Source organism: Paraburkholderia phymatum, from assembly GCF_038900715.1.
Lineage (GTDB): Bacteria > Pseudomonadota > Gammaproteobacteria > Burkholderiales > Burkholderiaceae > Paraburkholderia > Paraburkholderia phymatum_A.
The window spans coordinates 401964-459634 of the sequence record NZ_JAYMRZ010000004.1; the positions used below are offsets into that span (position 1 = coordinate 401964).

A 57671-nucleotide genomic window follows, 5' to 3' on the forward strand; every position below is an offset into this window, starting at 1 on the left:
GCTGGTACAGGCATGGTGGAAGCCGGTGGTCTGTTTGACGAATGTGAGCGTGCAGCCCTCGCATGGGCCGAGTCGGTCACTTGTGTCGCGCGCAGCCTGGCGTGCCGGATGAGAACTACGAAGCAGCGATTGCAGTGTTGGATGAGCGGGAACTCGTGGCTTTCAACGGCCGATTGTGCCCGAAGGAAAAACATAGAAAGCCAGGAGAACGCGCGTGCTGACGATTTGAGGGCGAACGTTCTCTCGTGCTGCGCCGAGGTGAACGTCGCATTCAACCGCATAGATATCGACATCCAGTTCAAACGAAAACCGAAACGTTATCAACTCTCGACGGCGATTGTCTAAAATGCACTACTCGCAACTATTCGAAACACCGCGGCTAACGCTGTCACTGTAATGAATGGATTTAGCTGTCACGAACAACTTCGGGCACGCGCAAGCCATGGTTCGTCGCACACCGCTGAGGTCGCGCTCAGCGCGTTGCGAGTGGGCGGCGCCCGGTGGCCCCGCGTGACGTATCAGCGCAGGCGAAGGACATCTTGATCACAACTTGGGCCATCTCACATGATCCCAATACGGGAGGTACCCTTACGGGCTGGACAGCCCGCTACGAGGAAAGGCAGCATCAGGCGTTCGAGGGCGTCGTGTCGAAACCGTGCTGGTAAATCATGTTTCTTGTTTCCTGAGTCCAATCCATGCTTCGAGAATTGATCGTCGAGTACGGTTTGCCGCTGGTTTTTCTTAACGTACTGCTCGAGTCCCTTGGTTTCCCGGTTCCGGCGATGCCAACACTTGTTCTCACCGGGGCAATCGCCGCGTCGGTGGGCGCCCACAGCAGCGTTTGGATGATGAGAATGCCTCTGCTCAATGTGGTTCTCGTTGCAACGACATCAGCCTTGTTCGGTGATGCGCTATGGTTCTGGCTCGGACGGCGTTACGGGCGCCGCGTCCTCGGATTACTGTGCAGCATATCGATCTCACGGGACACATGTGTGAGCCGGAGCGGAGAGCTGTTCGGAAGGTTCGGCATTCGTTTCCTGGCCGTATCCAAATTCATTGCCGGCCTATCGACCCTCGCAATACCTGTCGCCGGCGCAACGGGCGTTCCTCTCGTCAGTTTCCTCTTCTATGACGCCATTGGGGCAGCGCTATGGGCGACCGTCGGGGTAGCTCTCGGCGTGTTGTTTGCGGATGCAGTGGACACGATTCTCAACGTCTTCGACTGGTTCGGCGTGGGGGCAGTGATCATCGCGGCAATTTTTCTGGTTATTTACGTTGGTGTCCGATGGCGACACCGGGTGGCTTTACTGCATCGTTTGCGCATGCCTCGGGTCGACGCCTCGCAGCTAGATGCGTTGCTCTCGGAAAATCCACCACCTTGCGTCATCGACGTACGACAAAGATCGCGGCGACAGAGCGATCCTGTCCGGATTCCGGGGGCGATCGTGTTCGATCACGCTGCATCGGTAGCACAGTTTGACAGACTGGATCGGAACAGAAAATTCATTATTTACTGTGACTGTCCGAACGAAGTGAGCGCGGCGTTAGTGGCAGAACAGATGAAGACAGAGGGTTACGCGGACGTGTTTCCACTCGCTGGTGGGCTCGATGCGTGGCGGGCAGCTGGCTTCGCCCTCGAGCCGCTGCTTCTTGACGCAGCGACGCGAGAAGCTGCGACCAAGATCCATCAAACATCTGTGCGCTAAGACGGCGACGATGCCGAAAGACGCCAGATGCCAATGGTTCCAATCGACTGGCGTGTTGAGATTACTGGCCAACATGATGGTTCACAGCTGGCTAACAAGCGTCGCGATGATGATAGAGCAAAGGAATAACGACAGTGCTCGCCTCGCGGACATGATTCGTGGTTTCTGAATGCAAGGCGGTAGATACTGTATTCCGGTCGTCATCGGCCGAACCAGGTTTTGTCGCTTCACGATCCAGTAGAGAGCAACCACAGCTATGTGAACCGTGACTAACAACATCAGCAGAGTGAAAAGTATTCCGTGCGCAGAGACCAGCATATCGACGGTATTAGCGGAAAAGATGCCGAAGAGCAGGCCTACTCGGACGACGTCGTTATTCACAAACAGGCCCGTCAATACCTGCATCGACAGTGCGAAGATAAGTGCAACCACCATCCACCCGCCGAGGGGGGTGTGTCCAATGTGCATCGCCGCGGGTTGTGAAAAGAAGCCACGGGCGTAGGCGAGGGCAATCGAGGGGCGTACCAGGAACCCTCGGAAGCGCGCTGTGTCGCTACCCCAAAAGCCCCAAAGAATGCGGAAGATCAGCAAAGTCAGGATGAGTTTTCCCACGCGAACGTGCCACGTCATCCAGTTGTACTGGGATGTTACGTATGCCGTGGTGATGAGGCCGACAATTGACCAGTGAAAGATTCTCACTGGCCAATCCCACACACGCACAGGATCTCGCGCGGTCGGCGCGGAAAGTAACTTCGATGCTTTTTTCACGAAAAGCTCTCTTTAGGCAGTGCGATGGCGTGAATTGATGCTGAGAGTGTACGTCACGGTGTCGCTGCTATTAAGACGACGATGCGGTTATTTTGTATCGCGGTTCTATACCTGAGTATTTCCCACACGTTATGTTCAGACTTATTTTGACTCGGCGAGCTACATGCCGTAGTGATATATCTGAATTAGACGGACACTCTTGTCGGTCCAAATAGAATCCATATCGACCAAGTTCTGGCATGTCGGAAGTCGACTATGCAGCGCATATACAGACGGATGCGCAAACGATACCAAGCGAACGTTGTTCGATAGCTTCTCGATCGCTAATATGGGCTTCAAGGGCGATCAGGTGGTGGCCGTCCATCGGTTGCATATTGCAACAGCACATGGACAGGCATGAGGAGAATGGTCAGGCTCGCGTTTCCCAATGTCCCGGACAAGCTTTAATCGTCATGGGGAACGTTAATCGATTCTGAGGTCGATCGACGAAGAAGGTGTCATATGACTCTGGAAGCTAGCGAAGACATTATTGATCGAGCGTTGCTGTGCCTGTTGGCTCCGCAACCAGCCCCGATATCTGAAGTGACGTTTGTTAAAAAGAAGAAATTCCGCAGAACAAAAAAGATGCTCTGTCAACAGGCAGATGAAAATCTCAAGAAAGAACTGTCATCCGCCAAGGTTTCAATCATCGAGCGACTGTCGTCGGTCACGCTTAGTGTCTGCTGGAGCGACGCCACCTCGGGGTATTTTGGCGAACAGGTGTGGAGGATGGGGTTCGCACGCGTCCAATCGTTCTGCGCGCTGAGCGGTATGCCGATCAGAATCGGAGATTCCGTATTCCGACCGCGGGTATGCGAGACGCGCGCACCGGCAAACAGTCATCGGATGATCCTTGCCTCGTCCGTTCGTATGTCGCTTCCACGACCATGATCGGCGGGGACGTTTACATCGAAGTTATCACGCGTCTTCCATGGCTGCCCGCCGGGGAATTGCACGTGCAGTGGCGCAGATAGTCGCGCTTCTCCGTCGCTACATCAGTCACTAACGGACCCCGGAGCGTTTTTGGGCCATAGAACCCCGGAGCAAGCATGTCTGCCACTCGTCTGAGAAATATAGACAAACGTCTTGAATACGTAACCGATCGAGTTAAGTCTGTCCAAGAAGAGGAGACGGGATTTATCCCCAAACCGTCGCCCATAATACTAAAGGCGGCACGGCGCGTGCTCCCGTTCTCTGTTGCAACATGGTCGATAGTCGAACTGCCAATTGAGATGATCCTGGCGCAATCGCCGACGGAGCGTCTCGGTTCGGTAGCCGGGTGTCTGATCTGGGTCGCGTTCGCCTTCGGGGCCATGTACAAGAAGCGGTTTGCGAGCGCCGTATTTCTATTTCTCTGTGCGGTCAGTTCGATCGTTGTAGCACAGGCTTTGCCGATCGTATATGAATCGTCCGCCGTCGTGTTCAGTGTATCAGTGGTGGATCTTGTCCTGAAGGTATCGACACTCCTTGCGTCGCTGATTCTCAGGCTCATGGCACCGTATCCTCGCTGACATGAGGATGCTATGGACACTCGGCGTTGTCGCAGTAACCTGCGGCTGACTCTTGCACGGCGGCCTTTGTTGGTTGCGAACGTTGGGCTCAGTTGCTTGCTTGTTCGATCGGGTAGGCCTAGCATCCTTTTTGTTCGTCATACAGCAGCTTTGCTACACGCTTCCCCTTCCGAACCCGCTCGCGTCGACGCCTTCGCGTTTCGCAAGTCCTTTCCCATCAGGTTGAACCAGGAAAATGCGACCGAAGCTATTGCGCGGGCGTGGCGCACAAAAAGAGCCCGCCTGAAGACGGGCCAGAGCCTTTCTAGAGCGACGACAGGGGTGTCGTCAAGCTGAGCCTAACATTCCGTTACGCGATATCACGATAGTTTGTTACGCAGTAACGGTGACTGGCGCTCGTTACTTCTGTTGGCCCCGTGTTGGAATCAGATAAACGCCCCGTCTGCGAATCTACGTGCCTAAAGGATCTGTGTCACTAGATGGTTTCCGCGCTCGGACATTCTATGGCATGAGCACTTGCTCTTCGTAATGCTCATGCAATATGCGGCGGTATATAGGCCCGATACTCATGAGACGTTGTGACGTAGTGCACATGGCCATACTATGAATCGCGGGTGTGACCATGCGGTCCTGTTCTACGTTAGCCCGCGAACAGATCGCGAAGGACGGTGCCAACGAACACATTGTCCCGGCCACTCCCGATGCGCGTCCGAGGACGGGACCCTGAGTAGCCAATGTCGCCGAATAAGCCAACGAGGAGGTTGAAATGCAGTCGAATCGCCGTGAGTTCATCGTGGGAAGCGTTGTGGGGCTGGTATCGGCCGCATTCCTGCCGCACGTCGCCTATGCCGCGGAAGAACTATCCGAGACGGATCCGAGCGCAGTCGCTCTTGGCTACCGAGCGGATGCGACCAAGGTGGACAAGGTCAAGTTTCCGAAATACGCGACCGGCCAGGTGTGCGCGAACTGCCAGTTTTACCAAGGCAGTGCATCTACAAGAACCGCTGCCTGCCCGCTGTTCAACGGCAAGACGGTCGAAGGGGCCGGTTGGTGTAATGGGTACGTGAAAAAGGCGTAATGACGCTGGCGGGCGTGGCACGCGGAGATGCTACTACTTGCGCAGATAGTCGCTTGATGGCGTTATTTCCGGCTCGCACGCGCTCGAGATACCGCCTGCGTGAAGAACCCATCTCCGCTACACGACATTCATTATGGTGAACGGGCTACATGGCATATTCCTCGGATCGAGGTCGAAAATGAACGTGACATCTGGTGTTCCGCATCGCTCGCCATTGCGCAATAAGAAGGTGGAAATGGCACCCTCTTCACGCGTTAGAGTCTGGCAACGGAGAGTCCCTCTCCAGACTTTACTTTTTGATGTGCTGTTCGAGGTGGCCTTGATCTGCGGGGCAGGGTTTGCGCTGACTAAGTATCGCGCACATATGAACTATTACGACCAGCTAGTGCTGGTATGTGCGATTCCCGCGCTCACCACGCTGGGATGGCGCTGGAAGCCAGCGCGCGTGTTAATGGTGGGTATTGCCGCACTATCATTGTTTGCGATTCACCAGTATAGCGATGATCTCACTCGCGCTGATCATGAGTTTTTTCTGAAGTACTTTCTCTCAAGCCAATCTGCGATCCTGTGGATGAGTGCGCTGTTTGTACTTGCGACGCTGTTTTACTGGATCGGCATGCTATCCCGCTCAACATCGGGCGGGGCTATCGCGTCGAAGCTGACGTGGAGTGCGGTGTTGATGGGTTTCGTCGGGATGATGGTGCGGTGGTACGAGTCCTATCTGATCGGACCGGACATTGGCCATATCCCTATTTCGAATCTATACGAGGTTTTCGTACTGTTCAATCTCATCACTGCGCTCTTCTACCTTTATTATGAGAGACACTACGGCACACACGCACTTGGTGCTTTTGTGTTGCTCATCATTAGCGCCGCAGTCAGTTTTATGATGTGGTATTCGATATCGCGCGACGCGCAGCAAATTCAGCCTCTTGTTCCTGCGCTTCAGAGTTGGTGGATGAAAATTCATGTCCCGGCGAATTTCATCGGGTATGGCAGCTTCGCTCTGTCCGCGATGGTTGGGGTCGCCTACGTGATGAAGGACAAGGGCATCCTGGATGACCGGCTTCCTGCGCTCGAAGTACTCGACGATGTGATGTACAAGTCAATTTCCGTGGGTTTCGCATTCTTTACCATCGCGACGATTCTCGGTGCGCTATGGGCAGCGGAAGCGTGGGGCGGATACTGGAGCTGGGATCCCAAGGAGACCTGGGCCCTGATAGTATGGCTGAACTACGCCGCATGGTTGCACATGCGCTTGATTAAGGGGCTTCGTGGAAGAGCGGCAGCATGGTGGGCGCTGACCGGGCTGGTAGTAACGACATTTGCCTTCATCGGCGTCAACATGTTTCTTTCAGGACTGCATAGCTACGGGAAACTCTAAGGTTCGACGAGGAACTCAGTAACGATGTGCGGTGTCTGCGCAGTCGACGACTGCACGGAACCGCACGCCCGCGTCATCGCCTTCTACTGCAGCATGATCCGCAACGGGCTCCAGCCCGAGTAGGCAAGCACGGACCTCGTCATGCGTGCTTGCGCACCAGCCCTTACAATCGTTTTCCGTGCGTCGGCGATCTCGATGAAACGTGTTCAAACCAGACCTGTAGCTGCTAAAGAAAGCGCACCCGCCTGAAAGACATAGAAGGGCTTGGATTAAAGCAATGAGCCTGTATTGAATGTGGCGCGTAGCATCATCATTGCGACATCAATGCGACATTGAACATTCTCGCAACGGGACTTCGCCGTCTTGCAGAAGGACGGCAATCGAAATACAGACAGCCGCTCGAAGGAAAGTGCTGCCTGGTGGACGTCGAACCGATCGGGATCGGTTCAGCCTACACGTCGCCTATCTGTGTGGTGAAGTACGCTTCACGACTCGGTTTGGGTGCGCGTGCCGGTGCGACCGGCGCCCCGTCGTGGGCAGAGCTTGACGTAACGTCTGCGGCGCATCCGCACGCCTATCGGCGTTCCGATGTGAGGCGGTCATCAGGAGTTCGCGCTATCTGGAGGTAAAAGCGGAGACTCGGATACGACTGCTTGGCACGACGTTCATGCGGCGTACGGAGGCGTGATGCGCGGCGCTGCTTTGTAACCGGTGCGATCCACTGTTCCGGTGCGCGTAGGGCACCTTTTGTGGCTGCCCTCGCGCCTCACTCCGCAGCAGGGGCGGCCGTTTGTTTTCCGAAGAAGATCTACGAGAGCAGATTTGCACATTCTTAACGTAAAGTTTGGCGCGAGCCCACGCTTTCCCGGTCGTTGACGCAAATGTGCAATTTCATCGCATACCTCTTTTCACACGTAGCAATGTAAAAGCAACGGGCGTCATCTATGGCACACCTGTCTTTTGCAGTTCTGAACTGGCCATCTTCCAGTCAAACATAAGTAGGCACTGTGTCCATCGAGTGTGAAGTCGGTCTCTGCAGGTAGATCGAGCTACGCAAGACTATAGCGCGTAGATAATGCCCACAAACATCGATCCGAACAGGACCCACTTAACTGCATAGTAGGTGGGCCGATGCCAAGCCTTGATTCGCTTTCCCGTTAGACGGATGGCGTAGATGTACTTGAAAGCCCGGTTCAGAAAACCAGTACGGTCGCCGGTTTCATTGGGCGAAGCGGCGGCGCGGAGCACGACGTTCGCGAAACTTCGGTTCAACGCTGCGGCCCAGCGATAACACATCGGGCGTTCGACATCGCAGAAGAGGACGATGCGCGAAACTTCGGTTTCGTTTTTGGCGTAGTGGATATAGGTTTCGTCGAACATGACCTCTTCTCCGTCGCGCCAGTAATATTGGTCTCCATCAACCTCAATGTAGCAAGCAGGATTGGACGCGGTGACGAGCCCGAGATGATAACGAACAGAGCCGGCGTAAGGGTCGCGATGCCGAACGAGGCTCGCGCCGGGCGGTAGCTGCGCAAACATTGCCGCTCTAACGGTCGGAATTTCCTGGAGCAAGCGTGTGGTTATCGGACAAAGTGCCTGGGCGGAGGGATGAGGATCGTCATACCACTTCAGATAAAATCGCCGCCAACCAGTCTTGAAGAACGAATTAAATCCGATATCGTTGTGGCTTTCTGCGGCCGCGATTTTCTGTGCGGCATCGACCGCCAAGGCCTCATCCCGGATGGTCTGCCAGTTCGCTTTGAGAGACGCGAGTTCGGGAAAGCCCGATGTGTCAATGTAGGCACCACGCTTCAGCGTGGAGAATAAGTAGAAGACGGCGTTAAGCGGCGCTAGAAACGTTGAATGGTCGGACAACTGACGCCAGAACGGGAAGCGTACTTTGCCACGCATGGCAATATAGGAAGCGCTCGCGATAAACCAGAACAGAAACAGCACGCGCATCCTTACACTCCTATACGGTTCGGAAAGTTCATTAGATTGGGAGGCAAGTCTTCCGGGAATGCATAGCATGAGCTACCACGCTCGAATTTTGCCTTAATGGAATGACAGTTTGTGTGCGTCTATAGACGTCGTTACCACGTAACACAAGAGCAAGGCGACAATCGCGTGGCAGGCGACTTGGCAATGCTATCTGCCGATGCGTCGCGCCTACGCGTCACGAACGGCCATCGCGCATTAATCATCTGGCCGCGAATTTATCGCATCCGATTCAGGAATACTGTGCGATGTTCATCCACCGAAATTAAATGTTCAAAGCATCATATTTTCAACAAGAACGAAGTATCGCGACGGCATACGTTCGTATATGTATCCTTCATACTCTCATTGAAAGAAGATGTGATCGTCCCAGCAAGCGGGGAAAATCGGAATATTGTTAAGTCCGCATTCGGAGATGAAGACGAAATGAAGAAGCTGTACTCAGAAAACCAATCATCGAGTATGTGAAAGAGGTCGAGGCCGGCATGTCAGTCAAGGGTTTTCGCAGCATGCGTGACTTTCGCGTCGCCTCGTACTATGCATGCCGGGTAAAGGAGATCGGAGACGCATTCGATCGTGCGGGGAAACAGATCATAATCACGCTCCTAGCCTGAGACGCGTGGAAAGGGCGTCGACGGACCGCGAAAGAGAAAATGGCCGAATGCGGGCCATCTAAATTCTATAGGTGTAAATCACGATGCCTGGATTTTTGATGCCTGCTTTCCTTTCGGCCCCATTCTCACCTCGAACGAGACTTTTTGATTTTCACGAAGGGACTTGAATCCGGTAGATTGAATCTCAGAAAAATGAGCGAAAAGGTCTTCACTGCCGTCATCGGGCTTGATGAAACCGAAGCCCTTTGTGTCATTGAACCACTTCACAGTACCTGTAGCCATTTGCTCGTCCTTTGAATTCGGCGTTACCAACAAAATGCTTCTAATATGAGGATGCACGACCGATGTCTGGACCGCGACCAACACATGATCGAAGGCCCTCGATGACTGACAGTTGCCAGAGAAAATTCCGTCCTTGCCCTATATGCATCGATGACCGTGGCGATTTTATTGGCCGTCAGACGAATACTCAACGAACTTCAAGTATCCGTATATAGACTCGCGTATGGCGTCTCCATCATCCGGGCATCGAACCAGGTCATAAACTAAAAAAAGGACGACTAGGCGAATCGGGACGCAAGGATGAGTTCATTCGATTTCCGACCCTGTGATTTGTTGTCGAACCTACGACGTCGAACCGCGACTCTCCGTCAAAAATTCTGGGTATCGAATGTATATACCAATGGAACCTTGAACAGTGTTCTGAGGTTTCGTTTAATCAGAAGTTAGTAGATTGAGCCTACTGGGAGCCGGTCGGCGTGCAGTCTCAGTGATCATTCATCAACGCAATGTCCGGTACCAGATAACCTGTATCGACCGGATTGCGTCGAGTGTCATCCTCACCTGGGATATCATCGGTCGCATCACCGGGCTCCCTATTTGAAGGTCGCAAACAATAGGAGGTCTTCACCAATGTCAATCTCCGGCTGGTTTATCCTCGCGCTGGCTCTTTCGATGTCCAACCTTCCATTCAGCACAGAAAAGGTCTTTGGCGTTATCTCCCTTAGGCGCGGCAAGAGATTCCGGGTATACATGTTGGAATTTGCATTGACGTATCTGATTCTGGCCGTTACGGCTTATGCGCTAGAGGCACGGGAGGGTATGGTGTTCGTCCAAGGTTGGCAATTCTACGTAATTACTGTAGCGCTGCTGGCGGTGTTCTCATTTCCAGGATTTGTATTCCGGTTTTTGCTCCGACACACATAGCTTTTCCCCCATGGGATGACGGAATGCACATCACGAGGACGGTCTGGCGCATAACAGGATGTCGATGGAGACACCGAATACTTGAGCGGTGTCTCCATCTCCCATGTCCTATGTTCCAGCCGGACGTGTTGCCCGGCTGCGCGGGCGCGGTTAGGGTGTTTGAAAATTCTCGGTGTTCAATATCGCGCTTACCGCGTCGCGCGTACGCACGAACTCGCTCTCGAAATCAAGCGTACGACGCGCGGTGGACATCGCCATCAGGATGTCCGTGCCACCATTCTCTGAACTCTTGAGCCAAAACCAGAGGCGGCGCTCGCGGACATAGAACATCGAGAAAACGCCGATCACGAGCAAAAGGCTGCCGATATAGACGAGCGTTTTACCCGGTGCGCGCGTCAACTGGAACGCCGACGCCTGCACCTGCGTGAAGGAATCGAGCTGAAGAAAGATCGGCGCGCCATAGTAGAAGCAGTCCGACAACGCATCAATTGAAGACCGGACAAACGACATATGTGACGGGTCCTGCTTCACCTCGGGTTCGCCATTTTCAATTCGCGAAAGTTGCCAGAGATCCCACATCACGCCATTGAGCGTGCGCAGAAACTGCGTGGCCGTTTCTTCCTGTTGCCCTTTGGGCTCTGACCGGTCAAGCAAATCGGCGATTGCCTGGAAGCCGCCCGCTGATGACACGGCGAGCGTGGGCGCCTTGCCTCCCTTAACACCGGCGAAATGATCCAGCAGTCGAGACACGTCCGTCTCAGCACGATTCTGAGTATCGGCCTCAGCATTCGAATACGAGCGCCGTACAAATCGAGCGACCGCCCGGCGACGCATGTCGGGACTTTCTAAGGCGGCTCGCAGGTTCATCCAGTCTCGCACTGAATTATGTTCGTCAGCGGGAATCCGAAGAAAACGGAATGGGTCGTTGAGGCTTAACCTCACGCCGGACAGAAACATACGCTGTCCCGAGATATCGACGGGAAGCATAAAAGTTTGATACTCGTGCGCCTGACCGTTAACGTCGCGCACCTTATATTGCATCGAGGGTCCGAGATTTCGCAGATGCGTAGGTTGATTGCTTTTCGCGCCCGAGCCGAGTCGCGCATCGATCTTATCAACCAGCGTATGTTCTTTTGGAGCCCGTCGCGCGCTATGGGAGTCGTCAGCATTGCTCGTATCTTCGACATTGATCGAACGAAAATCGGTGAATTCGACCGTCACTCCCTTTTCCTCTGCTGTCCGAAGACCAATATGCGTCATACCTCCGATCACACCCTTGAGCGGCTCTGTGGCTGCCGTCCTGCCTGCCATGGGCCACACTGTCATCGCAACCTTCGAACCGCCATCCTGGAAGCTCGACTGATAAATTGAAATTCCGTCGTAGGTGAACGGCTTGTTCACCTGAACGCGTGCCTGAACGTGCCTGCCCGTCTTACGATCCGTCACGACGATGTCACTTGCGAACAGCTTGGGCATACCCGTTGAATAGTAATCGACCACGAATCTGTTTAATTTTATTGAAAACGGCAAATCCTGGATCAGTGAACCGTCCCGCCGACTAAGTATCGCCGAGCTAGTTTGGTGCCCTTCGGATACGAGAGCGAACGCTCGGAACGCTGGGTTAGACGGCGATAGTCGATGGTCCGGTGAGATTGCGTCGATGTCAGTGTCTAGCTCGGTCGCCGTCTTGCCGAAGATCCACGTTTGTAATTGGATGGGAAGATTGCTGTCCAGAAGACCGCCTACACAGATCACCACAATCGCCACGTGTGCCGAAATGTAGCCCAATTTTGTAAGAGCACCTCGTTTGCCTGCGATGAGGATCTCTCCTGTACCGGTTTCACGGCTGACTAACCTATAGCCTAACTGGCGCCCGAGACGCATCAGAAGCTCTGCTGGATTGGCGCAACCTGTGGTGGTCGCATGGAACTCACACTTATGGCGGAATGCGCGAAGGCTCCGTTCGCGTACGCGATCTTTCCAGCTCCGCGCGTCCATGATCATGTTCGGAGCGTTATGAATGACGCAGAGTGAGACCGAGATCACGAGGAAGATCAAGATCAACATGAACCACCACGCCCCGTACACGTCGTACAGACCGAGGCCGCGGAAGACGTCAGCCCAGAATGGACCGAACTGGTTCACGTAGTTGGAGTATGGATCCTCTTGCGTGACGACAGTACCAATGACACTTGCAATCGCCAGTATCACGAGCGAAGCAATGGCAAAACGCATCGACCTGAGGAGGTCGACGACGCGCTTGAGTTCGTTTGCATTTGCACGAACTCCAAAGCAGATGCGGCCTTCGGCCGTCCGACGCTCGCTCAAGGGCACTCCTGATGTTTGGGGTTATGCGGGGGTGTGGAGGATTAGTATCCTCGTCATGTCGACCGGTCCTGGTCCTTCGCGCGGATAAAACCTATCGGGAATTCTGATTTCTACACCAGTTTATGGTGAGAACAAAGAGTAACGGACTATACGTGCGTATATGTTCGGTTGCGGCGCTTGTTATCAACATTCTGCGACCTTAAGTGCATGATTCATATACCCGTGGATCGTTGATTGATCGAGATCGAGAGTATTTAATGCGGTAGCCGACACAGGCTACGTACCGGGGCATCGCAGAGCGCGCTAGATCCCGGCTATCTCGTTCATGTATAGGAGAATCCAGATGTTGAAGAGACTCTCGGTCATTGGTGCCGTAGTGATTGCATGCACATCGTTGTTTAGCACCGGTGTTTGGGCTGACTCCGATGGTCAAGATCTTCCCACAGTAAAACGACAGCTTCCGCAATACACCGAAGATGGACAGCTATTACTTCCGAAGAACTTTCATCAATGGATCTACGTCGGCAGTCCGTTGACACCTAACGCTCTTAACGGCGGAAAGGCGAACTTTCCTGAGTATCATAACGTGTACATCGAACCGGGTTCGTACGCAATATACAAAAAGACCGGTGAATTTCCTGAAGGCACCATCTTCGTCAAGGAACTGCAGCTGACCGAGCCACAACAGTTCCCTGATGGATCAAGGAACGAGCCTTCGGGTCGTGGCTTTTTTCCTGGGAAGTTCAACGGCGCCGATGTCACCGTGAAGGATTCAAAGCGCTTCGCGGCAACGGACGGCTGGGGGTACTTCAATTTCAATCACTTTGAGCCCAAGGCAAAGATGGCAAAGGTTAAGGCGAAAGAGGAGTGTGCGTACTGCCATATCGCAAGTGCGAAGAAGGACGACGTGTGGACGCAGTTCTACCGCTTGCTCGACGATAATGGACACCTGAACCCCAATTACAAGCCGTAATCTCGGTAGGGTTGTGCGCCCGGTTATAGCTGCTGGTGGGCCCTACGGGGCATGTGATGGACCCCGTCGGCCAACCAGCGTTTTGCCGCACGTATGCTTCGACTCAATGCGAGATGTGCGTTGCTGTTTTTCGGCGGATGCAATGTCTGGTCCCGCAGATATCGACTCGCGTGTGGTAGCGGAATCCGCGCGAGAGAAATTGAGGCAGGAAATTCCCGCTCACGCCGTAGTAGTCAACATCGAGCCGCACACGCAAACTCAGAGTGAGGGAGTGCAAGTGTCGACGCGCGCTGCACATATTTCGCGCACCCAATACAGAGAGGGGCACCGTCGATTAGCTGGACGTGATTGACGGCGATCGAGCCGACGACATACTCCAGAAACGCGCTGTAGACATCCGAAAAACCACCTTATCGAGGGGATACCCGGGTATAGCACGCGTATACCAATCCCAAATTGACGCGGACTATTAGCGTGCGTCAAATTAGACGCAATAGTTTGCTGCACGTTTTTCACGAACCTGTCCTGAATTACGAACGGTGATACAAGTGAACGCTACCGAAGACGAGCAACAGGCTCTTGAACGCATCGTTCTGAACGGGCCGAAGGGAGCGATCGTTTTAGCAGGTGCCGCGACAGGCATCGTGGTCCTCATATGGATCGTGTTTTACGTACTCGTTTTCCTCCCGCGTGGCGTTATCCAATGAGCGACAATTTTCGGAAAGAATCGACGGTTGATTTGATCCATAGGATCGAACGCAACTGGGCGATCCTGATGTCGGCGATCATGCTCGTCCTCGTACTGACGGTCGTCTTCACAGGGTTGCATTGGGCAATGATGCCGCCATCAAGAGTAGAAACGATACGCATCGCATCCCTGCAAACAAATAGTGAGTTCGTCGAAAGTAATCTGGGGAGCGCGGGATCGACCGACGGGTCCGTTACTGTACGAATACTCGCACAACAGTATTCATTTACGCCTCAATGTATCCTGCTTCCTGCAAACACGCCTATTACTTTCAGAGCGACCAGTGCAGATGCGATTCACGGTATGTTGGTGACGGGGACTAACATCAACTCAATGGTCGAACCGGGCTACATATCCACGTTCAAAACCGTTTTTCCACGGCCGACCGAACATCTGATGCCCTGTCATGAATACTGCGGAACGGGCCATCAGGCAATGTGGGCGCACGTCAAAATCATAGATCGTGCGGCGTTCTTTGAAATGCTCAAGCGCAAGGGCGTGAACGGGAGGCTTGACTGTGTTAATTAACAAGCGGCTTGTGCTGTTGCATTTCTGGCTGGCGTTCGCGAGTTTCGCCGTTGCTCTGGTGTTAGGGGCCTGGCAGATGTACGTCAGAAGTCCACTACATCCGTGGATCAGAGATCCTGAAATCTATTACCGATCCGTCTCCGCACACGGTTCAATCATGGCGTATGTATTCCCGACGCTGGTCGCGATGGCCTTAGGATACGCAGTCATCGAGCTTTCGCTCAAGCGTGAGATTGTTGGGGTGAAGTGGGCCTGGGCCGGATTTGCCTCCGTTGCGTTGGGCTTTGTGCTGGCTGTTGTGGCGATAGCGAGGGGTACTGCGTCGGTGCTCTATACGTTTTATCCGCCGATGATTGGTAGCTCGATCTACTACATGGGCGTGGTCCTGATCGTCGTCGGGTCATGGGTATGGGTGGCCCTGATGGGTGTGAACCTCGCAGTATGGAAGCGCAAAAACCCGGGTGTTCCCGTTCCGCTCCCTATGTTCGCTTGCGTCGCGAGTGCGTATCTTTGGGGGTGGACGGCGGTCGGGGCAGCCATTGAAATCAGCTTTCAGATCCTACCTGTCGCGTTAGGATTGAAACACAATATCGACGCTGGTCTCGCGCGTGTTTTCTATTCATGGACACTTCACGCCATTGTGTACTTTTGGCTAATGCCAGCCTACATTGCGTATTACACGATCGTTCCGCGCGCGATCGGCGGGAGGCTTTATAGCGATTTGATGGCGCGCTTATCCTTCGTGATGTTTCTCGTGGTGTCGATGCCGATCGGTATACACCACCTGTTCGCCGATCCCCAAGTGGGTTCGGGCTTCAAATTTATGCATTCGGTTTTCACGGCTTTGGTTGCAATTCCCACGTTGCTGACGGTATTCACAATCTGCGCGTCGGTGGAAATCGCCGGAAGATTACGCGGCGGGAAGGGCGTCATCGGTTGGTTGAAGGCTCTTCCGTGGGACAACCCCATGATGCTTGCAATCACATTCTCGTTTGTGATGCTGGGTTTTGGCGGGGCAGGCGGACTCATCAACATGAGTTATCAGCTGGATTCGACCATACACAACACTCAATGGGTGACGGGGCATTTTCACCTCATCTTCGCTGGCGCTGTGGTGATCATGTACTTCGTAATCGCATATGACCTGTGGCCGCAAATCACCGGCCGCGCGATTACGGATATAAAGCTGATCCGCATCCAGCTATGGCTCTGGTTCATCGGTATCATGGTATTGACGATTCCATGGCATTTTGTAGGTATATTGGGGATGCCGAGAAGGATGGCGTACTTCGATTACTCGAACAGCGAGATCTCATCGCAGGCGCTGCCTGTGATCATGTCGGTCGTTGGCGGGTTCGTCTGTCTGATAGCAGGCGTTATTTTTATATTCATTCTCGCCCGCGCACACCGCTCAGCTGACAGCTTCGTTGAGGACTACAGCTTTAGTATCCCGATCCATTGGACCGAGAACGTTCCATCTGCGTTGAACGGTTTTCAGTTGTGGCTCGCCCTGATGATTGGTCTGACATTGTTCAACTATGGATATCCGATTGCCTCGCTGATCGCCCGTCCCGACACGACTGTCCCCGGAATCCCGATTGGTCAGGAGCATTGACATGGACGGGAAACCAGTTTTTTCCATGACGAACCGATGGCTGGTCGCCAGCGTGTTTGGAACCCTTGCCATCGCCGTCATCTCGGCGGCGACGGGATTTGTTCTCCTGCCCATGGCGCAGAGCGACCCGCAATTTCAAGGCATATGGAACGCGATCTGTAGTGCGGCCGGAGTATCCCGGCACTGGGCACAGAACGAATCAATCGTCTTTCCTGCAGTCGATCCGGTCAGCGCAGTCGCTATCACGCCGCGGACGCTCGCTAAAAACAACCCAGACGCAGTGCAACGTGGCGGGATTCTCGCGACCCGATGCGCCGGCTGCCACAATGCCTCTCAAGTCATTGCGCCACTTCTGGCCGGGCAAGACGCTGCCTTTGTGTACAAGCAACTCTCTGACTTCCAAAGCGGCGCGCGCACCAATGTAATAATGACCTCGATGGTCAAAGGATTAACCGATAGGGATATGCGTGACCTTGCACAGTACTTCGCGTCATCAGGACAATTGATCAGCGGCGACGCGAAAGGCATTGGAAGCGAGCCGCCCATCGTTGCTCATGGAAACCCCACAAAGAACGTCGTGTCGTGTGCTGTGTGTCATGGGGGTGTCGATCACAAGGCCGGGGCACCATTTCTGCAGGGTCTTTCCGCATCCTATCTGAGCGCTCAACTGAGTGCCTTTGCCGCAGGTCAACGACATAATGATGCCGGCGAGCAGATGAGAAACATCGCGCGGAACCTCACAAAAGCAGAGATAAACGATGCCGCGTCATACTACGCGCGCCTCAAAGATTCGGCTACAGATGGAACACGGAACTGACACCGTCGGCATCTTGCCGACATCGCCGGAATGAGTCGCTCCGCCTTCGCCGCGCAATTCATGAAAGCATTCGGCCAGTCGCCAATGGCCATGCTGAAGGTCGTGCGCTTGAAGAAAGCTACGGAATTGCTTGCTACGACCAGCTTTCCAGCGGCCGAAGTGGCGAAATGGTCGGCTTTTCGAGTCGAAGCAACTTCTCACTGGCATTTAAGTCACTGCACGGCTTGGACCCTGGTGCGTTCCGAAGCCGCCTTACCTCTGTCCACGAGCAGCCAAACCGGAGGCTCGGTATTATCCGGACACAGCGAGGGCTAGCCTCGCTCGGTCTCGGCGGTCGACGCAATGGAAAGCCGGGCTGATACGGGGTCTGCGTGGGTAAGGCCGCCTCGCGAATGCGATGTTCCAGAGTGAGGTGTGAATCATCGCTCATTACAAGGAAGACGAGGGAAGCTTCACGGTCTCGTCGTCCGTAGAGCTGGCCAGACGGCGCAGAACATCCCCTCGCGGTCGCACATCATACGACGATGGCAAGCCTACATTCTGCATCAGCAGGTGAAACGATTTGTCCGCAGCTTCGCGCTTATGGACGCCGCGACAGACATCCCGTCTGATCGATTTCGACTTGCTGATGACGTGTCGGATCACCCGAGCGCTCTTCGGACTTCAGGCTCCCGACTCGGTGATCGCACTGTAGACCAGTGTTCGCAACTGACGACGCACCGGGTGCGCGGACGACGGTAGCAGTTGGGTAAGGAAAAGCACGATCAGGTCCTCGTGCGGGTCGACCCAAAAGAAAGTACTGGCCGCACCTCCCCAAAAGAAATCGCCCGCGCTACCTGGAACCAGCGTATTCGCAGGCGTCATGGTGGTGGCAAACCCAAGGCCAAAGCCGACGCCTTCGTAAGCGGCCTCGCTGAACAGCGAGCGCGACAGACGTGGAAGGTCGAGACCACCCGGCAGATGGTTGACGGTCATCAGAGCCAGCGTCTTCGGCCCGAGCAGTCGCACGCCGTCCAGTTCGCCGCCACGGAGTAGCATCTGTGCGAACCGCATGTAGTCGGTGGCGGTCGATACAAGGCCGCCGCCGCCGGAGACGAAGGAGGGCGGCTTGAGGTACGGACTCGTACGCGGATCGTCCTGCAGCGTCGGCGCTTTCGCTGATACAACCTTTGAGCCGAGCGCGCCGATCGCGTAGCAGGCGCAGAACCGGGAGATTTTCGCCTCAGGCACGTAAAAGGCTGTGTCGACCATGCCCAAGGGATCGAAGATCCGTTCTTTCAGAAAAACCTCGAACGGCGTTCCGCTAACCTTACCGACGATATAGCCGAGCACGTCCGTCGAAACCGAATAATTCCATGCTTCGCCTGGCGAAAATTCAAGCGGCAACGTAGCCAGTTTCTCGATCATCTCGTCTAGCGTGCCCGCGTTCGCGAGCTCTCCCACCTTCAGCCTTCGATAGGCTGCGTCGACGTTAGTGTTTTGCTGAAAGCCGTAGGTCAACCCTGAGGTATGGCGCAGCAGATCGACCACGAGCATCGGGCGCAGCGGCGGTCGCGTCTGGAAGCTCTCCATAAACCCACCCGTGTAAACGCCGAGCTTTTCCCATGCCGGAATGTACTTGCTGACTGGATCATCCAGCGCAATCTTGCATTCCTCGACGAGCATCATGACCGCCACGGAAGTGATGGGCTTGGTCATCGAGTAGATACGGAAGATCGCATCTTCAGCTAGCGGCACCTTGCGCTCGCGGTCGGCAAGGCCAAGTATCGAATTCAGTGCGAGTTCGCCACGTCGCCAAACCTGAGTAACGGTGCCTGCCAGCTTGCCAGTGGCGATGTAGTTCGCGTCGATAAAACGTTCTATCCGCTCCAACCGTTCACGCGACATCCCCTGCTTTTCGTGGCGTCCTAAACCCGTGCTTTCTCCTTTGCTGAGCGTGGCAGCTACCCGGAACCCATTTGGCGTGAGTCCGGCCCGCAATTTGGATCATTCGGTGATTCTCGCCAAAAGTGAAGCTGATCTCAATCGTTCGGTGAAACAAGGGCGACGGGCAACTGTGCGCCTACACCGGTGCTTGGTGCATGAATAGCAACGCATGGGCCCGCTTTGCAGCGGGGATCGGCTTTGCGGTGAGGATCGTCGACCGGAAAGAACCGATGTCGTTGAATTGAACGTCTGGGATGACAAAGCTCCCCGCAAGCATGTCGGCGAGATACACGTGTACTTTAGCGGAAGAAAGGTCGCTTGGAGGCCGAGAATGGTCGATGAATTTCGAAGAATATGAATGCGACGGGCAGCACGCGTACGCGGATGTCGCCAACCGTGGCGGCTATCCTTACGGCCGCGATTAACGCCGAGCGGATCTTGCGGAGCATGCCTGTTTGGGCGCGAATCATGGCCTGGTGAGTTTTCCAAAACTTGGCTCTATGCGATATGCCATCGAATTCATAGTATGGGTGCCAGTGGCATTCCGCCGCTGGTACTTGGGAGCCTATGATGCCGATTCTTACCACCGACATGCGCGACGTCATCCAGCGCGCGATCCTTTCGTTCGTCGCGACAGTCAACGAGGATGGATCGCCGAACCTTTCGCCGAAGGCGTCGCTTGTCGCGCGCGACGACGCGCTGTTTTTTGCGGATATCGCCTCGCCTCAGACCATCAGGAATCTCCGACGCAATCCCGCAATTTCGATCAACGTCGTCGATGTCTTCGCACGACGTGGCTACCGCTTCAACGGGACGGCACGCGTCCTGCCTGATGGCGATCCTGATCGAACAGCCGTCGCCGAGTGGGTGTGGCAGACGAACGGTCAAGACTATCCGGTAAATCATGTCGTCCGTATCGACGTGCGTGATGCGCTGCCGTTACTTTCACCTGCCTATCGGTTCGGAGATGCGCCTTCGGAAGACGCGCTGCGCGAAACGTACATGGCGAAATACGGTGTCCAGCAACAGATGCAGGACACTCGCGGGCGCTGAGTGTACGTGCCACATGCGATTTCCGCCCGCTGATGCGGACACGGTCCGCAAATGACGCGAGTGGTGTCGCCGCGACGCGCACCGGCGGCGCCCCGCGATGTGCCGTGAACGAGCGGCGGGATTCGGTGTCGCGCGCGCGTCGCTTTCGGGCGGTTCACATGTCCGGACGATGGCATCGCGAACCAGCTCGAAATAGATGCTGTAGAAGTTGGTAGGCCCACATCGTTGGTATGTGTCAGCGATGCGAAGGTATATCGTGAATTCGGAAGTCGCACACTAAGATTACTTGAACAACGTAAAGGTGGTCACGATCTGTAATGCGGAACCGGTTGATCACGCCTGCGACACGAGTTCTATTCGCCTTGTGAGTAATCTGAAAGGAAATTGTTTGATATGCGGGTCATAGGCGGCGGAGGTCGACGCTTTGGGCTTTTCCGAAAATTCTAGTTCAGTCGTTCAAAAATGACTCCAAGGATACGTGTGTACCCACCTCTGCGTATCAGATGAACGGACTGCTATCCTTGGTTCATTTCGATCGAATCGAGCACGATGAAGGCGACATCCAATCCTGCTGGGCCTTCGCCGCCTGAGCCGCTCATTCAACGGATTTGGTTGCGCGTGTCGCACTGGCTCAATACATTAACCGCGCTCATCATGATGTGTTCCGGATGGCGCATTTACGATCGTCCCCGGTATTCGACGGCATTGTAATTCCACCGTTGATCTCGCTCGGCGGAGCGTTGTAGTCGCATTTTGCAAGGGTAAAGAGGAAGAGGAGAGCGACATGAAAGAGTCCCCCCAGATCGGCGACAGGATCACCGACAAATCAGCACCGCCCGATGAGCGCACTGTCCGCGGCTGGATCGGACCCGAGGCGTTCGAGCATTGGGCCGAGCTGCAGAGCTGGATCGAAGCATCCTACCCCGGTGTTTTCGCGCCGGATTGGCTCTATGGTGGCAAGAATCGCGGTTGGTCACTGCGCTACAAGAAGACGAGGGCGTTCTGCACCTTGCTGCCGGCATACAGGCTGTTTTCGGTTCTGGTGGTCTTGGGGCATGCAGAGCGAGAGAAGTTTGAGGAGCGGCGTTATTTCTGGAGCCCGCAATTGGTCAAGCTCTACGATGAAGCCCGACAGTACCCTGACGGGAAATGGTTGACTGTTGCGATCTCATCCGCAGATGATCGGCGTGAGGTGATGGAGCTTGTGAGTATGAAGCGCCCTCCGCTATCACGCGATTGAATGTCGCGGAAGTCCTCCAACCGGCGACACACTTCTCGGGCTCGATCGCACGGACGTTACGTGGCTACTTCTACGCTAGGCGCTATCCCGGGAAGACATGGGCGAGCGAGGTGGGGGCGACGATGCAACTGGATTTTGGGCCGAACCTGTCGACGAAGCACACCCGCAAGCAGTAATTTCCGGATGAGATGAGCCGCGTTGTGCCTTGGTCAAGGCTTATAGCACCGATCGAGCCGTACTACCCAAAGGACAAGACCGGAAGGCCGCCATTTCCAGCCGACAATGCTGCACGTCCGCTTCCTTCAGCAATGATTCGGGCTGTCAGACCCAGCGATGGAAGAACCGTTGCATGACGTGCCCGTCTTTCGCGAGTTTGCCGGGCTGGATTCATTATTCAGGCATGACGCGACTGCCGGATGAAAGCGATCCTGCGGTTGACCGGTTGTCGCCACGCAGACGGGTGAAGCAGGCGGCATGCGGGTGACCGTTGAGTCTTCGTGCCGCCGCTTCGTGGTTCTCATTCATCCAAGGCGTCGCGCTCGAGTCGCCCGCGAAGCCTAAAATATTCAGGCATCCGGTCGACCCTCTATTAGTCTAGACGCGAACCCCTAGCATGCCCGCCACGATGATTACAGTCCAAACCGAGCAAGCGGCGATCAGGGACCAGCAAATTCGGTTTGCTCTTTGGATACTTACGCCGTGAGCCAGCATAACGGTCCGCAGACCGCAAGCGATATGCGAAAGAACAAGCAATACACCGAGTGAATAGTGAGGGATCAGGCGCTCGGACCAGGCGTCGCGTATCAGCCCTGTCGGTTGATACGTTGCCCACGCGTAGTCGGTATCCGTTCCGAAGTAACGCGCGAGAATGAATACCGAATTAATATGCGAGGCAATGAAAATGACAAGATACGCGCCGGACGCCGTCTGGAGCGCTCCGAGAAAGTCCTGCTTGAGGCTGAGCTTCGGCGTCAACAGTACCAGACCACTGACGATTTGAAAGAAAAACAGTCCGATCAAAACAGGTTCAAGCCATCCCGCCCGATAGACACGGCGCAGTACGAGCATGACTGCCTTATGCACGTCGGTGCCGAAGATTCCCACTGCGTGATTACCCAGATGTGGAAACAGGTACACTGCAATGATGGCAACTGATGCCACACCGTGAAGCACGCGCACCCGACCTGTGTTCACATGTAGCCGCGAGAGAGCGGCATCGCTTCGGTCAGTGGAAAGCGCCAACAGGCTTCCGACAATCACGGCGCCCCACAACCCGAGCCATACCTTCCCATCTGCCCCGTTTATTTTCATCAGGTAAAGCAGAACCCCCACGATGACGTACAGTGGCGGTGAGGCAAATGTAAAGTGCGCAAGACGCCGCAAAATGACGGCTTGCCCGCCGCTTGCGTCGAGTCGGGCGAGGGACAACAGGCTGACAAACGCGCTCGCCGGCACCGCGTATACCAATGCAATAGCGAACAACGCGCCGGCAGCGCTGTGGTTACTGGTCGCCTCGTAGAATTTCGTGAGGTACCACGGATAGCCCAGCGCGAGCACGGTCGGTGCAAAGTGCCAATAAAGCGAGGAGGTCCGATCAGCTCGAGCAATCGTAGAGTTCATAGTGATGGTTCCAAATGTTTCAATTGCGTGCAGGCGCGGAGAGATGTCGTGTAGACGACGCCCGTAACGAGTCTAAGATTTTGCGGCTTGGAACGTGGGCCGAAATTGCCGGCATGAATTGGGCCATAAAGATCCATTCGTCTGGGAAAACGAATGTCCCAAGGAAAGGCGAGATTCAAGGAGGGAGACCGCGTGGACGACCTTTTGATCAAGCTGGACGGAGTGGGTCCGATCCAGCAGCAAGTGTACGAAGGCATCTACTCCGCGTTGGCAGACGGTCGACTGGAGCCAGGGCAACGCTTGCCGGCGTCGCGAACATGGGCGCTCCAACTCGGGGTGTCTCGAAACACGATAAGAGAGGCGACCGCCGCGTTGATAGCGGAGGGCTGGATCGAGACTCGTGTCGGCTCCGGCTTATACGTGCGCGCCACTCCTCCACAGAGCAATGTTCTTGCTACAAGCTCCGAGCCCCGACTACGGCTAGCCGAGTGGTCAGAGCGTCTTCCTGTCACGACATTTGTGCTGCACGACAAGGACGTGGATGTAGATTTTCGTCCCGGCAAAGTTTCCGACGAAGCCGAACAGGTATTTCGGCGCAGGCGCTTAGCCCGATGGCCCGCCGATATGGAGCCGGGGCACCTTTCTGAATATGGCCCGCCAGAGGGAGATGTCAGGCTGCGCGATCGGATTGCCACCTACTTGCGTCAATCGCGATCGGTTCGTTGTACTGGGGCGAATGTCGTTATTACCACCGGCACTCATCAGTCACTTGATCTTCTGTCGAGACTATTGCTGGGTCCGGGCACCTCGTTCGCCGTGGAGGATCCGGGCTTTCCCATCGTGACTCAGATTGCGCGGCTATCCGGCTCCGAACCGTTTCGACTTCAAGTCGACGAACAAGGAGTCAAGGTCGAGGAAATTCCAGAGGGAATCGCTGGACTGTACTGCACGCCGAATCACCAGTTTCCGTTGGGGGTTACGCTCTCGCCGGCGCGACGGAAAGCGCTGCTTGCACGCGCGGCGAAAGATGATTTCGTTATCCTCGAAGACGACTACGACTGCGAGTTTTACTACGGAAAAATGCCATCCCCATGCCTGCAGTCGGCCGATAGGGAACAACGTGTGATTTATCTCGGTTCCCTGTCAAAGACCCTGGCACCGGCTTTCCGGCTTGGGTTCATTGTCGCGCCTCCCTGGCTGCTCGACAGCCTTAGAAGGGCAAAATGGATAGTAGACAGGCAAACGTCCATGCATGTCCAGAATACCTTGTTGCAGTTCATGATAAGCGGCGATTTCGCTTCCCACCTGAACGGCATGCGTTCGGAATACAAGCAACGACGCGCGACTCTGCTTGAAGCAATCCGCGATCGTCTCTCGACATGGCTGACTCCCTTGGAGTCGACGTGCGGCCTGCACATTTCCACGCGCGTGAACGCCGGCTACGACATTGACGCGCTGTGTCGTATAGCGGACGAGGAAGGTGTCGGTATATATAGGGGCGATATATTTTCCAGCGCGGGACAAGCGTCCGATGTACTGGTTTTCGGCTTTGGCGGGACACCAGTACAACAAATCACGAAGGGTATCAGTCTGCTCGCCTCGGGTTGGCAAAGCGAAACCCAATCTCTTGCCCGCACATCCAGCAAATGAACAACTTGATGCGGCTCCCCTTCGAGAGTATTACCGACCATGCGCTGTGCGAGAAATAGCCGGATTCCGCTCTCAGATCAGCGTGGTGCCCACCAACGAAAAGCTCGCCACCGTAGTACGCTCCTCCACCTTTAGGAAACAAGGTGGCTCCGAGCCCGATTTGCACGCAGTGCCCCGCAAAACAATATTTCATGTGAGGGCGCGAATCATGTTCCAGCGGCACGGATGACCACTCTTATCTCGCGATCCGCTCCGCGACTTTGCGAATGAACGGAGCCGCTGTCACGACAACCGGAAGCATGGTCAGCCACGAAACGCTCCATGACGTTAGCCAATGCGGGACGAACATGCCACCTTTGACAAACGGAATGCTTGCGATAGCGGCGGCAATTGCACTAGTCAGTCCCGCTTGAAGAACGCCAAAGACGAAGTGACTATGACGAGACGAGATCTTCAGCATACGGATCACCCTTCGTTTATGTTCGACGCCGTGTGTTTTCACGTCGTCGTATTGAGAGTCTTCACTGTAGGCCAATCTGATGCATTTGATCAGGTCTTGCCGACTCAATAACATGCTCGTCCGTATCATCGCGAGGACGGCTCCGCCAGCATGGTACATAAAAAAATTCCAATTCTTGGTCCTTTCTTGTGATCCTGTACGGATCAACAATACAGGTTCCGCATGGAGAAACGACTCATGAATAGTGGGAGCTAGCGGGATTGATGTGTGGTTACTGGCGTGTGCGTGGTATCGCCATGGAACGCATTTGGCCTGGCGCGGTGCGTCAAAAAGGCCGGATTGCGCCCGCAACCGACGGGGCGCGCCCAACGTCCTGAACAAGATCTACCTGAATGCCGCACACGACCTTACACCGCACGAACGACGTTCTCGATCAGCGCCTTTCCGTGCTGAGCGCCGGGCCACGACGCGACGCGCTGATGCGCGGTCTGCGTGGCATCGAAAAGGAAAGCCTGCGCGTGACGCGCGACGGCCGCCTCGCTCTTTCGGCCCATCCGACCGCACTCGGCTCGGCGCTGACGCATCCGTCGCTGACGACCGACTATTCTGAAGCACTACTCGAAATCATCACAGCCACCGAGCCCGACGTGGCCGCGACGCTTGAACGCCTCGACGAACTGCATCGCTACGTGTACGCGGCACTCGATCGCCAGCGGGAAATTCTATGGAACCAGTCGATGCCCGGTCTGCTGCCCGACACCGATGACGGCATTCCGATCGCGCACTATGGCACGTCGAGCGTCGGGCGCCGCAAGTACGTGTACCGCGTCGGTCTCGGGTTGCGCTACGGGCGCACGATGCAGTGCATCGCAGGCATCCACTACAACTATTCGCTTGACGAAGAAGTGTGGCGCGTACTGCACGCGGACCAGCAGTCGACTGCGACGCAGACCGATTACCAGTCCGACCGCTACCTCGCGCTGATCCGTAACTTCTGCCGAACGAGCTGGCTCCTGATGTACCTGTTCGGCGCGTCGCCGGCGCTCGACGCGCGCTTTCTGCGCAGCCGCTCGCACAAGCTCGAATCGTTCGACACCGACACGCTGTATCTACCGTACGCGACGAGCCTAAGGATGAGCGACCTCGGCTATTCGAACATGACTGGCGAGGCCGCGCTGCGCGCCGACTATGACACGCTGCCGGGCTATCTCGGTGCGCTCGCCGACGCGGTGAACCGGCCGTATCCGCCGTATGAAGCGATCGGCACGCATCGCGACGGTGAGCGGGTGCAGATCAACACGAACGTGCTGCAAATCGAAAACGAGTTCTACTCGACGATCCGGCCGAAGCGCGTCACATATCCGGGCGAGCGTCCGTTGCATGCGCTCGCCGCGCGCGGGGTGCAGTACGTCGAAGTGCGCTGCATGGACATCGATCCGTTCGAGCCGACCGGCATCGCGCTCGACACTGCGCGTTTTCTGGATGCATACCTGCTCGCGTGCGCACTCGACGAGAGTCCATTCCTGCCCGCGCCCGCTTATGCGGAAGCGAACGAGAACTTCTTGATCGTTGCAAAGGAGGGCCGACGTCCGGGTCTTCACCTGACGCGTGAAGGCATCGGCGTGCCGATGCGCGACTGGGCCGACGAGTTGTTGGCAAAGATCGAACGCACGGCCGCCGCGCTCGATGCGCTGCGCGGCGACGATGCACACGCGCGGGCGGTCGCCACGCAGCGCGCGAAACTCGCCGATCCGTTGCTCACACCGTCAGCGCGCGTGCTGCAGACGATGCGCGACAACGGTCAGAGCTATCTGCAGTTCGGGTTAGCGCAGAGCGAACGACATGCGGCGGATTTTCTGTCGCGTCCGCTCGATGTGGCGACTGCCCGGCAACTCGAAACGCTCGCGCGCGAATCGCTCGACGAGCAGGCGAAACTTGAAAGCGACGAAGTTGCTTCGTTCGATGCATTCGTTGCGGCCGTGCCGCAATAGCATTGGGGCCGCTTGCATAGGCAAGCTACTGGAGCCCGCTGCACTGTCCGTTCGACGTGTTCCTGCTGCGTGCGCCGGAGTGTAGCCGCGCCCAGGTTGGCGCCATGGAAACAGGGCGGGAACGTCGTGCGAATCCAGATCACCTAGAATAGCTAGCGTGATCGTCTTGGGAGGACGTGCAACCGTCGGACAAAAAAACACGACGTCAGTGTGTCCGGTTTTCAATCTCTGGACGAGCACTGCGGAAGTATGAATGGCACGTGGGGCGCCCCAGTGGCCCCGTATTCCCGGCATGAATGAACACGGCCACGAAAGACGGGTTTTGCCGAAACGGGTTCATTGCAGTGCGCAGCGTCGTCGACCACATTGTCGGCTGCGACGCTCCCGCGTGCGTCAGTAGGGAGAGAGGAGGTGAGATGACTTCGGGTTCGCATTCGACTTCGACCCAGAGCGAACACGATCGCAAGGAGCCAGTTGTCTATGTGGTCGACGACGACGAGTCGATGCGTTTTGCGCTTGGCAATTTGATGCGATCGGTCGGGCTACATGTGGAGACATTCGAATCATCGGGGGACTTCCTTGCTTTCCCGAAGTACGACGTGCCCAGTTGCCTGATTCTCGATGTCAGGCTGCGGGGCGAAAGTGGCCTTGCCTTCCAGGAACAGATTGCGAAGAGCGGTGTGCGCATGCCGATCGTATTCGTGACCGGGCATGGCGACATCGCGATGACAGTCAAGGCCATGAAAGCGGGGGCCGTCGATTTCCTCGCGAAGCCGTTTCGCGACCAGGACATGCTGGACGCGGTCGCCGATGCGCTGGCGCGCGACGGTGAGCGTCTTGCCGCCGAACAATCGATCGCGGCGCTTCGTGTTGCCTATGACTCGCTGACACTGCGCGAACGGGAAGTCATGGGCTTCGTCGTGGCCGGCCTGATGAACAAGCAGATTGCCTCCGAAATGAATCTCAGTGAAATCACCGTGAAGATTCATCGTGGGCACCTGATGAAAAAGATGGCGGCGCGATCCGTCGCGGATCTCGTCAGAAAATCGGAATCGCTGCGCGTCAATGCGCAGTCGCAGAAGTCGTCTTGAGAGCGGCGAGACCGGAAGCGCCGTTCCGGTCTTTTGCCGATACAGCCAGCACGCCATTTTTCAGCGCCTTCGCTTTCAGGTCGGCCGATGGGAATGCCGTATTGAAGATGGTCGGCGGTGCATATCCGAGTGCAAGAATGCGGTCGTGCATCTCCACTCCCGACATGCCGGGCATCATGACGTCGGAGACGGCCTCGTCGTCGCCAACAATCGAAACTGCCTGAGCAGAACACAAGCTTAGCCTCGATCTACCGATACGCGGCAACTCATACTTTGTATGAGTCGCCGCGCCATCCGCCGTGGCGCGGCGAGGACCTGGCGACGCACGGTGCGTGGCAGGTGCTGACGCTACCGCTCGCAATAGCAGGGGCTATCGTGCCTCAAGTGTGCCTGCAGCTAGCGGCGCGTATCTCTGCCCGCGGGTTATACGCGGGTATGAGCGTTCGAAGCCTATGTAGGAGCAGCGCCACCCGTCCGTAGAATAGTCTTGAGGCGCACGCGCGCCTACCCTTGTGTCATGGCCGATGCGATCGTGAAGTGCGCCTCGCAAGACATCGTGTGATGTGACGGCCCGTCTAGAGGGGAAACATCATGTTCAACGTGCTGCACAACTGGATCTTTATCGGCTCGAATGCATACGACGAGTACACATTCGTACCGTGGCTCAACCGGAACGTGTATCGGCGAACAGTGGAGCTGCACCGCATTTGCCTGCTCTAGCTGGTGCAATGCGAACCGGAAATGAGCTAAGCCATGCACGTGTCAATAGTGGTAGCCGTCAATGGATCAATTGGATACTTCTCAACGTGGCTTTCGCGTTGGACTGAAAAATACCAATGACGCTTTATCTATCTGTTTCGCCGGGCGCGAGGAGGTGACATGATTTCGGGTTCGCATTCGACTTCGACCCAGAGCGCACACGCTCGCAAGGAGCCAGTGGTCTATGTGGTCGACGACGACGAGTCAATGCGTTTTGCGCTCAGCAATTTGATGCGGTCGGTCGGGCTACGTGTGGAGACATTCGAATCGTCGGGGGACTTTCTTGCTTTTCCGAAGTGCGATGCGCCCAGTTGCCTGATTCTCGATGTCAGGCTGCGCGGCGAAAATGGTCTTGCCTTCCAGGAACAGGTTGCGAAGAGCGGTGTGCGCATGCCGATCGTATTCGTGACCGGGCATGGCGACATCGCGATGACAGTCAAGGCCATGAAAGCGGGGGCCGTCGATTTCCTTGCGAAGCCGTTTCGCGACCAGGACATGCTGGACGCGGTCGCCGATGCGCTGGCGCGCGACGGTGAGCGTCTCGCCGCCGAACAATCGATCGCGGCGCTTCGTGTTGCCTATGACTCGCTGACACTGCGCGAACGCGAAGTCATGGGCTTCGTCGTGGCCGGCCTGATGAACAAGCAGATTGCCTCCGAGGTGAATCTCAGCGAGATCACCGTGAAGATGCATCGCGGGCACCTGATGAAAAAGATGGCGGCGCGATCCGTCGCGGATCTCGTCAGAAAATCGGAATCGCTGCGCGTCAATGCGCAGTCGCAGAAGTCGTCTTGAGAGCGGCGAGACCGGAAGCACCGTTCCGGCCTCTTGCCGATTCGCTATGGCACATCCAGCGCAACGCTGAGCCAATGCGCGATGGCGTCGGGATCGACCGGCTTGTCGAGTACAGCCAGCACGCCATTTGTCAGCGCCTTCGCTTTCAGGTTGGCCGATGGGAATGCCGTAATGAAGATGGTCGGCGGTGCATATCCGAGTGCAAGAATGCGGTCGTGCAGCTCGACTCCCGACATGCCGGACATCATGACGTCGGAGATCAGGCATGACGTCGAGGCGAGATGGCCGGATTGCAGAAATTCCTCTGCTGATGCGTACAGGTGTGTATGCCTGCCGAACGAGCGCACCAGACTCCCCATCGCGAGGCGGGCGGCCTCGTCGTCGTCAACAATCGAAACTACCTGGGCAGAACACAAGATTAGCCTCGATCTTCAGGAAAGGGAGTTCACGCAGCAGGAACGCCACTGCATGCATCCGCCTGCATCTACGGTACCCAGCGTAATTGTCGTGCCAGCGGCCGGGAATCATACACAAGTATGAGTGCGCGGCATTCGCGTCGCCCAGTCCTGCTCATCGCATGCCTATGTCGGGCATGGCTTGCACGTCTACCGATAGGGCGAACTCATACTATGGTATGAGTCGCATCGCCGTGTCCGGCACGCAGTCAGCGTAGCGTGGGCGACGGTCCCGACAAGTTCCTCCGGGTACTATCGATGGCGCCGCGGTCGGCGAGGTGTATCCTGACACAATCCTTGCTCCCGAGTGAACGCGTGTAGCGTCATCAACCCATGACGGGTGGCGGCCTGATGGTCCCGCGTGGCGGATGACAACCTGCATTGGGTTCCGGCGTCGATGGGTAACAGCCTCCAGATCTTGTGGGACGATGGCGAACGCGTCTTCTGTCGAGGGCAGCGCCCGGGCATAGATAGCTGCAACGTCCTGCTTGCGCGTCCCGCCGCCGAACATCCACTACCCGCCAGCCTTGATCGTCTCGCTCACGAGTACGGCCTGAAGGACGAATTGGAAGGTACGTGGTCGGTGCGGCCGCTCGAACTCGCGCGCAAAGGGGGGCGGACCCTGCTGGTGCTCGAGGACCCTGGTGGCGAACCGCTCGCGGGGCTGCTCGGTGCGCCGATGGAGACAGGCGATTTTTTGCGGCTCGCTGTCGGCATCGCTGCTACGCTAGGCAAGCTTCATCAGCGCGGTCTCGTCCATAAGGATCTCAAGCCTACCCATATCCTCGTGAATTGCGCCGACGGGCAGGCGCGGCTCACCGGGTTCGGTCTTGCCTCGCGTCTGCCGCGTGAGCGTCAGACGCCCGAGCCGCCCGAGACCATCGCCGGCACGCTCGCCTACATGGCACCCGAGCAAACCGGCCGGATGAATCGCTCGATCGATTCGCGCAGCGACCTGTATGCGTTCGGCGTCACGCTCTATCAGATGCTGACGGGCGTGCTGCCGTTTACGGCCGCCGACCCCATGGAATGGGTGCACTGCCATATCGCCAGAAAGCCGGTGCCGCCGAGCGAGCTGGTGGAGACCGTCCCTGCTGCGGTCTCCCACATCGTCATGAAGCTGCTCGCCAAGTCGGCCGAAGAGCGCTATCAGACGGCCGCCGGTGTCGAGCATGATCTGCAGCGTTGCCTCGCCGACTGGCAGCGTCAGCACCGCGTCGATACCTTCCCGCTGGGCGAGCACGACACGCCTGACCGGTTGCTGATACCCGAGAAGCTCTATGGGCGAGAGCGCGAGGTCGACACCCTGGTCGCCGCGTTCGATCGGATCGTTAAAAGCGGCCCGCCAGAGCTGGTGCTGGTGTCCGGCTATTCCGGCATCGGCAAATCCTCGGTCGTCAATGAACTGCACAAGGTGCTGGTGCCGCCGCGCGGGCTCTTTGCATCCGGCAAGTTCGACCAGTACAAGCGCGACATCCCCTATTCGACGCTGGTGCAGGCGTTTGAAAGCCTGGTGCGTCCGTTGCTCGGCAAGCCCGACACAGAGCTGGCGAACTGGCGCAGCAATTTCCTGGAAGCGCTGGAGCCGAATGCGCAGCTCATGACCGACCTCATCCCCGACCTGAAGCTCATCGTCGGTGAACCGCCACCCGTCCCGACACTCGAGCCACAACAGGCGCAACGTCGTTTCATGCTCGTGTTCCGGCGTTTCATCAGCGTATTTGCCCGGGCGGAGCACCCGCTTGCGCTCTTTCTCGACGACCTGCAGTGGCTCGACGCCGCGACGCTCGACTTGATCGAAGACCTGCTGACCCACCCGGATCTGCGCCACCTGATGCTGGTTGGCGCCTACCGCGACAACGAGGTCGACGCCGCGCATCCGCTGACCCGCAAGCTTCAGGCCATCAGGAACGCGGGTAGCAGGATCAATGAGATCACGCTGGCGCCGCTCGCCCGAGTGCACGTCAGGCAGTTGATCGCGGAGGCGCTTCACTGCGAGCCGGCGCGCGTCGCACCACTGGCGCAACTGGTCCATGAGAAGACGGGTGGCAATCCGTTCTTCGTCATTCAGTTTCTGCACGCGCTTGTCGAAGAAGATTTGCTCACCTTTGATCATGACGCGCGGCAGTGGTGCTGGGACCCCGACCGCATCCATGCCAAGGGTTACACCGACAACGTCGTGGACCTGATGGTCGGCAAGCTAAGCCGCCTGCCGGCTGAGACGCGTCACGCGTTGCAGCAGCTTGCCTGTCTTGGGAACGCCGCCAGGATCACGACACTGTCGACCGTGCTCGGCATTCCGGTGCCGCAGGTCCACGCGGCGTTGTGGGAGGCGATGCGTCAGGAACTGGTCGAGCGGCTGGAGAGCTCTTACAGGTTTGTGCATGACCGGGTCCATGAAGCCGCCTATTCACTGATCCCCGAAACCTCGCGCACCTCGGCCCATCTGCGGATCGGGCGACTGCTCGCCGCGCGGACGCCCCCTAAAAAGCGGGAGGAGGCGATCTTCGAGATCGTCGGTCAGCTCAATCGCGGCGCCGCGCTGATCGCCGAAGAGGGCGAACGGGAACGGCTGGCCGAATTCAACCTGCTCGCCGGCCAACGCGCCAAGGCGTCGACAGCGTACTCGTCGGCGCTCACCTATCTCGTCACCGGCGCGGAACTATTGAACGACGATTGCTGGGAGCGCCGGCATGAGCTGATCTTTGCGCTGGAACTGAACCGGGCCGAATGCGAATTTCTGACCGGGCAGTTATCGGTTGCAGACGAGCGCCTGGCGGCGCTATCGAATCGCGTCACGACAACGGTCGAACGAGCCAGCGTCGCGTGCCTGCAAATGGATGTCTACCTGGTCCTCGATCAGAGCGGTCGCGCGGTCGATGTTTGTCTCTCCTACCTGAGGCATGTCGGCATCGAGTGGTCACCGCATCCGGATGACGAGGAAGTGCGACGCGAATACGAGCGCATCGGGACACGGCTTGGGGGCCGGGCCATCGAGGCACTCATCGAATTGCCGCTGATGGAAGACGCGGCTTCACTCGCGACCGTCGAGGTGCTGAACAAGTGTTTCGCGCCGGCCGTGCAGACGGATGTGAACCTGGTTTTGCTGACGATCTGCAAGGGGGTCAGTCTCAGCATCGAGCGTGGCAACTGTGACGCTTCATGTATGCTCTATGCCAATGTCGGCAGGGTCGCCGGACCGCGTTTCGGTGACTATCAGACCGGATTCCGGTTCGGGCAGCTCGGCTGCGACCTCGTCGAACGACGGGGGTTAAGACGGTTCGAGGCGGGCACGTATCTTTGCTTCGCGGTTTTCGTCATGCCCTGGATGAAACACGTGCGGTCTCGCCGTGATCTGATGCGCCGCGCTTTCGAAGCGGCGAACCGGATCGGAGACCTCACGTATGGCGCCTACGTGGGCAACGAACTCGACTCGAACCTGCTCTTCGCGGGCGAGCCGCTGCACGAGGTGCAAGGCGAAGCCGAACGCGGCCTTGCGTACGCAGGGAAGGTGCGGTTCGGTCTTGTCATTGACCTCATCACCACACAACGCGCGCTGATCCGGACGCTTCGCGGCCTGACGCCGACGTTCGGCTGCCTTGACGACGGGCAGTTCAACGAACTTCGCACCGAAACCCATCTGTCCAGCAACCCGGCCCTGGTCATCGCTGCGAGTTTCTACTGGATCCGGAAATTGCAGGCGCGCTATTTCGCCGGTGACTATGCGGCGGCCATGGACGCCGCGTCGAAGGCGCAACCGCTGCTCTGGGTCTCTTCCACGTTCTTTGAGGAAGCCGAATATCACTTTTACGCCGCGCTGACCCGGGTCGCCTGGTGCGAGTGCGCCCCGGCCGACGAGCGGCCACAGCACCTGGACGATGTCGCTGCACATTACCGGCAGCTCCAGATCTGGGCGAAAAACTGCCCGGAGAATTTCGCGGACCGCGCCGCGATGGTCGGTGCCGAGATTGCCCGGATTGAAGGTCGCGTAGCGGATGCCATGGAGTTGTACGAACAGGCCATCCACTCGGCGCAGGAAAGCGGCTTTATACACGGTGAGGCACTCGCCAACGAACTCGCGTCGCACTTCTACGCGTCGCGCGGTTTCGGGAAGATTGCCCGTTTGTATTTGCAAGACGCGCGCTACGGCTATCTGCGTTGGGGAGCTGACGGAAAGGTGCGGCAACTCGAAGAGCTGTATCCGTACCTGAGGACGGAAGAGTCCGCGCTCGGTCCGACGACCACGATCGCAGCGCCCGTCGAACACCTCGACCTCGCGACGGTGATCAAGGTGTCGCAGGCCGCTTCGGGCGACATCGTCCTGGACAAGCTGATCGAGATGGTCATGCGTACAGCAATCGAACAGGCGGGCGCCGAACGGGGCGTGTTGATTCTGTCGGACGGCAGCGAAGAACGGATAGCAGCGGAAGCGCTGACCACCGGCGACGCGGCCAGGCTGCAGTTGCGCGATGCTCCCGTCAGCACGGCGATGCTGCCGGAGTCGATCCTCTATCATGTCTTGCGCACAGGGGAGAGCGTCTTTCTCGACGATGCCGCAGCTGAGTCCCCGTTCGCGGCAGATCCCTATATCCGTCAGCATCGCGCCCGTTCGATTCTCTGCTTCCCGTTGATGAATCAGGCGAAGCTCACCGGCGCGCTCTACCTCGAAAACAATCTCACTGCCCGCGTGTTCAGCCCGGCCAGGATCGCCGTGCTGAAGCTGTTGGCCTCGCAGGCCGCGATCGCGCTGGAAAATGCTCACCTGTACCACGAACTCGTGGAACGCGAAGCGAAAATCCGGCGGCTCGTCGACGCCAACATCATCGGGATCGTCGTCTGGAATGTCGATGGCGACATTCTCGAGGCCAATGACGCATTTCTTCGCATGGTGGGATACGAGAGTGACGATCTCGTCGCGGGTCGCGTGCGCTGGAGGGAGCTGACACCGCCGGAATGGCGCGAGGGCGACGAACGGGCGCTACGAGAGATCGGGGAGACTGGGCGCGCCCAGCCATTCGAGAAAGAGTACATCGGGAAAGATGGCAGCCGTGTGCCTGTCATTGTCGGTTTGGCCACTTTCGAAGCCACTCGAAAGGAAGGTGTCGCTTTCGTGCTCGATCTGACCAGGCGCAAGCACGCGGAGGAAAAAGTCCGCGAGAGCGAGCACCGCTATCGCGAGGTGCAGAAGGAGCTGGCGCATGCGAACCGTGTCGCGACCATGGGGCAGCTCACGGCCTCGATCGCCCACGAAGTCAACCAGCCGATCGCCGCAACGGTGACCAACGCCCAGGCTGCGCTGCGATGGCTGCACGCGCAGCCTCCGAACGTCGACGAGGTGAGGCAGGTGCTCGGGCATATCGTCAAGGATGCAGGTCGAGCGGGGGACGTGCTCGGCCGGATTCGTGATCTGGTCAGGAAGGCGCCGCCGCGGACGGAGCCGGTGGACATCAACGAGGCGATCCGCGAGGTGATCGAACTCACGTGTGGCGAAGCGACGAAGAGCGGCGCCTCGGTACAGACACAACTCGCCGACGGCTTGCCGTTCATCGAAGGAGACCGTGTCGAACTGCAACAGGTGCTCCTCAACCTGATCATCAACGCGCTGGAGGCGATGCTCGGCGTCAGCGACGGCGTTCGACAACTGCTCATCACCACAGGGAAAGCCGACTCCGACTGCGTGCTCGTGACAGTGCGCGATTCAGGGCCGGGATTTGCTACGCACTGCGCCGAGCATGTTTTCGCTCCCTTCTACACCACGAAGCCTACGGGTTTGGGGATGGGGCTGTCGATCTGCCGTTCGATCATCGAAGCGCGTGGCGGCCGGTTGTGCGCCACTGCGAACGCGCCTCGCGGCGCTGTCGTTCAATTCACTGTGCCAGCACATCCAGCCGTTCCATCGTGATCGCCGCGCATGTCAGCTCGGGTACCTGACCGCAGATCGCGTGCTGCCCGCGCGGACATCATCGTGTGGCTGTTTGCAGCGTTGCACGGGGAACCTCATCTCTCGTGACGAGCAGTCGACCAGCACGGCGCCGAACTCGATGCGTCGCGACAAGCCAGCGTGACAGCGCCGCGAAATCCGCTATCCAACGCGTGCCCAGTTTTTCTCCGAAACGGCGAGGAAGGTGGGGAGCAGAACCGCTCGACCTTCCCCGGGTCCTCACGGACGAACGTTGATAATCGTCTTCCCGCTGATCCGCCTGGCCGGATTGAAAGCGGCGACGGCTTCGTCGAGGGTCGCGATGTTGCCGATGTTCGTGCGCAGTCGTCCGTCCCGCACTCGCTGGACGATCTCACCCAGTTGGGCGCGATCGGACTCGACGACGAAGTCGATGGCCAGACCGTTGTCGGGCCGCGCCTCGGCGGGCCCGACAACGGACACCAGTGTTCCACCCGCTCGAACCAGGCCTGCGGACCGTTTACCGATGTCACCGCCGATGACATCGAACACCAGATCGACGCCGCCGATGTCTTCCAGTGTGTCGCTGTCGAGGTCGACAAACTCCTGCGCGCCGAAGTCGAGCGCCTTCTGACGGTCGGCGGCGCGCCCGGTGCCGATGACATAGGCGCCGAACTCACGTGCGAGTTGCGTCACCATCGTCCCGACTGCGCCCGCCGCACCGTGCGCGAGGACGCGCTGGCCCGCCTGAAGGCGCCCGTGCTGGAACAGCCCTTGCCATGCGGTCAGTCCCGAGATGGGCAGGCTTGCGCCCACCGTGAAGTCGACATCGCCCGGCAGCGGCGCAAGGTTGCGTGCCTCGATCGCCACATACTCGGCCAGAGTGCCGTCGCGATACCAGTCCGCGATGCCGAACACCCGCTGTCCCACCAACAGCCCCGTCGTGCCGTAGCCGAGAGCAGTGACCACTCCGGCCAGCTCGTGGCCGGGGATCGACGGCGTTCGCTCACGGTCGCTGCGATCGGTCCAGGTCGAGGGCCACGTCAACTCAGTTCCGACGAATCCCGACGCGTGAATCTGAACGATAACGTCGTTTATCGCCACCGCCGGCTCGGGCCGCTCGGACAGCTTCATCCCGGCCGTACCCGCGGCCTGATCCGTCACAATGATTGCCTTCATGGGAAATATCTCCGTTAAGAAAAGCCCGGGTGTCCGGGCCATCTGGTCACCTGGGGCTTCTGAAAGTCGAGCCGCTGTCGCTCAAGGACGAACGCGGATGATCGTCTTCCCGCTGGTCCGCCTGGTCGGGTTGAAGGCGGCGACGGCATTGTCGAGGGTCGAGACGTTGCCGATGTTCGTCCGCAGTCGTCCGTCCCGCACCCGCTGGACGATCTCGCCCAGTTGGGCACGATCGGACACGACAACAAAGTCGACCGCCCGGCCGTCGGCGGGCCACGCCTCGGGCGGCCCGGCAACGGCTACCAGCGTTCCTCCCGCTTGAATCAGGCCCGCCGACCGCTTCCCGATGTCGCCGCCGATGACATCGAAAACCAGATGGACTTTGCCGACGTCTTCGAGGACGTCGTTCTCGAGATCGACGAACTCCTGCGCGCTGAAGTCGAGCGCTTTCTGACGGTCGGCGGCGCGTCCGGTGCCGATGACGTAGGCGCCGAACTCACGCGCGAGCTGCGTCACCATCGAGCCAACCGCGCCGGCCGCGCCGTGCACGAGGACGGTCTGCCCCGCCTGGAGGCGACCGTGCTCGAGCAGTCCCTGCCACGCGGTCAGGCCGGGCATCGCCACGCTCGCGCCCACCGTGAAGTCGACGTCGCCCGGCAGCGGCGCGAGGTTGCGCGCCTCGACGGCCACATACTCCGCCAGGGTGCCGCCGCGATGCCCGTCCGCCAGGCCGAACACCCGCTGTCCCATCGACAGCCCCGTCGTGCCATAGCCGAGAGCGCTGACCACTCCGGCCAGCTCTTGCCCGGGAATCGATGGCGTCCGGTCACGGCCAAGGCGGTCGGTCCACGTTGACGGCCACGTCAGCTCGCCCGAGGTGAATCCCGACGCATGAACCTGAACGACGACGTCGAGCAGCTCTGCCTGCGGCCCGGGATGCTCCACCAGCGACATCCCGGCCGTCCCCGCAGCCTGGTCGGTAACAACGATTGCCTTCATGAAAATATTTCCTCCTTGCTAATGTTGCAGCGTTGGAATGCCCGTTCGACATCTCATGCGAAGGGCTACGAGATCTTCCAGAAGCGAAGGTGGAGCAGCGCTTAGTGAATGTCGGCGTGACCTCGTCCTCCGGGCTGCGCGGTGCAAGGCCGCGGCTTGACCATCGACACATCATCGACGCCATGCCTCGCTGAGCGGTTCCCGGGCGGATAGCTGCGCTTGCACATCCAGTCTGACGCTCGCGCCGGCATGTGACTGGCTTGACAGTCCGTCTCGTAGTTGGCGGACGTAAGTGTTCCGGGAGTGGCCGGATCAAGGCCCTTACCTCAGCGGTCGCTCCAAAGCGTGTTTCCCGGAATGAGGCCGACGGTATCGTTCGACATGACGAACCAGTCAGCGTAGTTTTCTGCGTTGCTCACGGATCCGATTGCTATAGAGCAAGCGTCGGCAATGGAAGAGCCACATCCTCACGTGACTCGATCACATAAGCGGTGACAGACAAAATACAGATCCGCTAACGCCGATTCCTGGGTCCGGAACCTTCTACCTTGCCGAAACAACGACTGCCGCAAAGCCTACCTATGCGTAACGGCAGGGCTAGCAAGCGCAAGAACTAATCGACGATAAACCAGCAGACGTTGACGTTATTGCCGATCGAATCAACAGGACGTCGTACCGCAGTTCACTATGGTGACAGCAAGGTTATCTGGACCAGTCACGGGCTAGCATCACGCAGAACTTCTGCGCCGTCACCAATCTACGCATTGCCTGCGCTCGACAGCCACCGCTTCCGTCTCTTGATTAAATTAAACCTTGGAACGCTGGTCAACGTTCCATTGGTATATGGAAGCCATACGTGGGACTTTGCGCATGCCGCCAACACGCATGCGCACAAGGTGCTGATCGAGGCATCGTAGAACGCGCTGGTCTTATGACCCTCGGCGACGCCTCCCCGATGCCCGGCGTTCATTTCAGTCTGAGCGCTCGATCGATCCGTTCAATCCATCGACACCACGATACGTCCGTCGACGGTCCCCTCGCGCAGCGCGCCGAACACCGCATTGATGTTCTCGATACGGTCGCGATGGATATGCGCGCGAACGCTGCCTTGCGCCGCAAAGTCGAGCGATTCCTGCAAGTCGCGCCGCGTGCCGACGATCGATCCCCGCACGGTAATGCCGTTGAGCACGGTCGAGAAAATCGGCAACGGGAAATCGCCCGGCGGCAGGCCGTTCAATGCGACCGTTCCGCCGCGCCGAACCATGCCGAGCGCCTGCGCGAACGCGCTGCGCGATACGGCCGTGACGAGCACGCCGTGTACGCCGCCGATTTCCTTTTGAATCTCCGCCGCTGGGTCCGCATGCTTTGCGTTGATCGCGAGCTTTGCGCCGAGCTTGCGCGCGAGTTCCAGCTTGTCGTCGGCTATGTCGACGGCGACGACGTGCAGGCCCATCGCGATCGCGTATTGCACGGCGACGTGGCCGAGTCCGCCGATACCCGAGATCGCGAGCCACTGGCCAGGACGCGTGTCGGTCACGCGAATGCCCTTGTAGACGGTCACACCGGCGCAGAGAATCGGCGCGATTTCGTCGAATTCGACGTTGTCGGGAAGGTGCCCGACGTAGTTCGGATCGGCGAGCACATATTCCGCGTATCCGCCGTTGACCGAATAGCCCGTGTTCTGCTGTTCGTGGCACAGCGTTTCCCAGCCGCTCAGGCAATGCTCGCAGTGGCCGCATGCGGTGTACAGCCAGGGCACGCCGACGCGGTCGCCTTCCTTCACCGTCTTGACGCCGCTGCCGACGGCCGTCACGTAGCCGACGCCTTCGTGTCCCGGAATGAACGGTAGCGTGGGCTTGACGGGCCAGTCGCCGTCGGCGGCGTGCAGGTCGGTGTGGCAGACACCCGACGCCTTGATGTTGACGAGAATCTGGCCCGGACCGACTTCGGGCACGGGCACTTCCTCGATGCTGAGTGGCGCGCCGAACTGGTGAACGACGGCGGCTTTCATATGACGGGGCATGTCAGGCTCCTCGGAAAAAGTGATGCGTTCATCGAAGCGGACTGCGGGATTCGACAGTCCGCATCCGCGATAGAAGGGGTGACGGCTACACGCGCAGCGATCCGCGCAACGAGCCGAAGTCGGTGCGTGGATGACGATGGACAGGCGAGCCGTCCTTCACCGAGAACGTCGGCTTGTCACGCCCAGGGCGAATCGCTTCCGCGAGATTGAAGGGAACACCCGAAGGAAGCTGGGAAGAAAAATGACGCAGCGACACGTTGTAGCGCCGCGCCGCATCGTCGTAGCGATCGCGAGCGAGCGCGATCCGTCCCGCCGACGACGCGAGCCGCGACTGAAGCACGCGGAACTTCGGGTCGTTGTTCAGGCGGCGAACGCCTTCGCACGCGATCATCAGTTGCGAGATCGCCTCCGTGAGCTGACGTTGCGCGATATCGAAGCGTTCGAACAATGCGGGCGTGTCCACGAACTCAGACGACGCGTGCAGCGACGCGACGGTCTCCCGCGAATCGTCCATCTGAGCGAGCACCAGCGAATCCGCCGGCAGATACTTTCTTGCGAGCGTCGATGCATCGGCGGCAAGGTCGAGGCGTTGGCCGTACTGATCGAGCACATCGGCGAACGCGGCGTTTACTTCGCGATCGGAAGTCATCGAAGGATTGATCCCGCACGAGGCAAGTAAAAGCAGGCCGAGCAGGAGCGAAATGATCGAAGTGGATTTCATCGTCGTTGGGGCTGCTTTCGCGCGGTTGCGCTTGTGATCAGCGTAGGCGTGCATCGCCCGCGACGCTTGATCGACATCAATCGGTCGACGATCGTCTTCGATGCGCGCGCGGTGCCGAAGAGCGAGCGCGATGCCGACAATCGTTGCCCAGGATCAGCTTTCCTCCGACATGCGCCGTTATCTTGAAGAGGTTCAGGAATTGTTCTCGGGGTGCACGAAGTGTCGACGGGCAACGGCGCAGAGCGCGAGAAGACAGAAGCGAACGCGGCAACGGGACATGTGATCGCGGTGCGCGGTGCGGTCGTCGACGTCGACTTCGCCGGGCATGCGCTGCCGCCCGTCGATACAGCGCTCCGGATCTCGATGCAGGACCGCGCGCCCGTTCTCGCCGAAGTGCAGGCGCATATCAGCGAGACGGCCGTGCGGGCGCTCGCGTTGCAATCGACGGCGGGTCTCGCGCGCGGCGTGACGGTGCAGGTCGGCGCGGGGCCGATCGAAGTGCCCGTCGGCGAAGCGGTGCTCGGAAGGCTGCTCGACGTTGCAGGCGTCACGCGCGATGACGGCGCGCCGCTGCCCGATGACGTCGCGCGCCGTCCGATCCATCGTGCGCCGCCGCCGTTGTCGGCGCAGCGCGGCGCAACGCGTCTCTTCGAGCTTGCGCGTTTTCTGTTTCGTCCCGTGGCCGACATCATTGCGCAACGGCAGGCGAGCGCGCATGCGCTGATGAACGAAGCGAATGCGGCGAAGGCTTCGGCACAAGTTGAACGCGATGCGCTGTCGGCCGAACGCGAACAGCTGGCGACGCAGCGTGCTCAGGCGTTGGCGCAAGCCGAAGCGGACGCGGACAGGCAGCGCGCGGCCCTGCTGGCCGCAGCGCTCGAAGAAGCCGACCGGCTGCACGCGCAAGCGGCGGCGGACCGGGCACGCGAAAGCGCGGCGCAAGCGGAGGCAGCGTCGGCGCTCGCGGTGCAACTGGCCGTCGATATCGCAGGCAAGCTGCTCGACCGCGTGCCCGACAGTCTGCGCGTGGCGGCGTTCGTAGACGGACTCGCTGATGGCGTGCGCTCGCTTTCGCCGGCCGCGCGCGCGGGGATGGCCTCGGATGCGTCGCTGCAACTGACCGCGCCGCGTGCATTGACACCCGACGAGCGTGCCGCATGCGAAACGGCGCTGTCCGTCGCGCTCGGAAGCACGATCGCGTTGCATGCACAAGTCGATCGCGCGCTGATCGCGGGACTGGAGTTGTCGGGCGCGCACGGCATCGTGCGCAATAGCTGGCGGGATCAGCTGGAACAGATTCACACGGGGCTGCTTCGCGATGATGGACACACGCGCTGACATGAACGACGAGCGGCCCGCAAGCGAATGGCTCGCCGGCAAGCGCGATGCGCTCGAACGACTCACGCTGAAGGCGCGCGCGACGAGCATCGGCCGCGTCGAGCACGTTGCGGGTGGCATCGCGTTCGTATCGGGCCTGCCCGACGTCGCGCTCGATGAACTGGTCGAAGTCGAAGGCGGCGTGCGCGGCTTCGTTCATTCGCTCGATGCCGCCGTTGCGAGCATCGTGCTGCTGGACAGCGGCGCATCGGTGCGCGCGGGCATGCGCGTGGCCCGCACGGGCACGGTGCTCGATGTGCCCGTCGGCGAGGCGCTGCTCGGGCGGGTCGTCGATCCGCTCGGACGGCCGCTCGACGGCGGCGATGCGTTGAAGGCCGATGCGCGCTTGCCTGTCGAGCGCTCCGCGCTCGCGATCATCGAGCGCGATTTCGTTCACGAGCCGCTGGAAACGGGCGTGCTGATCGTCGACGCGCTGTTTGCAATCGGGCGCGGACAGCGCGAACTGATCATCGGCGACCGCGCGACGGGCAAGACATCGCTCGCCGTCGATGCGATCGTCAACCAGAAGCACAGCGACGTGATCTGCGTGTACGTCGCGGTCGGCCAGCGCGCGACGGCCGTGCAAAGAGTGATCGATGCCGTGCGTCAGCATGGGGCGTCCGTGCGTTGCATCTTCGTCGTCGCGTCGGCGGCTTCGTCACCGGGCTTGCAATGGATCGCGCCGTTCGCCGGGTTTTCGATTGCCGAGTACTTTCGCGACCGTGGACAGCACGCGCTCATCGTCATCGACGATCTGACGAAGCACGCCGCGACGCATCGCGAGCTGGCCTTGCTCACACGCGAGCCGCCCGGACGCGAAGCGTATCCCGGCGACATTTTCTATTTGCACGCGCGCCTGCTGGAACGCGCGGCCAAACTGTCGGCCGCGCTGGGAGGCGGCTCGCTGACGGCGTTGCCGATCGCGGAGACCGACGCGGGGAATCTGTCCGCGTATATCCCCACGAACCTGATCTCGATCACCGATGGCCAGATCGTGCTCGACGCGGGACTCTTTGCGGCGAATCAGCGGCCGGCCGTGGATGTGGGCTTAAGCGTCAGCCGCGTCGGCGGCAAGGCGCAGCATGCCGCGCTGCGCGATGTCGCGGGTCGTTTGCGGCTCGAGTACGCGCAGTTTCTTGAACTGGAAATGTTCAGCCGTTTTGGCGGACTTGCCGATGCGCGCGTCAATGCGCAAGTCGAGCGGGGCAAGCGGATACGCGCGCTCATCACGCAACCGCGCTTTGCCGCATTGCGCCCCGCCGATCAGGTGGCGTTGCTCGCGGCGCTCGCCGATGGCGCCTTTGATCATGCGCCGCTGCGCGTGCCGGGCTGGGTCCGGCAGCGGTTCATCGCGGCGGATGAAGCGCAGGGTCGAGCCTCCGATGCGAGCACAGCGGCCTGGTTGTCGGGCCCTCTCGACGACGCGTTGCGCAAGCGCCTGACTGATCCGATACGCGAGCTGGTCGAGCGCGCGATGCGCGATGCGGCTCACGAGCCTGAAGCACAGGAACCTTCCGATGAGCAGCAGACTCGGTGAAATCGAAAGCCGCACGGCGACGGCGCGGCAGCTCGAATCCGTCATCAGCGCGATGCGGGGCATTGCTGCCGCGCGCGAACGCGAAGCCCAGGGGCGGCTTGCGGGCATCCGCTCGGCGGCGGCGACGGTCGGCGAGGCGATCGGGATGGTGCTGGCCGCCGCGCCGTTCAACGCCCCGTCCGCCACGCCGTCCATCTACGCGGCCGAGCGGGAGCCTGATAGACGTCTTACGCGAATCGTGATCGTCGTGTGCACCGAGCAGGGCTTCGTCGGCGGCTTCAACGAGCATCTGATCGAACGCGTGGAGCGCCTGCAAGCGGACGCCGCCGCCGAGATTTTCGTGGTGGGCACACGCGGTGCGATGCTTGCGCAAGAGCGCGGACTGAAGTGCGCCTGGTCCGTGCCGATGGCCGCGCACGCCGACGACGTGATGCGCGTCGCCGGTGCGATCACCGATGCCGTGTATGCGCGCTTCAACGCCCGCGACGCATCGGAAGTGTGGCTCGTCCATGCGATACCCGGTCCGGGTCTTGAGGATCGCATCGTGACGCGGCGTGTCGTGCCATTCGATTTCGCGCGGTTCAGAATGTCCTCGCGGATGCAGCCGCCCTTGCTCAATTTGCCGCGCGACCGGCTGCTCCAAGGGCTCACCGAGCGGTATGTTTACGTCGAAGTGTGCGAAGGGCTGATGCAGTCGTTCGCGGCGGAAAACGCGGCGCGCGTCGCGGCGATGCTTGCGGCGAGCCAGCACGTGAAGGACAAGCTGGAAGCGCTCACGCGCGACTACCGCATCGTGCGGCAGGACGAGATCATGTCCGAGATCGTCGAGCTTGCGTCGACTTCCGCTTTCGTGCAGGCGGACTGATACGGACAGGTGCAACCGTGAAGCGTGGATGGATCAGGGCGTTTTTACTTTCGATGCTGTGCGCGGCGGTTCTCGACGGCTGTGCGAGCGCATCGCGCGACGCTGCGTTTCGAAGCAGGCAAGTCGAACTCTTTCGCGCGCGACAGGGTGCGTCCGTGATCTGCGATTCGAGCGTCGATTGCGACCGCGCGTGGGCGCGTACCCGATCGTTCATCAAGACGCATTCGGCGAGCCGGATCATTCGTGCCGACGATACCGTCATCGAAACGGGCGATCCGCATTCGTTCGGCTTCGTCTATCTCGCAGCGACGAAAAGCCCGACCGATGACGGCCATACGCTGATACAGCTCAGGGCGATGTGCCGCGGCATGTACGACAGCGACGGCAATGCCGCGCTGATGTATTCGACGTGCGCGAAGTCGATTGTCGAAGTGGAAGGGGAGTTTCGCGCGTGGATGGGGGCGGCGCGATGATGCGCGCTGTCGCCTTCATGCTGTTGCGTTCATGATGCCGCGCGCTGTCACACGTCCAATGCATTTGCGGCCGCATCGATGCCGCGATTCTATGACCGCTCGACACCGGAGAAGTGACCGACGGTCTGCGCAAGTAGCGCAGCCGACCCGACGGGCAGTTTCAGATTCACGGCGAGCGCCGTCCGGTTCATCCATCCTCGCGCAGCAGCCGCAAGTCCCGCCGATGCGCAAAAGAGATACACGTTCTGCAGGATCGCGCCAGCGCTCGCATAAGCGAACGCTTCGCGCTGCGTTTGCGGAATGTCCTGCATGCGCGTGAGATCGGCGACATACACGAGGTTGACGGGCGCATGGCCGTGGAAGTCCTGATATCCCGTCATGCTTCGCAGATCCGCCGACGCGACGAGTTCGAGCGCGTGATTGACAGGATCGTAGCGATACGCGCCGTTTGCGAGCAGCACGTAGATGTCGATCTCATAGCCGCCCAGCGCCGAGGGCGCGGTACGGCCGCCTTCGGCGTCGCGGTTGATGCCGTCGGCGGCCCACAGCAGATCGCCGAGCGTGGCGTGGTCGATCGGCGTGTCGGCGAAGCTGCGCGAGGTCTGACGCGCCGCCAGTGCATCGAGCAACGGCATGCCGCCGCTGCGATGCGCGACGGGCAAGCCGATGTGGGGTGCCGGCGTCCCTGCGACGGGCCGCGGCGCGGGCGTGTTCAGCAGCGCTGCGCCGATCCGGAAAATAGGTTTGATCATGGCGTGGCCATCCGCAACGAGAAACAGGTCGACCTTCATGAGCGCGACAAGGTCGAATCGATCGTCCCACGCGGCTCGTCGATGGCGTTGATGCAGGTCAAGCGATGCGCAGTCGCCCCGTGCATTGTTTGCATTGACGTGTATCAAGCGCGGCGGGTAGCGGCGGGCCAAGCTTGTTTGGGCGTCTGGCGCGCAGATGGACTGTGAGTCTTCCAATGCGGCATTTCATTCGCGAGTGGCGTGGGCATCATGCACATTTCGTTTCCTCCCTGTGCCCCTGAATATTGCGCACGCGATCTGGTGCTGGCGTTTCCCGCGCTCGTCGACGATCGGCCTGTTCAGTGCGCGATCACGGCGGAAGCACTCGAAGATCATTTCGGTGCGCGCTCGCTGAGAGAAGACGATCCGATCGACGCGTTCACCGCGCATCGCGTGGAAGTCGAGCGCGCTGCGCAGCGTATGTTGAACGAAGTGGGCGACAAGCCCGTGCTGCTGCATAGCGGGTATTTCCGCTTCTGCGACTGAATCTGCGACTGAGCTAGCACGCTTGCGCCGTTGGCTCGTTGGGCTCGGCGGCGCGCTGCATGAGCTCGATAACAGGCCGCCAGTAAGCGGTCGAGTCGAATGCCGCAAGCGGGACCGCCGTATCGAACGTGAAGGTCAGCGCTTTTTCGTCATCGGTCAGCGGATCGGCGCTTGCAAGTTGCAGCGTGAGCGTCGACACATCGGCGTCGGATGCATCGCGCGGCCCCCGGTTGCGCGCCTCGATGCGTTCGATCAGCACCGATGGCTCGGCGTGAAAATCGAGCATGCGAACAGGAACGCCAAGGCGCTGCGCAAGCGCGACAAACGCGCTTCGGTGGACTCGCATGAGGAATGTCGCGTCGACGATCGCGCTGTATCCGTATTGAAGCACATCGGATGCGAGCCGATGCAGATGGTCGTATATCGCATCGCGTGCGATGTGCGTATAGTGCTCGACGCCGAGCCGGTCATTCGATGCACGCGGTGAAATAAGCCGCTTGCGCTCGACGTCGCTCGACAGATGCACCGCGCCGCTGATTTCAGCCAATGCGCGGCTCGCGACCGATTTGCCCGAGCCCGAATAGCCGTGACAGAGCAATAAAACAGGCCGTGGCCGCCGTATCTCCGTGCAGGCGACCTCGATATAGCGCTGCGTATCGAGCGCGGCATTGGCGGCGCTGCGCGTAGCTGCATTTCTGCCCTTGAGATGCGCGACCCACGCGCGCACCAGCGCGCGATATACGACGTACAACGGCATCGGCGCAAGCGCGGAATAATCACTGGATACTTCGAGCCAGCCGTTCAGCAGCCGGTTTGCCAGACGCGCCCCGGCACGCGCGCGCAGATCCATTACGAGAAATGCGACGTCGTTTGCGACGTCGATCCAGCGCAGCGCATCGTCGAAATCGATGCAGTCGAACATCGAGATCCGACCGCGCCAGCGCACCACGTTATCGAGGTGCAGATCGCCATGACAGCCGCGCACGAATCCATTGGCGCGACGTCGATCGAGAGCGGACGCGTGCTTGTCGAGTTGTTGCGCGCACCATGCGGATATCTCACGTAGCGCCGGATGACTGACGTTTGCCAGCAGCGATGCGTTGACGGCTTCGATCTGCGCGCGCAGCAGCGCAGCGCTGCCATATCGGGACGCAGGCACGTTATGCGGCGCATGCCGATGATAGTCCGCGAGCCGTTGAGCCGCGCCGTCGATATCGCGCGGCGTCAGCGCCTCATGTTTCGCGAGCGTCGAAAAGAGACTGGCCTCGTCGAAGCGCCGCATTTTCACGACGTATTCGATCGGGGTTCCGCTTGCGCCCAGTTGCAAGCGTCCAGCTTTGCGCGCGATGGGCAGCATGTCCAGATAGAGGGCGCGCGCGAGCGGCCTGTTCAGGCGCACCTGCGCTTCACAGCAGCGCCGTCGAGTGTCCGCCGCCGTGAAGTCTGCGAAGCCGGGCGCGACGGGCTTCATGATCTTGTACGCGAAGCGCCCGGCGAGATACACGACGGAGATATGCGTCTCGATCCTGACGGTCCTGCCCGCCGGATGGCGATACGTGCCAGGCCTTCGCATCGCCGCATCGAGCCCGCGCACGCTACGCTGCGCGGCCCGGATGCGGTTCGCCGCGTGCTGCGCACCGTGATGCACGGCATCAGCACGGCGATGGCGGGATTCAGGCACTTTGCGCTCTCGACGGCGCGTCATGCCTGTCTCCGGTTAGCGGATCTTGTGTCGCGTCGCCTGCGCGGCGTTGCGGACGCGGCGTTTTCGATTTCGCGCCAGAAGCCGCACAGGCCCGGATGCACGGCGTCGCGCCAGCGCTCGCCCGTAAAGAGGTCGTAGTGATTGCAGTGCGAAACGGTGATCTTCCCGCCCGCCAGCGCTTGCGACGTGTTGCACAGTTCGTGCGCGCAATGGGTTTGCCCTTGGCCCGCGATGTCGTCGTTGTCGCCCTCTATCGTGCACAGCGGCGTATCGCGAAGCGCCTCCGTCATCACGCGTTGTCCCGCGACCGACCACGTCTTGCGCGGCAGCAGATGTTCATGAAACACGACGCGAATGATGTCGAGAAAATAGCATTCCGCCATATCGAGCACGGCGGCGTACTCGTTCAGCGAACGCAGCGCTTGCAGCGCGCCGGACATGTCGCCTGCGAGCCAGCTTGCCCAGTAGCGGCCCTCCAGGCACAGATGCCGTTCCGGGTGCGCGGCGTTGATGGCCGCCTGCTGAACAAAGCCTGGATACACGCGCCGTCCGGCTCCGCGATACCGCGCGGGCACGGCGTCGATCGCGTTGGTGCGGAACCAGTCGAGCGTGTGCGAACAGGCGAAGCGGTCGATGAGCGTCGGATGCAGCCGCGTATCGATCGGCCCTCCCAGCAGCGCGACGCTGGCGAATGGAGCGTCCTGCGAGCTTGCAAGCAACGCGGCCGCCGCGAGCGCCGGCACCGTCCCCTGACAGACGGCCATCACGTGGACGGGCATTCCGTGCGCGCGAACCATGAGCATGAAGCGTTGGAGCGCGAGCACATAATCGTCGAGCGGCAGAGGGCCGGCTTCGAGCGGCACGTCGCGGGCGTCGGCCCAGTCGGTGATATAGACGTCGCGGTTTTCGAGCAACGTTTCGACCGTTTCGCGCATCATCACCGCGTGATGGCCGGCGAGCGGCGAGCACAGCATGACGGGCCATTTTCCGGCCGGCTCCGGCGCGATGCGATTGTGCGTGAACTTGCGCGTGAACTTGCGCAGCGTGCCGACGGGCAGCGTGTCGACGACGGATTCATCGATGGGAATCCGGCAGCCGTCGCTCGTGTCCTCGCTCGTGACGACATCGATTGCGAACGGCGGCGCCTGCTCGAACGCACAGGTGGATCTGAGCAACCAGTGACGGAACGCACTAGCCGCTTCGCCGGGCACGGCCCAGGGCGCTTGCGCAGCAGGCGGACACGCGCATTCTTCCGGCAGCCTTTCGGCCATCGCCCGGGTCAGGCGTCGTTGAGCATCGATGAGGGCATACCACATGATCGGCTCTGTGCATCCGTCGATAGCGCAGGTGGCGTTGCATACGGCGAAAGCCTGAGCATACATCGCGTGCGGCGTTCGGACGAGCGCGACGCCGCCACTTTTGCGCGCGCGCTCGCGCTCGCGCGCCCATAAGCGGCGCGTGCTGTCACGAGCGCGCGCGGGGTGCATGGACGGATGGCGTGTCGGGCTCGCCGAGGAGACGGCCGAGGATGCGCGGCGTCACATCGTCGACCATCGGGAACCGGGGCAAAGCCAGCAACGTCGAAGACTTTTCGACGCGGCGCGCGCTCAGCGTGAACCCCGCGACATAGCCGATCTCGCCCGCAACGCGCATGACGTCGACGTCGCAAACGCCGAATGGCCAGGCGAGCATGTCGGCGTGCGCGCCGAGTTCGGCTTCGATCTGTTCGCGCGAATCTTGCAGTCGTGCCGTCGCGAATCGCTCGAACGAAGCGGCCGATCGGCGGCTGCGCTCGACAGCGAAGTTCGGATGCCAGCCGGTGTGCGACTGCACATCGAACAGAGCCGTCGCGCGCAGCGCTCGCAATTGCTCCCAGGTCAGCGCACACGACGCCTTCGAGATCGCGGACGGATAGACGAAGAGCGTGACGGGCAACTGCTCGCGCTGCGCAATCGGCAACAGGCGTTCATAGACCGATTGCTGGGCGTCGTCGACGGTCAACGCAACGGCTTTCGGCGGCAGCGGCGCGCGCGGCTCGCGCAGCCACGCGACGATCCGGCGCAGCGGCACGATCTCGTAGCCGTGCTCTCGCAGGAAGCGCAGATGCGCGTTGAACGTGGCGACGCGCACGGCCGTCGAATCGTCGTCGGCGTCGGAAAAGCGGTGGTAGACGAGAACCGCGACAAGCGAGACGGCACCGTGCGAACCCGGCACCGCGAACGGAGCAGGAGCGGCGAGCAGCGTCGCAAGCGCCAGCAGACATGCGAACAGCAGCAGCCAGGCGGCGTCCCAATGCGCTGCTGCGCCGCAAGAGAGCTGCCAGCGAAGGGGAAGGGCCGTGTTCGCGCAGGCGGCCGCCCGAGGCGGGTGCGCCGCGATCCGCAACGGCCGTGCATCCGGGTGAAATACGAGCTTACTGCGTGACATGGCGGACCTCCGCGTGGTTCGACGGATGGCGCTCATTTCGCGCAACCGTAATGGACTCTGTCTGGTCATTTAAGCGTGGGCGCTCGACGTCGGCTTGATCTGAGTCAACGGGGCCGGGACGGATGCAGGGGACGGGCGAAGCGGCCCGTGCAGATCGCGAGTCGTTGATCGACATCAAGCGCCGAGCCGAGCCATCGACGATGCTGAGACTGTCATGCGTTTGTAGAAATGGAGACCGCAATGAAACAGGATGAAGCACTGCGGCAGCAGATCGAACAATCGTTGCGTTCGGATGCGACGATCGATGTGGGACAAGTCCGCGTGCACGTGCACGGCGGCGTGGTGACGCTCACGGGAACGGTGCCCAATGCGTTGCAGAAGCAGGTCGTCGAACAGACGCTGCGCGGTATCGTGAACTGTCGCGCGCTCGTGATGGAACTGTCGCTGCCGCCCGCGAGCGGCTATGTCAAATCCGACAAGATGCTCGCCGCGCGCATCGTCGCGACATTGTCGCAAGCGATGCATCTGCCCGCCGACCGCGTGCGCGTCGAGACCGAGCGCGGCTGCGTGACGCTCACGGGCTGGGTCGATACGGAAAAGCAGCGGCGCGCGATCGACATGCTGGTCGGCCGGATGGAAGGCGTCGTCGGCGTGAGCAACCGGCTCGCCGTATGCGAGCCGCCCGCCGACGACGTCGCCGCGCAGATCGCGCAGACGCTCAGCGAGCGTCTGCAGCGGGAAATCGAAAGCATATCCGTCGATACGCACGACGGCGTCGTGACGCTCTCCGGCACCGTCGGCTCGCTCGACGAAAAGCGCGCAGCGTGCCTCGCGGCGTCGCAGGTGCAGGGCGTGCGGCAGGTCGTCGACCGGCTGGGCGTCGCTTGAGATTCGATTTTGCCGCCTGTTCGGGCTGAAATCGCGCGAACTTCAGATGCGCACCACAGCGCGCTTGAACTCGGGCCAGTCGAATCGCTTCAGTCGACGCGACCGCGATCCAGCTTGCCGGACCAGTAGACGATCAGCACGACCGCGCCCGCCATGCCGCCCAGATGCGCGAAATGCGCGACGCCCGACGCTTCGCGCGAGACGCCAAGCACCAGTTCGAGCACGGCGTAGCCCGTGGCGAAGAGCCATGCAGGCATCGGAATGGGCGGGAACAACAGCACGACACGGCGCCTCGGAAACATCATCGCGTAGGCGATGAGTACGCCGAACACGCCGGCAGAGGCGCCGATCGTCGGATAGGCGTCGCCCGTCATCGACAGCGTCGTCAGCGTTTGCACGATGCCTCCACACGCGACGCTCGTCACGTAAAGCGCAAGCATTCGCCGGCCGCCGAGCACGCGCTCCACCTCGTTGCCGAACATGAACAGGCCCAGCATGTTGAACGCGAGATGCGTCACGCTGGCGTGCAGCGCGCTATACGTCAGCAGTTGCCAGGCGTGGAAAGCAGGCGCGCCGCTGCCCGCGGCGCGCAGCGGCCACAGCGCGAAGGCGTCGATCAGCCGGTTCGTATTGAGCGCCTCCACGGCGAACGCGAGCACGTTCAGTGCGATCAGCAAAAGAGTCATGAATAGCGGCTGTGGCGGGCGAGGAAATCGAGCATGTTGGTGACGCATTCAGGTTACTGCCCGCAAGTCACTGGCTGTTGATCTGCATCAGCCTCGTCGGGTCGCTGCGGACGGAAGCTCGAATCAGGTCGGATCGGCCGTTCGTGCGCTGGCCGGCGATGAAAAATCGAAGCGACGCATGCATCGAGAGCGTGCGTCGCATCAAACGCATCGAACGCATCGAACGCATCAAACGCATCGAACGCATCGACCCGGCTGAGATGCAAAGGAAATGGCGATGACCGATATGCTCACCGTTACGTTGAATCCCGCCGTCGATGTTTCGACGTCCGTCCATCGCATCGTCGATACGCACAAGCTCCGATGCGAAGCGGCGCAACGCGATCCTGGCGGCGGAGGGATCAATGTCGCGCGCGTGCTGCACCGTCTGGGCGCGCGATGTGCCGCGCTCTTTCTCGCGGGCGGCGATTATGGCCGGACGCTGTGCAGCCTGCTCGCGGCCGAAGGGCTGGATACACGCCGCGTGGAGATCGCCGGCGAGACACGCGAAAATTTCTCCGTCGTCGAATCGTCGAGCGGATTGGAATACCGCTTCGTTCTCCCGGGACCGTACGTGATGGCGAGCGAATGGGATGCCTGTCTGCGCAGCTTCGCCGCCAATCTGGACGGCGCCCGTTTTCTCGTGTTGAGCGGCAGCCTGCCGCGCGGCGTGCCCGTCGATGTCTACGCCCAGCTTGCGCGCGTGGCCGTTGCCGTGAGGCCGAACATCCGCGTGGCCGTCGATGCGTCGGGGCCCGCGCTTGCCGCCGTGCTGGACAGCGGACTCGTCGATATCGTCAAGCCGAGTCTCAGTGAGCTGCGCGAGCTGACGGGCTCGCCGCTGCCGGATGCCGACAGCCAGGCCGACGCGGCGCGGGCGTTGATCGCGGACGGCAAGGCGCGGATGGTCGCGCTGACGCTTGCGGAACACGGCGCGCTGCTGGCGACGCGCGACGAGACCTACCGCATGCCCGCGCTGAAAACCGAGGTGCGAAGCGCGATCGGCGCAGGCGACAGCTTTCTCGCCGGCATGCTCTGGGCGCTGGACCAGGGCGCGGTCCCACGCGAAGCGCTCGGTTACGGGACCGCCGCAGCCGCCGCAACGATGAAGCAGCCGGGTACGCGGCTTTGCGATGCGCGCGACGTGGTCCACGCGTATGTCACGGGGGAATCGCCTGTCGACGCACAGGCGGCCCGATCCGGGAACATGGTTACGGTTCCTGGCGACGAGAAGCGCGTCATGTTCTCACAACGACACGGCTAGGATTTTCGGACCCATGTCTCGCCTTCCTTGTCATAAGACCGCTTGACGGCCGCCCACGCGATCCGGTGAGCCGCCTCTTCGCGACGCGGATCGGCGGCATGCGCGTCGAACGCGTGATTGAACGCGGCGCGATAGATATCCTGGGCGTGAGCGGGCAGGTGATCCCGGACGGACGCCGGAAGATCCTCGTTTGTCTGATAGGGCATCGCATCTCCCGTTGGACACGTCGTGCACATGTAGCACGCCTGAACAGAAACCCAAGATGCTTTGACGCTTCGAGTCTCTGCAAGACGCGGCAAGCATCCCGCTTCTCGCGCCGATCCCGCCTCCGCCTCCATCCGAACGAGGCGCTTCGGAAGCGGCCCGCTTTTCGAATGCATTTGACAACAGACGGCTAGCTAATTATCTGTCGGTGCATCAGCGCGTGCAGTCCGGGTTGCAAACTTCATTCCACGTGACCTCGGCAGCGCGTCAACGTCGGCGGTTGACTTTGCCGTTCGCGTTTTTCCGGAACGCCATGCACAAGACTTCGATCCTTCGCGTCAGTCGGCTCCTACTCTTGCTGATGACGCTCGCCGTACTGTCGAGCGCGGCCGCCGGACAGATGCCGCCACGGACATCGCCACGGACACCACCGCCGACGGCCACGCCGCACAGCCTCACTGTCGGAGCGGTCGAAGAAGGCTGGCCCCCGCTTGTGATCCTGAACAACGGTCAGCTGTCCGGCGCCGCATTCGATTTCCTCAAGGCCGTTCTTGACCCGTCGACGCAGGTGCGGGTTCAGATCTTTCCGGACTTCGAATTACTGAACGCGGCCGTATGCGCGGGCTCTGTGGATATCGTGCTCGGCCTCCAGGGGCCGGGCCGACCGAGGCCCTGCCTGGTGCTTTCCGACGCGTATTTCGATTCCGACGTGCTGGTGGTCGGGCGCGCGTCGGATGCCGCGTCGGGCAGCATGCTTCCGCGCCTCGCCGGCAAGCGCATCGCCACGGAAGCGGGCTCTTACATCGAGCGGGTATCGCGTGACCGCTACCCGGATTCCATCTTCGTGCATGTGCCCAATCCGCACGCAGGCCTGAACGCGGTGCTGCACAACGATGCCGACGTCTATATCACGCTGGCGCCCGTTGTCGAATACGCACTGTCGCAGCCCGAGTTCGCCGGACTGGCGGAAATCAATCGCTACCGGGAAACGGAAAGCGGCGTCCATTTCGGCTTTCCCCTCGCGCGGCAAACGCTGCGCGACACGCTCAACGAGCGGCTGAACGCGCTGCCCGCCGATACCCGCGAGCGCATCGTGAGCCGCCGGATGGGCACGGGGCCGATCCAGCGGCAGATCGCGAAACCGTTTTTTCTGACGGATGACGAGCGCGCGTATCTGCGCTCGCTGCCCCCGTTGCGCGTAGCCGTCGATACGGGACTGGCGCCCTACGCGTATGTGGACGACGGTGGCGAGCCGCACGGCATGGCGCTCGACTATCTCCGCTATCTGGCGGACAAGCTGGGGATCACCTTCGTGCGCCAGCGTCTGCCCGACTTCACCGCGACGGTGGATGCGCTGCGATCCGGCAAGCTGGATCTCATCGCCGTCGCCGTGCCGGGCGATTCGGTGCTGCATGGCATGCCCGTGTCGCGTCCGTATGCGACGTTTCCCGTCGTCGTCGTGGGCGCGCGGGACACGCCCGCGATCGGCCAGATGCGCGAGCTCGACGACAAGCGCGTGGCCGTCACCGAGGGCGGCGGTCTGCGCTCGCTCGTGATATCGGCGGCCCCGCAGGCGCGCATCATTGCCGTTCCGGATATCGAAACCGGCATGAACGCCGTCGCCCACGGAACGGCCGATGTCTACGTGGACGATCTGGCGGCCGCCGACTACATGCTGCATCGGATGCATGGCGGCGATCTTCGCGTCATCGGCTCCGATGGCACGCCGCTACGGACGGGTATCGCGATGACGCCGGCGCTGGCCGCCCGGCTGATGCCGCTCGTCAACCGCGCGCTGGCTTCGATGCCCGACACCGAGCGGCTGGCGATCCAGAACCGCTATTTCGCCGCGGACTACTCGCTCGGACCGTCCTGGCGAGACATCGCCGCGAGGATTGCGCCGTTCGCGATCGCGATGCTGGTGGTGATCGCCGTGTTGTGGCGCTCGCGGCGGCTGCTGCGCAAGGAGGCGCAGGTGCGCCGCGAAGCGGAACTCCGGCTGCTCGACGTGACGAGCCAGTTGCCGGCGACGGCCTTCCAGTTTCGACGCGGGAAGAATCGCGATCCGGGTTACACGTGGCTGAGTGGAAATTCCGTCGAGCTGTTCGGCAAGACCAGCGCCGAACTGCAAGTCGGCGCGAGCATGTTGTCGTCCATCCATCCCGACGACCGGGACGCGCTTTTGGACGATCTCCGGAATGCCAGCCAGAGCTTGACGGCCGTCAGCCGCGAGGTCCGCGTGCAGCGTCACGACGCGTTCAGATGGACGCGGCTGCACGCGGTGCCGCAGAGAGCCGGCAACGGAGATCTCGTCTGGAACGGCTACTGGAGCGACGCGGAGCAGGAGCACGAATACGCGGCTGCGCTCGCCGCGGCCCGCGATGCGGCCGAGCAGGCGTCGCGCGCGAAGAGCGACTTTCTCGCGACGATGAGCCACGAAATACGCACGCCGATGAGCGCCGTGCTGGGCCTGATCGAACTGCTGGCTCACAGCAACCTTCGCCCCGATCAGACGGACAAGGTAAAGCTGATCTCGCAGGCCGCCGAATCGTTGCTACAGATACTGAACGACATACTCGACTACTCGAAGATCGAAGCCGGCAAGATCGTCCTCGAGCGCGCGCCCGTCGATATTCGCGAACTCTGCACGAGCAGCGTCGGCCTGCTTTTCTGGCGCGCGCAGGAAAAAGGCCTGAGGCTCGGGCTGTGCATCGACGCGGCCGTGGCGCCTCTGGTATGGAGCGACGGCGTGCGGCTGCGGCAGATTCTTTTCAATCTGCTCAGCAACGCGATCAAGTTCACCACGGAGGGCAGCGTCAGGCTCGACGTCGAACTGGCGGAAGAAGCCCATGACGTGCAAACCGTCGTGTGGCGTGTCACCGATACGGGCATCGGCGTCAGCGCCGAGCAGCAGGCGCAGTTGTTCCAGCCGTTCGTGCAAGCGGAAGCGTCGACGACGCGGCGCTTCGGCGGCACGGGCCTCGGGCTGTCGATCTGCCGGCGCCTCGTGGACATGCTGGGCGGCACTATCGGCATGGAAGGCGAGGTCGGCCGTGGTACGCGAGTGGAGTTTCGTCTGCCGCTGGAAGTCTGTCAGCGGGAGTTTCAGCGCTCTCCGCTGAGCGGCATCACGACGGGCCTGCGCGTCCGCGACGCCTATGTGCTGCGCAGCCTGACGGAAGCCGTGCGTACGCTCGGAGGCGTCGCGGTGACGCTCGACCCGGACGAGCCCTTTGGCACTGCCGGCACGTTGCCGGCGCAGTGTCAGCTGGTCATCGACGACCATCTGACGGCGGCAGAACCGACTTCGGACGAATGGCCTTCGGACGAACTGCTCTCGCACGATCGACACGAACCTGCCGTTCGCGAGCAGACGGGGCACGTACCCGTCATTCCAACGACGGCCGCGCCCAAGTCCAGCGGATATCTGCGGGTGGGGGACGTCTTTTATCTGGGCGTTTATCCCGTCACGTTGCAGGGCGTTTCCGGCGTATGCAACGCCGCACTGCACGGCGATGCGGAACTCGGGCTGGAGTCGCCTGCATCGGCGTTCACACCGGTTGCGCCGCGCAGCCGTGATGACGCGTTGCGCCAACGCGTTCTGATCCTGGTTGCCGAAGACAATCCGATCAACCGTCATCTGATCCGGCAGCAGCTCGCACTGCTCGGCTGCACGTGCGATGCCGTCGAAGACGGCGCGCAAGCGCTGGAGGCGTGGGAGTCCGCGGACTACGCGTTGTTGATCACCGACTGCC

47 protein-coding genes and 3 pseudogenes (2 of these 50 cut by a window edge) are annotated in these 57671 nt (G+C 60.0%); 31 read left to right on the forward strand and 19 right to left on the reverse strand.

Going from position 1 to position 57671, the window contains the following annotated elements; translation table 11 throughout:
• Nucleotides 1–158, forward strand: a pseudogene (locus VSR68_RS10535) (carboxymuconolactone decarboxylase family protein); its annotated part reaches 209 nt to the left of the window's first position; the annotation flags it as partial.
• 537 nt (nt 159–695) lie between these two features.
• Nucleotides 696–1706, forward strand: a complete 1011-nt coding sequence (locus VSR68_RS10540) for a VTT domain-containing protein (protein ID WP_342939774.1) — start codon at nt 696–698, stop codon at nt 1704–1706.
• Between the two features lie 81 nt (nt 1707–1787).
• Here the strand turns inward: VSR68_RS10540 and VSR68_RS10545 are convergent, their stop codons facing one another.
• A complete protein-coding gene (locus VSR68_RS10545; RefSeq protein WP_342939775.1) occupies nt 1788–2474 on the reverse strand; it encodes a cytochrome b/b6 domain-containing protein in 687 nt (228 codons plus the stop codon).
• Between the two features lie 501 nt (nt 2475–2975).
• On the opposite strand from VSR68_RS10545, the gene VSR68_RS10550 reads away from it, so the two are divergent.
• The 4 genes and pseudogenes from VSR68_RS10550 to ccsB form a co-directional block, all read left to right on the forward strand.
• Nucleotides 2976–3404: a DUF3331 domain-containing protein gene (locus VSR68_RS10550; protein WP_342939776.1), complete on the forward strand. Its 429-nt coding sequence runs from the start codon at nt 2976–2978 to the stop codon at nt 3402–3404.
• Nucleotides 3405–3562: 158 nt separating this feature from the next.
• Nucleotides 3563–4024 carry a hypothetical protein gene (locus VSR68_RS10555; RefSeq protein ID WP_342939777.1) on the forward strand — a complete coding sequence of 154 codons (462 nt, stop codon included), beginning with the start codon at nt 3563–3565 and terminating at the stop codon, nt 4022–4024.
• 766 nt (nt 4025–4790) lie between these two features.
• Nucleotides 4791–5102, forward strand: a complete 312-nt coding sequence (locus tag VSR68_RS10560) for a high-potential iron-sulfur protein (protein ID WP_342939778.1) — start codon at nt 4791–4793, stop codon at nt 5100–5102.
• 292 nt (nt 5103–5394) lie between these two features.
• A pseudogene (gene ccsB / locus VSR68_RS10565) lies at nt 5395–6486 on the forward strand (c-type cytochrome biogenesis protein CcsB); the annotation flags it as partial.
• Between the two features lie 1059 nt (nt 6487–7545).
• Here ccsB and VSR68_RS10570 read toward each other — a convergent pair.
• Nucleotides 7546–8448 (reverse strand): aspartyl/asparaginyl beta-hydroxylase domain-containing protein, encoded by a 903-nt coding sequence (locus VSR68_RS10570; protein WP_342939779.1) that lies wholly within the window; start codon nt 8446–8448, stop codon nt 7546–7548.
• A 728-nt stretch (nt 8449–9176) separates the two neighbouring features.
• Nucleotides 9177–9380 carry a cold-shock protein gene (locus tag VSR68_RS10575; protein ID WP_342939780.1) on the reverse strand — a complete coding sequence of 68 codons (204 nt, stop codon included), beginning with the start codon at nt 9378–9380 and terminating at the stop codon, nt 9177–9179.
• A gap of 630 nt (nt 9381–10010) precedes the next feature.
• Between VSR68_RS10575 and VSR68_RS10580 the strand changes: the two genes are divergently transcribed.
• Nucleotides 10011–10304, forward strand: a complete 294-nt coding sequence (locus tag VSR68_RS10580; RefSeq protein ID WP_342939781.1) for a DUF2818 family protein — start codon at nt 10011–10013, stop codon at nt 10302–10304.
• Between the two features lie 150 nt (nt 10305–10454).
• Here VSR68_RS10580 and VSR68_RS10585 read toward each other — a convergent pair whose 3' ends face one another.
• On the reverse strand, nt 10455–12539 hold the full coding sequence (locus VSR68_RS10585) for a cytochrome c biogenesis protein ResB (protein ID WP_342939867.1): 2085 nt from the start codon (nt 12537–12539) through the stop codon (nt 10455–10457).
• Nucleotides 12540–12975: 436 nt separating this feature from the next.
• On the opposite strand from VSR68_RS10585, the gene VSR68_RS10590 reads away from it, so the two are divergent.
• The 6 genes from VSR68_RS10590 (at nt 12976) to VSR68_RS10615 (ending at nt 17628) form a co-directional block, all read left to right on the forward strand.
• Entirely contained in the window at nt 12976–13605 is a 630-nt protein-coding gene (locus VSR68_RS10590) for a cytochrome P460 family protein (RefSeq protein WP_342939782.1), read from the forward strand.
• A 548-nt stretch (nt 13606–14153) separates the two neighbouring features.
• Nucleotides 14154–14312: a hypothetical protein gene (locus tag VSR68_RS10595; RefSeq protein WP_342939783.1), complete on the forward strand. Its 159-nt coding sequence runs from the start codon at nt 14154–14156 to the stop codon at nt 14310–14312.
• Nucleotides 14309–14881, forward strand: a complete 573-nt coding sequence (locus VSR68_RS10600) for a cytochrome C oxidase subunit II (protein ID WP_342939784.1) — start codon at nt 14309–14311, stop codon at nt 14879–14881. The genes VSR68_RS10595 and VSR68_RS10600 overlap by 4 nt, the downstream gene beginning before the upstream one ends.
• Nucleotides 14871–16496, forward strand: coding sequence for a b(o/a)3-type cytochrome-c oxidase subunit 1 (locus VSR68_RS10605; RefSeq protein WP_342939868.1), 1626 nt, complete (start codon nt 14871–14873; stop codon nt 16494–16496). Before VSR68_RS10600 ends, VSR68_RS10605 begins: the two co-directional genes overlap by 11 nt.
• Before the next feature lies 1 nt (nt 16497).
• On the forward strand, nt 16498–17313 hold the full coding sequence (locus VSR68_RS10610) for a c-type cytochrome (RefSeq protein ID WP_342939785.1): 816 nt from the start codon (nt 16498–16500) through the stop codon (nt 17311–17313).
• 30 nt (nt 17314–17343) lie between these two features.
• Nucleotides 17344–17628 carry a hypothetical protein gene (locus VSR68_RS10615; protein WP_342939786.1) on the forward strand — a complete coding sequence of 95 codons (285 nt, stop codon included), beginning with the start codon at nt 17344–17346 and terminating at the stop codon, nt 17626–17628.
• 348 nt (nt 17629–17976) lie between these two features.
• Here VSR68_RS10615 and VSR68_RS10620 read toward each other — a convergent pair whose 3' ends face one another.
• Entirely contained in the window at nt 17977–19200 is a 1224-nt protein-coding gene (locus VSR68_RS10620; protein WP_342939787.1) for a serine hydrolase domain-containing protein, read from the reverse strand.
• 606 nt (nt 19201–19806) lie between these two features.
• Here VSR68_RS10620 and VSR68_RS10625 point away from each other — a divergent pair.
• From VSR68_RS10625 to VSR68_RS10640, 3 genes and pseudogenes are all read left to right on the forward strand, one after another.
• Nucleotides 19807–20292 carry a pyridoxamine 5'-phosphate oxidase family protein gene (locus VSR68_RS10625; protein WP_342939788.1) on the forward strand — a complete coding sequence of 162 codons (486 nt, stop codon included), beginning with the start codon at nt 19807–19809 and terminating at the stop codon, nt 20290–20292.
• A 784-nt stretch (nt 20293–21076) separates the two neighbouring features.
• A complete protein-coding gene (locus VSR68_RS10635) occupies nt 21077–21532 on the forward strand; it encodes a DUF3788 domain-containing protein (RefSeq protein WP_342939789.1) in 456 nt (151 codons plus the stop codon).
• 122 nt (nt 21533–21654) lie between these two features.
• Nucleotides 21655–21925, forward strand: a pseudogene (locus VSR68_RS10640) (transposase); the annotation flags it as partial.
• Nucleotides 21926–22126: 201 nt separating this feature from the next.
• On the opposite strand, the gene VSR68_RS10645 reads toward VSR68_RS10640, so the two are convergent.
• A complete protein-coding gene (locus tag VSR68_RS10645; RefSeq protein ID WP_342939790.1) occupies nt 22127–23152 on the reverse strand; it encodes a hypothetical protein in 1026 nt (341 codons plus the stop codon).
• Between the two features lie 192 nt (nt 23153–23344).
• Between VSR68_RS10645 and VSR68_RS10650 the strand changes: the two genes are divergently transcribed.
• Entirely contained in the window at nt 23345–24802 is a 1458-nt protein-coding gene (locus tag VSR68_RS10650; RefSeq protein ID WP_342939791.1) for a PLP-dependent aminotransferase family protein, read from the forward strand.
• A 235-nt stretch (nt 24803–25037) separates the two neighbouring features.
• Here VSR68_RS10650 and VSR68_RS10655 read toward each other — a convergent pair whose 3' ends face one another.
• Nucleotides 25038–25421 carry a DUF2798 domain-containing protein gene (locus tag VSR68_RS10655; protein ID WP_342939792.1) on the reverse strand — a complete coding sequence of 128 codons (384 nt, stop codon included), beginning with the start codon at nt 25419–25421 and terminating at the stop codon, nt 25038–25040.
• Between the two features lie 233 nt (nt 25422–25654).
• Here VSR68_RS10655 and gshA point away from each other — a divergent pair, with 233 nt between their 5' ends.
• Together gshA and VSR68_RS10665 are read left to right on the forward strand one after the other, a co-directional pair.
• A complete protein-coding gene (gene gshA / locus VSR68_RS10660) occupies nt 25655–27253 on the forward strand; it encodes a glutamate--cysteine ligase (protein ID WP_342939793.1) in 1599 nt (532 codons plus the stop codon).
• Nucleotides 27254–27669: 416 nt separating this feature from the next.
• Nucleotides 27670–28344: a response regulator transcription factor gene (locus tag VSR68_RS10665; protein WP_342939869.1), complete on the forward strand. Its 675-nt coding sequence runs from the start codon at nt 27670–27672 to the stop codon at nt 28342–28344.
• Here VSR68_RS10665 and VSR68_RS10670 read toward each other — a convergent pair.
• Nucleotides 28316–28522, reverse strand: a complete 207-nt coding sequence (locus VSR68_RS10670) for a hypothetical protein (RefSeq protein ID WP_342939794.1) — start codon at nt 28520–28522, stop codon at nt 28316–28318. The genes VSR68_RS10665 and VSR68_RS10670 overlap by 29 nt on opposite strands.
• A gap of 413 nt (nt 28523–28935) precedes the next feature.
• Here VSR68_RS10670 and VSR68_RS10675 point away from each other — a divergent pair, with 413 nt between their 5' ends.
• Both VSR68_RS10675 and VSR68_RS10680 read left to right on the forward strand, forming a co-directional pair.
• A complete protein-coding gene (locus tag VSR68_RS10675) occupies nt 28936–29064 on the forward strand; it encodes a hypothetical protein (RefSeq protein WP_342939795.1) in 129 nt (42 codons plus the stop codon).
• A 159-nt stretch (nt 29065–29223) separates the two neighbouring features.
• Complete coding sequence (locus VSR68_RS10680; protein ID WP_342939796.1) at nt 29224–29898, forward strand: response regulator transcription factor; 675 nt, start codon at nt 29224–29226, stop codon at nt 29896–29898.
• A 44-nt stretch (nt 29899–29942) separates the two neighbouring features.
• Here VSR68_RS10680 and VSR68_RS10685 read toward each other — a convergent pair whose 3' ends face one another.
• Nucleotides 29943–30314, reverse strand: coding sequence for a response regulator transcription factor (locus VSR68_RS10685; RefSeq protein WP_342939797.1), 372 nt, complete (start codon nt 30312–30314; stop codon nt 29943–29945).
• Between the two features lie 436 nt (nt 30315–30750).
• On the opposite strand from VSR68_RS10685, the gene VSR68_RS10690 reads away from it, so the two are divergent.
• Nucleotides 30751–36255, forward strand: a complete 5505-nt coding sequence (locus VSR68_RS10690; RefSeq protein ID WP_342939870.1) for a trifunctional serine/threonine-protein kinase/ATP-binding protein/sensor histidine kinase — start codon at nt 30751–30753, stop codon at nt 36253–36255.
• A 258-nt stretch (nt 36256–36513) separates the two neighbouring features.
• Here VSR68_RS10690 and VSR68_RS10695 read toward each other — a convergent pair whose 3' ends face one another.
• From VSR68_RS10695 to VSR68_RS10710, 4 genes are all read right to left on the reverse strand, one after another.
• The gene (locus VSR68_RS10695; RefSeq protein WP_342939798.1) at nt 36514–37431 is read right to left on the reverse strand and encodes an NADP-dependent oxidoreductase; all 918 of its coding nucleotides are present in this window, start codon (nt 37429–37431) and stop codon (nt 36514–36516) included.
• A gap of 81 nt (nt 37432–37512) precedes the next feature.
• Entirely contained in the window at nt 37513–38430 is a 918-nt protein-coding gene (locus VSR68_RS10700; protein WP_342939799.1) for an NADP-dependent oxidoreductase, read from the reverse strand.
• Nucleotides 38431–39427: 997 nt separating this feature from the next.
• Entirely contained in the window at nt 39428–40453 is a 1026-nt protein-coding gene (adhP, locus tag VSR68_RS10705; protein ID WP_342939800.1) for an alcohol dehydrogenase AdhP, read from the reverse strand.
• Nucleotides 40454–40538: 85 nt separating this feature from the next.
• Complete coding sequence (locus tag VSR68_RS10710) at nt 40539–41174, reverse strand: LemA family protein (RefSeq protein WP_342939801.1); 636 nt, start codon at nt 41172–41174, stop codon at nt 40539–40541.
• 210 nt (nt 41175–41384) lie between these two features.
• Between VSR68_RS10710 and VSR68_RS42800 the strand changes: the two genes are divergently transcribed.
• The 4 genes from VSR68_RS42800 to VSR68_RS10730 are packed head-to-tail and all read left to right on the forward strand — an operon-like array spanning nt 41385 to nt 45426.
• On the forward strand, nt 41385–42512 hold the full coding sequence (locus VSR68_RS42800) for a hypothetical protein (RefSeq protein ID WP_428983489.1): 1128 nt from the start codon (nt 41385–41387) through the stop codon (nt 42510–42512).
• A gap of 1 nt (nt 42513) precedes the next feature.
• A complete protein-coding gene (locus VSR68_RS10720) occupies nt 42514–44088 on the forward strand; it encodes a F0F1 ATP synthase subunit alpha (RefSeq protein ID WP_342939802.1) in 1575 nt (524 codons plus the stop codon).
• On the forward strand, nt 44069–44953 hold the full coding sequence (locus VSR68_RS10725; RefSeq protein WP_342939803.1) for a FoF1 ATP synthase subunit gamma: 885 nt from the start codon (nt 44069–44071) through the stop codon (nt 44951–44953). Before VSR68_RS10720 ends, VSR68_RS10725 begins: the two co-directional genes overlap by 20 nt.
• Nucleotides 44954–44970: 17 nt before the next feature.
• The gene (locus VSR68_RS10730; protein WP_342939804.1) at nt 44971–45426 is read left to right on the forward strand and encodes a hypothetical protein; all 456 of its coding nucleotides are present in this window, start codon (nt 44971–44973) and stop codon (nt 45424–45426) included.
• A gap of 89 nt (nt 45427–45515) precedes the next feature.
• Here VSR68_RS10730 and VSR68_RS10735 read toward each other — a convergent pair whose 3' ends face one another.
• Nucleotides 45516–46178 carry a SagB/ThcOx family dehydrogenase gene (locus VSR68_RS10735; RefSeq protein WP_342939805.1) on the reverse strand — a complete coding sequence of 221 codons (663 nt, stop codon included), beginning with the start codon at nt 46176–46178 and terminating at the stop codon, nt 45516–45518.
• Nucleotides 46179–46427: 249 nt separating this feature from the next.
• Between VSR68_RS10735 and VSR68_RS10740 the strand changes: the two genes are divergently transcribed.
• Nucleotides 46428–46703: a DUF1488 domain-containing protein gene (locus tag VSR68_RS10740; RefSeq protein ID WP_342939806.1), complete on the forward strand. Its 276-nt coding sequence runs from the start codon at nt 46428–46430 to the stop codon at nt 46701–46703.
• Nucleotides 46704–46716: 13 nt separating this feature from the next.
• Here the strand turns inward: VSR68_RS10740 and VSR68_RS10745 are convergent, their stop codons facing one another.
• The 3 genes from VSR68_RS10745 to VSR68_RS10755 form a co-directional block, all read right to left on the reverse strand.
• Complete coding sequence (locus VSR68_RS10745; protein ID WP_342939807.1) at nt 46717–48408, reverse strand: AAA family ATPase; 1692 nt, start codon at nt 48406–48408, stop codon at nt 46717–46719.
• Complete coding sequence (phaZ, locus tag VSR68_RS10750; RefSeq protein ID WP_342939808.1) at nt 48405–49724, reverse strand: polyhydroxyalkanoate depolymerase; 1320 nt, start codon at nt 49722–49724, stop codon at nt 48405–48407. Before phaZ ends, VSR68_RS10745 begins: the two co-directional genes overlap by 4 nt.
• A gap of 148 nt (nt 49725–49872) precedes the next feature.
• A complete protein-coding gene (locus tag VSR68_RS10755; RefSeq protein WP_342939809.1) occupies nt 49873–50835 on the reverse strand; it encodes a polysaccharide deacetylase family protein in 963 nt (320 codons plus the stop codon).
• Nucleotides 50836–51075: 240 nt separating this feature from the next.
• Between VSR68_RS10755 and VSR68_RS10760 the strand changes: the two genes are divergently transcribed.
• On the forward strand, nt 51076–51723 hold the full coding sequence (locus VSR68_RS10760) for a BON domain-containing protein (RefSeq protein ID WP_342939810.1): 648 nt from the start codon (nt 51076–51078) through the stop codon (nt 51721–51723).
• A gap of 89 nt (nt 51724–51812) precedes the next feature.
• Here VSR68_RS10760 and VSR68_RS10765 read toward each other — a convergent pair whose 3' ends face one another.
• Entirely contained in the window at nt 51813–52409 is a 597-nt protein-coding gene (locus VSR68_RS10765; protein WP_342939811.1) for a rhomboid family intramembrane serine protease, read from the reverse strand.
• An 11-nt stretch (nt 52410–52420) separates the two neighbouring features.
• Here VSR68_RS10765 and VSR68_RS10770 point away from each other — a divergent pair, with 11 nt between their 5' ends.
• Complete coding sequence (locus VSR68_RS10770) at nt 52421–52690, forward strand: hypothetical protein (protein WP_342939812.1); 270 nt, start codon at nt 52421–52423, stop codon at nt 52688–52690.
• On the forward strand, nt 52687–53712 hold the full coding sequence (locus tag VSR68_RS10775) for a 1-phosphofructokinase family hexose kinase (RefSeq protein WP_342939813.1): 1026 nt from the start codon (nt 52687–52689) through the stop codon (nt 53710–53712). The genes VSR68_RS10770 and VSR68_RS10775 overlap by 4 nt, the downstream gene beginning before the upstream one ends.
• Here the strand turns inward: VSR68_RS10775 and VSR68_RS10780 are convergent.
• A complete protein-coding gene (locus VSR68_RS10780; RefSeq protein ID WP_342939814.1) occupies nt 53709–53918 on the reverse strand; it encodes a ChaB family protein in 210 nt (69 codons plus the stop codon). The two genes, VSR68_RS10775 and VSR68_RS10780, sit on opposite strands and share 4 nt — an antisense overlap.
• Before the next feature lie 311 nt (nt 53919–54229).
• On the opposite strand from VSR68_RS10780, the gene VSR68_RS10785 reads away from it, so the two are divergent.
• Nucleotides 54230–57671, forward strand: the 5' portion of a protein-coding gene (locus VSR68_RS10785) for an ATP-binding protein (protein ID WP_342939815.1). The gene runs 713 nt beyond the window's last position; 3442 of the gene's 4155 nt are visible here — the first part of the coding sequence; it begins with the start codon at nt 54230–54232; its stop codon lies beyond the right edge, outside the window.

Excerpts from the sequence above, each read along its gene's own strand:
- VSR68_RS10540 (WP_342939774.1), top strand. The coding sequence starts at position 696 with ATGCTTCGAGAATTGATCGTCGAGTACGGTTTGCCGCTGGTTTTTCTT.
- VSR68_RS10550 (WP_342939776.1), top strand. The coding sequence starts at position 2,976 with ATGACTCTGGAAGCTAGCGAAGACATTATTGATCGAGCGTTGCTGTGC.
- VSR68_RS10555 (WP_342939777.1), top strand. The coding sequence starts at position 3,563 with ATGTCTGCCACTCGTCTGAGAAATATAGACAAACGTCTTGAATACGTA.
- VSR68_RS10560 (WP_342939778.1), top strand. The coding sequence starts at position 4,791 with ATGCAGTCGAATCGCCGTGAGTTCATCGTGGGAAGCGTTGTGGGGCTG.
- VSR68_RS10570 (WP_342939779.1), bottom strand. The coding sequence starts at position 8,448 with ATGCGCGTGCTGTTTCTGTTCTGGTTTATCGCGAGCGCTTCCTATATT.
- VSR68_RS10575 (WP_342939780.1), bottom strand. The coding sequence starts at position 9,380 with ATGGCTACAGGTACTGTGAAGTGGTTCAATGACACAAAGGGCTTCGGT.
- VSR68_RS10580 (WP_342939781.1), top strand. The coding sequence starts at position 10,011 with ATGTCAATCTCCGGCTGGTTTATCCTCGCGCTGGCTCTTTCGATGTCC.
- VSR68_RS10585 (WP_342939867.1), bottom strand. The coding sequence starts at position 12,539 with ATGCGTTTTGCCATTGCTTCGCTCGTGATACTGGCGATTGCAAGTGTC.
- VSR68_RS10590 (WP_342939782.1), top strand. The coding sequence starts at position 12,976 with ATGTTGAAGAGACTCTCGGTCATTGGTGCCGTAGTGATTGCATGCACA.
- VSR68_RS10600 (WP_342939784.1), top strand. The coding sequence starts at position 14,309 with ATGAGCGACAATTTTCGGAAAGAATCGACGGTTGATTTGATCCATAGG.
- VSR68_RS10610 (WP_342939785.1), top strand. The coding sequence starts at position 16,498 with ATGGACGGGAAACCAGTTTTTTCCATGACGAACCGATGGCTGGTCGCC.
- VSR68_RS10615 (WP_342939786.1), top strand. The coding sequence starts at position 17,344 with ATGAGTCGCTCCGCCTTCGCCGCGCAATTCATGAAAGCATTCGGCCAG.
- VSR68_RS10620 (WP_342939787.1), bottom strand. The coding sequence starts at position 19,200 with ATGTCGCGTGAACGGTTGGAGCGGATAGAACGTTTTATCGACGCGAAC.
- VSR68_RS10625 (WP_342939788.1), top strand. The coding sequence starts at position 19,807 with ATGATGCCGATTCTTACCACCGACATGCGCGACGTCATCCAGCGCGCG.
- VSR68_RS10635 (WP_342939789.1), top strand. The coding sequence starts at position 21,077 with ATGAAAGAGTCCCCCCAGATCGGCGACAGGATCACCGACAAATCAGCA.
- VSR68_RS10645 (WP_342939790.1), bottom strand. The coding sequence starts at position 23,152 with ATGAACTCTACGATTGCTCGAGCTGATCGGACCTCCTCGCTTTATTGG.
- VSR68_RS10655 (WP_342939792.1), bottom strand. The coding sequence starts at position 25,421 with ATGTACCATGCTGGCGGAGCCGTCCTCGCGATGATACGGACGAGCATG.
- gshA (WP_342939793.1), top strand. The coding sequence starts at position 25,655 with ATGCCGCACACGACCTTACACCGCACGAACGACGTTCTCGATCAGCGC.
- VSR68_RS10665 (WP_342939869.1), top strand. The coding sequence starts at position 27,670 with ATGACTTCGGGTTCGCATTCGACTTCGACCCAGAGCGAACACGATCGC.
- VSR68_RS10670 (WP_342939794.1), bottom strand. The coding sequence starts at position 28,522 with ATGATGCCCGGCATGTCGGGAGTGGAGATGCACGACCGCATTCTTGCA.
- VSR68_RS10675 (WP_342939795.1), top strand. The coding sequence starts at position 28,936 with ATGTTCAACGTGCTGCACAACTGGATCTTTATCGGCTCGAATGCATAC.
- VSR68_RS10680 (WP_342939796.1), top strand. The coding sequence starts at position 29,224 with ATGATTTCGGGTTCGCATTCGACTTCGACCCAGAGCGCACACGCTCGC.
- VSR68_RS10690 (WP_342939870.1), top strand. The coding sequence starts at position 30,751 with ATGGGTAACAGCCTCCAGATCTTGTGGGACGATGGCGAACGCGTCTTC.
- VSR68_RS10695 (WP_342939798.1), bottom strand. The coding sequence starts at position 37,431 with ATGAAGGCAATCATTGTGACGGATCAGGCCGCGGGTACGGCCGGGATG.
- VSR68_RS10700 (WP_342939799.1), bottom strand. The coding sequence starts at position 38,430 with ATGAAGGCAATCGTTGTTACCGACCAGGCTGCGGGGACGGCCGGGATG.
- adhP (WP_342939800.1), bottom strand. The coding sequence starts at position 40,453 with ATGCCCCGTCATATGAAAGCCGCCGTCGTTCACCAGTTCGGCGCGCCA.
- VSR68_RS10710 (WP_342939801.1), bottom strand. The coding sequence starts at position 41,174 with ATGAAATCCACTTCGATCATTTCGCTCCTGCTCGGCCTGCTTTTACTT.
- VSR68_RS10720 (WP_342939802.1), top strand. The coding sequence starts at position 42,514 with ATGAACGACGAGCGGCCCGCAAGCGAATGGCTCGCCGGCAAGCGCGAT.
- VSR68_RS10725 (WP_342939803.1), top strand. The coding sequence starts at position 44,069 with ATGAGCAGCAGACTCGGTGAAATCGAAAGCCGCACGGCGACGGCGCGG.
- VSR68_RS10735 (WP_342939805.1), bottom strand. The coding sequence starts at position 46,178 with ATGATCAAACCTATTTTCCGGATCGGCGCAGCGCTGCTGAACACGCCC.
- VSR68_RS10740 (WP_342939806.1), top strand. The coding sequence starts at position 46,428 with ATGCACATTTCGTTTCCTCCCTGTGCCCCTGAATATTGCGCACGCGAT.
- VSR68_RS10745 (WP_342939807.1), bottom strand. The coding sequence starts at position 48,408 with ATGACGCGCCGTCGAGAGCGCAAAGTGCCTGAATCCCGCCATCGCCGT.
- phaZ (WP_342939808.1), bottom strand. The coding sequence starts at position 49,724 with ATGTGGTATGCCCTCATCGATGCTCAACGACGCCTGACCCGGGCGATG.
- VSR68_RS10755 (WP_342939809.1), bottom strand. The coding sequence starts at position 50,835 with ATGTCACGCAGTAAGCTCGTATTTCACCCGGATGCACGGCCGTTGCGG.
- VSR68_RS10760 (WP_342939810.1), top strand. The coding sequence starts at position 51,076 with ATGAAACAGGATGAAGCACTGCGGCAGCAGATCGAACAATCGTTGCGT.
- VSR68_RS10765 (WP_342939811.1), bottom strand. The coding sequence starts at position 52,409 with ATGACTCTTTTGCTGATCGCACTGAACGTGCTCGCGTTCGCCGTGGAG.
- VSR68_RS10775 (WP_342939813.1), top strand. The coding sequence starts at position 52,687 with ATGACCGATATGCTCACCGTTACGTTGAATCCCGCCGTCGATGTTTCG.
- VSR68_RS10780 (WP_342939814.1), bottom strand. The coding sequence starts at position 53,918 with ATGCCCTATCAGACAAACGAGGATCTTCCGGCGTCCGTCCGGGATCAC.